Below are 56,523 nucleotides of genomic sequence, written 5' to 3'. Positions count from 1 at the left end.
GCAGGATATGACCGCAACGGGGCCTGACATTATCGTGCGCGCCACGCCGCTGGCGGGTGAAGCGCCGGAAGTGGGCAATGCCAGGGCACTACAGGCCACCCAAGCGGTAAGCGTGGCAGAGCATCTGGCCCGCACGGCACCCGGCGTCACTATCAACGACGTGCAGGGCAATCCGCTGCAGCCCGATGTGAACTATCGCGGCCTCACCGCCTCGCCGCTGCTCGGCACGGCGCAGGGGCTTTCGGTCTATCTCGATGGGGTGCGCGTCAACCAGCCGTTCGGTGACGTGGTCAGCTGGGATCTGATTCCCACCGTGGCGGTGGCCGATATCGACCTGGTATCGGGTGCAGCCCCGCAATTTGGCCGCAATGCCCTGGGCGGCGCGCTGGTCCTGCGCACCAAGAGCGGCAAGAGCGATCCTGGCGTCACGCTGGAGGCCAGCGGCGGTGCATTCGGCCGCGTGACCGGCAGCGCCCAGGCCGGCGGCGTTCTGCCCGGTGGGCTGGACTGGTACGTCGCCGCCGACCATTTCCGCGAGGATGGGTGGCGCGATCTCTCGCGCTCGCGCGCCAGCCGGGCCCTGGCCAAATTGGGGTGGAGCGATGCGGCATCGTCGGTATCGCTGGCGGGCCACTTTGCCGATACCAACCTCAACGGCAATGGCCTTCAGGAAATGCGCCTGCTCGCCGCCGATCGGCGCAGTGTCTATACCGCGCCTGACAATACCCGCAATCGCATGGGCATGGTCGTGCTCAATGGCGAAACCCGCCTGGACAGCGGGCTGCATCTGCGCGGCAACGCTTTCTGGCGCCATCTGCGCACCCAGACGTACAATGGCGACGTCAACGATGATGCCTTGGGCGAAAACCTCTATCAGCCCAATGCTGCCGAACAGGCCGCGCTTACCAGCGCCGGCTATACCGGCTTTCCCGTAGCGGGCGAAACCCAGGCCAATACACCGTTTCCCCAATGGCGCTGCATTGCCAACGTGCTGCTCAACACCGAGCCAAACGAGAAATGCGATGGCCTGATCAACCGTTCGCAAACCCGGCAAAGCGAATGGGGCGCAACGCTGGAGGCATCGGGCCGCTTCATCACCGGGCCGGTTGCCCACGACCTGACACTGGGCGCATCCTATATCGGCAGTACCGCGCATTTCACGCAAAGTAGCCAGTTCGGCTATATCCTGCCCGATCGCACGGTCATGCCGGTAAGCGGGCCGGGCGCCTTTGCCGATGGCACGCAGGATTCCGAAAACGCCTTTGATGCCAGGGTCGATCTGCGCAGCCGCACCACGGCGCTGTCGGCCTATGCGCTTGACCGTGTCGGGCTCGGCCAGCGGCTTACCCTCGACCTGGCCGCGCGCTATGATCGGGTGGCGGTGCGCAACCGCGATGCAATCACGCCGGGCGGCGGCACCGGCTCGCTCGACAGCAGCCCGGTCTATCATCGCCTCAACCCGGCGGTTACGCTCACCGGCAAGGCGGCTGACGGCACGACGCTGGCGCTATCGTGGAGCCAGGCCAGCCGCGCCCCTTCGGCCATCGAACTGGGCTGTTCCGACCCGGCCAGCCCTTGCCGACTGCCCAACGCTCTTGCCGGCGATCCTCCGCTGCGCCAGGTGATTGCCCGCACGATGGAAATCCGCCTCGATCGCGGCAATGGCTGGGGCCACGTTCACGCTGCGCTGTTTCGAACCGACAGCAGCGACGATATCCTGTTCGTGGCCAACGATGCCTCGGGGTATGGCTACTTCCGCAATTTCGGCAAGACGCGGCGGCAGGGCCTGGAACTGTCGGCAGATGCCCGGCTGCGCGGCTTCACCTTTTCGGCAAGCTATACGCTGCTCGACGCCACCTATCGGTCGAGCGAGGTGGTCAACGGTTCGGGCAACAGCAGCAACGATGGTGCCGGGCCGGGCTTTGACGGTACGATCGCGATCCAGCCGGGCAATCGCATTCCCCTGTTGCCACGCCACACGGTGAAAGCGGCGGTGGGATGGGAGGCCACGCCGTGGCTCTCGCTCAATCTCGACATGGTGGCCGTGTCCAGTGCCTTTGCCCGCGGCAATGAAAACAATGCCCACCAGGCGGATGGCACCTATTATCTTGGCCCCGGGGGAACGGCCCCGTATGCGCTGTTCAATCTGGGGGGAGAAGTTCGTCCCCGCGCTGGGCTGACGATCTTTGCCATGGTCCGCAACCTGTTCGACAAGGATTATGCCAGCGCCGCACAACTCGGCGCCACCGCCTTCGATGCGCAGGGCAGGGTGGTGTCACGGCCCTTTGCCGGCCCAGTGATCGATGGCGAACGCCCCTTGCTGCAATCGACGTTCTTCGCGCCCGGCGCGCCCCGCTCTCTCCAGGTGGGTGCCCGCCTGCATTTCTAGGCTTTCCCGGCCCCCCCGGCAACCGGCCACCCCCCAAACCGGGCCGGTTGCCACCCCGCCGGCCCGGCGCGCTCCCCGCGTCGGGCCGGTTTTCAATCCGGTAATCATTTACATAGGTATTTGTGGTAAATGCCGCCGTATGAGTGGTTTGGACGCAGTGATGGATGGGGGGCGGCGCATGCTGGGACGTGCTGTGCGGCTGATCTTGTCTTGCCTGGCTCTGGCGGTGGCACAGCCGGCCCTGGCTGGCGCGCCTGACCAATGGATTACCTTGGAAAATGCCTGCCATGCCACGGGCGCCACGCCGGCACCGGGCCACGATTCCACTCTACCCACGCGCTTTTCCTGCCATGGCGAGCTGCGCGATTACCAACGCGCCAGCCTCTGGCTCAAGGTTAACGCGCAAACTCTGGCGCAGGCGGGGCCAACGCCGGTGCTGATGGTCCATTCCTCGCGGTTCGATGCGCTGCACGTGGGCTTTTTCTATCGCGATGGTACCGCCGATTGGCAGGAGGTGGCGCGCGGTGCCTATGGCGCGAACTGGCGCCTGGGTGGCCAGATCGCGTTCGTTCCGCCGCAGCGCGATGCCGCGCTGGTTGGCGTGGTCTTGCGATTCGACCGGGTGGCATCGGCACCGATGCTGCGCATGCGCCTGATCGATGGCGGCCAGGCGCAGATCCAGGCCACGGCCATGGCCAGCATGATCGGCGCGATGCTGATGCTGCTGGCGTTGGGCGCGGTCTACAATTTCGGGCTCGCCTTCGCGGTGCGACGGCAATTCCCGGCCTGGCAGGGCGCCTGGGCCACCTGCATGGTCGCCTGGGGGGCGATGTGGTCGCAATTTCACCTGTTCTTCTTTCCGGGGCTGGCCGGGGTCGTTTCGGCGCAGATCTGCACGGCGCTGTCGTGCCTGGCTACCCTCTTGGCCACCTACAGCCTGCTTACCGCGATCGATCCTGGGCACGTGCCGCGCTGGCTGGGCCGCACCACCCGTGTGGTCGCGCTCGCCACGGCACTGCTTGGCGTGCCGCTCAGCCTGATGCGCAGCGGGCCGCTGGAGTTCTGGGCCAATGCATTGGGCTTCCTGGTCTTGCTGCTGCTGGTTCTGGCCGGATCGTGCCTGATTACCGCATGGCGGCGGGGCAGCAGCGCCGCGCGTGCGTTTGTCGGCGCATGGGCTGTGCCGATGCTGGCGCTCGGCCTGTCGTCGGTCGTGGATTTCAGCCACGCCGTATGGGGCGGGGGGTCGCAGATGCTGGTCCTGGCCGCATCGGCCTGGCAGACGGTGTGGCTGTCGGTTGCGGCCACCCGGCGCTTCATGGGCATGCGGATCGAGCGTGACCGCGCCCTCGTTGCTGAAGCAGCAGCGCAGGAGCAGGCCCGGCGCGATCCGCTGACCGGCCTGCGCAATCGCCGTGGTTTCACCGACGCGATCACCCCGCTGCTCGACCGCGTAACCCAAGCCCCAGACGCGGTGTTGGACGACAGCCACGGCGTTGCCCTCCTGCTGCTCGATGTCGACCGCTTCAAGGCGATCAACGACGCCCATGGCCACGACGCCGGCGATGTCGTGCTGGTAACGCTGGCGCGGCGGCTCGCGCGTTGGGATGGGGCAATGTGCGTGACAGCGCGCCTGGGCGGTGAGGAGTTTGCCTTGCTCGCCACCGGCATGGGCCGCTTTGCCGCCCTGCAACTGGCCGAAAGCGTGCGCACGGGGCTGAGTGATTGCGACCATTCCCCGTTTTTCGGGCGTGGCCAGGTAACGGTGAGCGTGGGCGTGGCCATGGCGCGGGCCGGAGACGATTTCGCCGCGCTCTATCGCACCGCCGATGCTGCGCTCTATGCGGCCAAGCACCAGGGCCGTAACCGCGTGGTGATCGCGCCCGACGTGATCTATCCCGAAGGCGATGACGCCGCGATGCCGATCCGCATCGGCATCGGCGACTGACGCTGTTTTTGGGTGAGGGCCTTGCCTAGCCGGCTTGGCTCCGCTTAATCCTCGGTTCTTGGCGACGTGAACCGCGCCAGACGTGGACCACGAGGGGATAACGAGTTTGGCCCGATTGAAGCGCAGCGAAAGCCAGGCGCGTACGCGCGAACGGCTGCTGCAGGCGGCAACCGATCTGTTTCGGCGCGATGGCTATGCGATCACCTCGCTCGAACGCATTGCCGATGCGGCCGGCTTCACCAAGGGCGCGGTCTATTCCAATTTCGACAGCAAGGAAGCGATCTATCTCGAAGTGTTGAGCGCCGAAGCGCTTCGCAGCCTTGGCGATTTGCTGGCCGACCTTGACGGCGCCACCGATGCCGCCGGGGTGGTGGACGTGGTGGCCGCCTGGGCGCAGGAGCGTTCGCGCCATGGCGGATGGTCCCTGTCGGTGCTGGAACTGGCCCGCACCTCGCCGCCCGGATCGCCCTGCCTTGAGCGGCTTGAGGAAATCGTGCGACGGGGCTGGCGCGAACTTGGCGGCTATCTGCGGCAACGCTTCCCCGATGGTCCGGCGCAGCCGGAAACCCTCGGCGCGCTCTTGTTCGAGATCGCCTATGCCCCGGCACTCACGTTTCTGGCCAGCCCCGATGCAGCCGACCTGGTGCGCCTGGTCTTGCCCGCACAACTGGCGCCGTCACCGGCCTGATGGCCCGATAATCAGCCCTTTGCGATACTGCATGATAACCGGCACGCTGATCGGCCGGTTGGTGATAGCCACGGCCGTGGCGGCAAACGCGGGCTTCAACTTGAACACCGAGAGATGCGGATTGCGGGTAAAACCTCCACCATCGTTCCAATCGGATTTGCCGTTGGCGTTGGCATCGTGGCGCACCGCCACGGCATAGTCGCCCGGTTGGCTGATCGGAAAGCAAAAGCGGATCGGACCACCACCATGGCGGCGCTGCTCGATCCGCATTGCCCATTGCCCCTTGTCGAGAAAGCGCGCGCCACCCGGCCCGTAAAGCTGGGCGCGCACCGTCCCCTTGTCGTTGATAAAGCCGCTGACCTCCACGGTGAGTGAGGGTTGTCCGGGAAGGCATTCCCGGTCGGGTGTGCGGCTTTGCGCTGCTGGCATGGCCGGTGGCGTGGCGGGTATCTGCGCAAGTGCGCTCAGCGGCAAAAACGCGAGGAACACTGTGGCGCCCGCCCATACCCATGGCGTTGTTGGCACGTTCGCTTCTCCTGTCTGATGGGGGCGGTGGGAATGCTCTTGCCCGGCGGGAAAGAGTTGCAATTCGCCCGGAATTGGGTGACCGCCAGCCCATGGCGGACGACATTCTGTTTCTGTTCAACCACGATGCCCCGCACCAGGTGGCGCATATTGCCGGCATCGCGCGCGCGATGGTGAAGACGGGTGCCGATGGCCGTACCGTCACCTGCGCGGTAGCCACGCCGGCCATCCGCGCGCGCGTGGAAAGCATCCTCGGCCCGGCAGCGGGGCAGGTGGCGTGGTATGACATGGCGTTGCCGGGGTGGCTGGAAGCCGCGCTGGCACTGCCCAACAAGGTGGCGCCGGTACGGCGGCTGATGCGGCTGCGCCATCATGCCGGGCGGATCAACGCGGCGCGTGTGGTGGTCAGTGCAGAACGCACGTGCCTCTCCATCCGCGAAGGGCGGGGCAAGGCGCTGTTTGCCTATGTGCCCCACGGTGCGGGCGATCGCATGGTGTCCTATCATCCGGAAAAGGGCGGGTTCGACCTGATCCTGGTGAGTGGTCACAAGACCGCGCGCGAGATAGTGGCGCGCGGCGTCGCCCCGGCCGAGCGACTGCGTGTGATTGGCTACCCCAAGTTTGACACGATCGATCTTGCCCAGTCCAAGCGCCTGTTCCCCAACGGCAATCCCGTATTGGTCTATAACCCGCACTTCGATCCGCTGCTGTCGAGCTGGTATGATCATGGCCCGGCGCTGCTGGACTGGTTCGCCAGCCCGGCGGGGCAAGCGTACAATCTGATTTTTGCCCCACATATCATGCTGTTTGCCAAGAAACTTCATGTATCGCTGGAATACCGCACCGCGCGCCTGCGCCCGGATATCGCCCCGCATTGGCAGAGCGCAGCCAATATCCTGATCGATACCGGCAGCGCCGCGCTGGTCGACATGACCTATACGCTGGCCGCGCACGCCTACATCGGCGACGTATCGAGCCAGGTTTATGAATTCCTGGTCCGATCCCGGCCGCTGCTGTTCCTCGATGCGTTCTCGCACGATCCACGATCGCGCGAGGGGGCCTATCCGGCCTGGCAGGCTGGCGACGTGGCGCGCGATGCGGCGGGCCTGGCAGCGCTGATCCCTGGCGCATGGCAGCGCCATGATGCCTTTCGCGCCACACAAGAGGCGATCTTTGCCGACACGGTCTCGCATCAGGCAGGCCATCCGGCCGTGCAACGCGCGGCGCAGGCCTTGCGCGACCTGGCCGCCGGGCGCGGCGCGATCGGACCCCAGGCGTGACGGCGCGATCGCGGCTGCGCGCGGTGCTGGCCAATCTGGGCTGGCTCCTGGCCAGCAACGCGCTGATGGCCGTGCTCTCGCTCGTCTATATCGGCATGGCGACGCGCACGCTGGGGCTGGCTGATTTCGGCCGCTTTGCCCTGATCACGGGCACCGCCCAGACGCTGGCCATGCTGGTCAGCTTCGAAACGTGGAAAGTGGTCGTGCAATATGGCCTCGATCACGAGGCGGCCGGCGACAACGCCGCCACCTGGCGCCTGGAACAGGCCGCCGCGCTGATCGAAGTCTGCAGCGCCGGCCTGGGCATCGCCTTGGTGATTGTACTGTTTTCCCTCTGGCCGGCGCCGTTCGGCATGGATGCCGCTGTGGTGCCCTATGCCATCGGTTATGCTGTGGTGCAGCTGATCACCTTGCGCTCCACCCCCACGGGCATTCTGCGCATGCGTGATCGGTTCCGCCTGGCGGCCCTTGCCGATAGCGTGCAACCAATCGGCCGCCTGGTCGGGGCGACGCTGGCACAATGGCTTTGGCCGGAATTGGCCGGCTTCCTGCTGGCCTGGGCCATCGCCGAGCTGTTGACCTTGGCCGCAACCTGGGCCTTGGCGGCGCAAACCGGTGACGTGCGCGGATTGCTGCGGGTGCGCCATGGCTGGCGCCAGGCGCGCGCGGAAAATCCGGGGATCGGTCGCGTGCTGATCAGCACCAACGGACAATCGACCCTGGGCCTTGCCGCCCGGCAGGCGCCGCTGCTGTTGGTCGGCGGCTTTGTCGGAGCCGAGGCGGCAGGGGCCTTTCGCCTTGCGGCGCAACTGGCCAATGCCCTGTCCAAGATTTCCATCCTGCTCACGCGGGCCGCCTTTCCCGAAATCGTCCGGTCGATCCGTACCGCGTCGCGCGCGCACTTTCGCGCCGGGGTGCTGCGCGTCGGCCTGGCTGGCTTGCTGGCGGCCGGCGCCGTGATGGCGCTGGTGGCGCTGGCGGGCCGCAATCTGTTGATGGCCGTGGGCGGGCACGCGTTCGGTGCAGGATATGTCTATCTCTTGTGGCTGGCCGGGGCCGGCGCGATCGAACTGGCCGCCGCCGCGTTCGAGCCGATCCTGCTCTCGGTGCATCGCGCGCTGTCGGCCACTGTGGCGCGGGCTGCGGCGGTGGCGCTGCAACTTGGCTTGATGCTGGTGCTGCTGCCCCAAATCGGAGCCCTGGGCGCCAGCATCAGCGTGTTCGCCGGATCGGTGGCGGCAAGCGTGTTGTTGGGCGCGGTCTTGTGGCATTATGCCATGCATCACGGGTTGGACGAAGCAGCCGCCTAGGTGGGGCCAAGTCGGCCGGCGATCCGCCGCGCCAGCACCAGATCGGCCGGCTTGTCGACATCGACAGCCGCCAGCCCGTGGGGACTGGCGACCGCTTCCACCCTCAGGCCAGCCCGCCCGCCCAAAGTGGCCATCGCCTCGGTGAGCGACAGCCGCCCCAGCGCATAGCGCAGCAAAAGCAGGGGGCCGAGGCGCCAGACGATCCGCCACGGCCGCTTGCGGTCGCGCTCCACCGCCTGCCATAGCGCAAACGCGGCCGCGGCGCGGGGCGTGGCAAAGTGAAACAGATTGCAGCCCGACCATTGTCCGTCGGCAAAGCGAAGCCAGGTACGCTGCGTTTCGGGGACGGCCGCCTCCACCACGTCGCGCCGCGCCAAAAGTACCGAGACATCGGCATCGCGCGATACCGCCGCGCGAAAATCGGCAACCCATGCTGGTTGCAACAGCGCATGATCGGCCGTGGTCAACAGCATCGGCGCACCCAGCAAGGCAAAGCCGCGCGCGGCGCTTTCACTGGGGCCCTGGGCTGCCGGCACCAGTTCGCAGCCCAGTTCCTGCGCCAGGGCCGCGACGGCCGGATCAGACGCAGCGACTGCCACGCGCCCGGCACCTGCGGCGCGGACCGCCGCGATCACGCGCGCGAGCATTGGCACACCGGCCACCGGAACCAGCGCTTTGGCCGGCAGGCCCTCGCTGGCGGCAACGGGGTCGTCCGGCCCGCGCCCGCCCGCCAGGATCAGGACGGAAAATGCTGTCATGCGCGCCGCGCCTGCCATAGCCGCAACAACACGCCCGGTGCGGCCAGAATCGGGTGGCGTTCGCGCCATGGTGTCAGCGCCAGACGCAGGCCGGAATGCCGTTCAATCTTCCACAAGGCATAGCGGGCGGCACCTTCGAACGTGAAGGCAGCCTTGACCAGGCGCAGGGCGTTGAGCGGCTTGCCCAGCGCGCGGCGCAACCGCCAGGCGCGCTGCCAGCGGCGGCGCTGTCCTTGCGGTACTTCCGGTTGCCAGGCCGCGCCGCTGCCAGACAGCAGGATGCCCTGGCTGGCCCAGGCAAGCGGCAGTATCGTGGCAAAGTGGGCTGGATCGGCCGAGAGGATGGCGTCGCTGCGAGATGGCGGTTCCACCCGCAGTTCGGCGCGATAGGTCTGGCGGAACAGCGCCCGCCACCACGCCTGCGCCGGGCCTTGGCCTGGGCCAAGCGCCAGGGCAAAGCGAGCGGCCGTGGCAATAGCATCGGCCACCGCCTGGGTGACCGCAGCAGCCATGGCACGATCGCTGGCCACCAGCAGCCGGGCAGGCTGGCAGAACCGCGCCCATACCGTCGTATCGATGCTTTCGCCGCGCGCCGCCCGGCGAAATTGCGCCAGGGACATGACCGCGACCTTGGCCCGCACGGTGACGGCGCCAAGACCGATTTCATGATAGCCAACGTCGGGCCAGATCAGCGCCGCCAAGCCGCGCGCCGGGCGGCGATGGAGGACATAGAAATCAACCAGCCCCTCCAGATCGTCACGCCGCAGGTTCGATCCATAAAACAGCACGGCATCGCCACCGAGCCGGGCGCAGACCTGCCGGGCCGCCGCCACGATCTCTGGCTTTACCGGTTGCGCGAGGCTGGCCGCCACCGCCTGGTTCAGGCTCATGCCGGAACCACGAACTGGATCGGCCGGCCCCGGCTGATGATCAGATTGCCGCCCGGAAACTGCTCGCCATCAAGGATGAAGCCCCGGTCGAGCGAGAGATAGACCTTGTCCGCATCGCGGCGGATATAGCCATCTGCTTCCAATGCCGGCGATTCCCGTCCCTTGATCACCGCCAGGAAATTGCGGTGCAGGGCACGGGGCGGAGCCTTGACGGTAAGGAACTTGAGCCCGTCGCGGATGCGACCGAACGGGCGCAGGCCCACCGGCATCTGCCGCAAGGTCGAGGCCAGCATGAGATAGACGCGTTCGGCAAAGATCTCCACGCCATCGCGCGACACCCGCGCCATGTCGCCACGGCGCCAGCTGTTGCGCGGCCCGCCGAACAGGCTCTTCAGCAGGGCCATCAGCACGGTCAGTGCCACCGCGATGGCGTTGAACATGCCCTTGCGATGCACGCGCTGCGCCAGCAATGTTGCGCGGCTGAACACGCCCAGGCCAAAGATAAAGCCGAGCTGGTCGGGCAGGGCATTGTTGTTCCAATGAATATGCACCGGCGCGCGGTCGGCGACGCGGTTTTCCATGTGCGCCCGGATCGCGTCGCCCAGGCTCCAGTGCGCGGGCAAGGCCAGATCGAACGCCAGCGCGTTGGTCTTGCCCGAGGGGATCACCGCCACGCGCGGCAATGCCCCGCGATACACCATGTGCGCCACGCTCAAGACATCACGTACGGTGCCGTCGCCGCCATCGATTACAATGAGTTCGACGCCTTCGTTGGCAAACTGGGTGATGATGCTGACCAGTTCGTTGCGCGATGAGGGTTCGCGCTTGAACACGATGGCCTCGGGCAGTTCGGTCGGGCGTGAGCCGCCGTTGTTGCGGTGGCTGCGCGGATTGCTCACCACGCCTACGCGGGGCACCGGGCGGCTGACTTCGGTGGGGGCAAAATCCTTGGCGCGGATGATCGCCACCCCGCCGTGTTGATTGAATTCCTGTCTCATTTCCGCTCGATAAAATGCGCACCGCGCCAGTGGCGCAGCGCTTTGACGTGACGGTCCGTAAAAACTCCAATGGTGTCGCCAACGCGCAAAGCCAAGATCAGTTTCCAAAAAAAACTGTTATTCGGTGCAAAATAGGCGGGGGCGTAAGGCAGGCTTGGGTACGGTTCGTAAAAAGCAGCCGCCGCTCAATCGCCCAGTGGCATGATCCGATCGGGGTGAAGCGCCTGGACCAGCGTGTCCACCTCCTTCCAGCCTTGCGCCAGCCAGCGCGCCTGTTGCGGCGCCGTTAGCAGCAGGGGGACGGAGGCGGGGGGATTGGCTGGGCCCGATAGCGCGTCGACACCAACGGTCAGGATGGCAAAGCTGGGCACTTCGGAATCGCGCCAGATGCCGGCAAAGGCCATGATCGGCGCATCGGGCGATCGCCACCACCGCCGTGCGCCGCCTGCGCGAAAATGCGTGGCCGGCACCAGACAGCGCATCTCGGGATGACGCAAAGTGCCAATCCAGAACGGGCTTTCCACATTGCGCACCGTCGTCACCACATGCTGCCCGCGGGGCGGTGGTGGCACGCCCCATTGGCGCGGCACCAGGCGCCGCCGGCCATCGCGGCCGCGCACCACCACCGGAGCATAGCCTCCCGGGTTCACCGCGCCACCGGTCCAGACATCGCCGTTGGCATCGGCCGCCAGCGCCTGGGCAATGGCATGGGCCGGGGCATCGAGAACATAGGCGAGTGACATGGCTGGCAATCCTTGTGAAACAACATGGCCATGCCGCCAAGCATTTCACGCAGAGAAATGGCTTGCTGGCCCCTCTGGCCTTTTCGGTGCGCGCAGGGCATTGTGACGCTTGCAACTCTATTTCACCCTGCTGCCGGCGGGCAAGGCTTGCTGCTTTTGCCCGCCGGCTTTTTCAGGTCTGCGCTCGTGGGGCGGTGGCTGCTCTTGCTCTGTCGCGCAAAGCGGGCAAGAGGGGAGACCCACCCCTGCTGACCAAGGACCAGGCATGAGCGTTGCGTTCCGCCGCGAAAGTGATGACGAGCATCTCGAACCCAAGTTCGAGCGGCCGATTCCGCCTGGGCCCAATCTGGTAACGGCGCGTGGCCTGGCGCAATTGAGCGCCAGAGTGGCAGAGGTGGAGGCATTGATCGCCACGCTGCAGGACGAAGAGGCGCTCAAGGCCGCGCGCCGCGATCTGCGCTATTGGAGTACGCGCCTGGCCACCGCCCAGGTAATGCCTGCGCCGGCCGGTGACGTGGTGGAGTTCGGCTCCACCGTCACGCTGGTGCATAGCGGCCGAGAGCGGACGATCACGCTCGTCGGCGACGACGAGGCCGACCCAGCGGCAGGCCTGCTGGCGTTTTCCGCGCCGCTGGCGCGCGCGATCATGGGCGCCGAAGCGGGCGAATATGTGGACTTTGGTGGCAAGGCCGAAGCGGTGGAGATCGTCACGATCACGTGAAGCTGATCGGCGTCGCTGGGAAAGCCTGCGCGGCGCGATCGGCGCTCAACCGGGGTCGGTGGGGGCCTGCGCCTGGAGCTGGTCCAGCATATCCATAAAGTTGCGCGCAGCGTCCCGCTCGGCAGGATCGGGAAAGGCCACGTCGAGATCGGGCGCATTGCCCAGGATGTGCATCAACGCCCACATCGCAAAGCGCCGGCCGGGATCACGCTCCAGGCCAAAATCCACGGAAAGGCGTTCCATGCCCGTGGCCAGTGCCGCTGGCGCTACCGATGCAGGATCGGCAGCGCCGAAGTAGCGGCGCATCTGGTCGTCGAAATCCACGAAACGCCTTTCCGAGGGGAAAAAGCCAGCAGCGGCGATTAGCCGTTCAGCTTGTCCTTGAGAGCCTTGGCCGGCGCGAAGCTGAGCTTGCGCGACGCAGCGATCTGGATCGGTTCGCCGGTCGAGGGATTGCGGCCTTCGCGGGCCGGCACGTCCTTGACCTTGAACTTGCCGAACGCGTTCAGCGAGATTTCCTCACCCTTGGCAGCGGCTTCGGCGATGGCGGCGAAAACGGCGTCGACCGTCTTGCGGACCTCGGCCTTGGCAATGCCCTGGCTGGCGGCAACGGCATCGACAAGTTCAGTAGTGTTCATGGTAGCGTTTCTCCAAAATGCTGCGTGGGGCCTAACGCCTGATTTGCGCGCTGTAAATCGGCGGAGAGACGAAGAACCATGGGTTTGCGTCCATTCGCCGGCGCGTTTTCCACCGCTACGGCACGCTGGCGCCGACATTGTCTGGTGCCAGGGCCAGATCATGACGCGTTGCAGCACGCAGGAGGCCGGTTTTCCGGCAGCAATCCCTGCGCTGACATTAACGATCTTTGGGCGCCTGCATGTCCGCGCGCTTGCGTAAGGTTCACAGGCCTGGCGATAGCCAGCGATGTTGCCGAATATCCCGACGTGACAACGGAAATTGCCGCAAACAGGGTTGGCTTGCGCATGTGTAGGTTGCGCTGCAGGTCCCATCGTCAGGCTCCGCTCGATCAGCGGATTGGGGCACGCGATAACAACTGTCACGGTTCTGCGTATCGCCTTCATGATGGCGCGATTGCGCATATGCGGTATGAGGCAAGCGCAGGCTCAGCGACACATCTGGGATTAGCCACGCGAACACATGAATTTTCCATATCGGACCGAAAAATGCGGCCATCACGCTGGTCCGACGACAGAATCGCGCGCCGGTATGCATTCGAACAACGTCCCGATTCTTGCGCAGTGCCTTGATCGGGTGTGAGTTCAATCCATAACCATTGCCATACAGATAAAATCCCTGTTGTTCTCGGTTCTCGGGCAGCGTAGTGCTTGGGCGTAAAGGAGAGCCATGGCCTTCGTTGATCAGATTGGTGCGCTTCGGGAAAACGAAGCCGGCCCACGCTACATGCGGCTGCAAAAGCTTATTCGTCACGCGGTAGACAGCCGTCGCCTTGCCGCCGGCGCCGCTCTGCCCAGCGAGCGCGACCTTTGCGAGGAATACGGGCTGTCGCGCGTCACGATCCGCAAGGCGATCGATGGCCTGGTGGAAGAAGGCTTGCTGGAAAGGCGCCAGGGCGCGGGCACCTTTGTCTCGGAAAACCTTCAGAAAGCCAGCAGCGGCCGCGTGGAAAAGAGCTTTTCGGCGCTGTCATCGTTTTCGGAAGACATGATGGCGCGCGGGCGCAAGCCCGGCAACAAGTGGATCGATCGTTCCGAAGGCCTCGTTACGCCCGAGGAATCGCTATCGCTGGGCCTGTCGCCGGGCTCGAAAGTCTATCGCTTCCAGCGCATCCGTTACGCCGATGGCGTGACCATGGCGCTTGAAGGCGCCACCGTGCCGGGTTGGGGCCTGCCTTCGGTCGCGACGGTCGAGAACTCGCTCTACACGGCCTTGCAACAGGCTGGGCACAGGCCGGTGCGGGCGCTGCAGCGCGTGCGCGCGATCGGCTTTCCGGCGGAGATGGCCGATCTACTGGGCATCGCTGCCGGCGATCCGTGCCTGTTCATCGAACGCCGGGCGTTTCTGCCCGATGGCCGGGTGATCGAAATCACCCACAGCTATTATCGTGGCGATGCCTATGACCTGGTCGCCGAATTGAGCGAGATCTGACGCAGCCTCAGGCGACGCGGCGGCGATTGGCGCCGCGCTCGCGCTTGGCCTGGTACAGGCGCGCGTCCGCCTCCTGCAGCAGCGCATCGAGCTGATCGGCGCGATTGTCGCTCACCACGCTGCCCACGCAGGTGGAGATCAGGATGACATGGTCATCCACCTCGAACGGTTCGGCGATCGTGGTGCGCAGGCGCTGCGCCAGAAGACCGGCCTCTTCGCTGCGTGACAGGCCAAATTGCACGACGGCAAATTCATCGCCGCCCAGGCGCGCAACGATATCGCCATTGCGGATCGCGCCGCGCAGCCGATTGGCCACTTGTTCCAGCAGGCGATCGCCAGTGCCGTGGCCATAGGCATCGTTGACTGGCTTGAAGCCATCGAGATCGAGATAATGTACGGCGACGAGGCCGTGCGGAGACATGACGGCAGCATTGGCCTCGAAATGCTCGCGCAGGGCGAGGCGATTGGGCAGGGCGGTCAGGTTGTCGCGCCGGGCCAGCGAGAGCGAGACCAGCCGATGGCCGATCTCAGCCTTGACCATGTCATGGCGCATGCGCAGCGACTGTCGCCCGCCGATCACGAAAGCCGTGGCGATAAACGCCAGCCCGATCGTCAAAGGGCGGGCCTCGGCCAGCGCGAGCAGCAGGGTTGGTGTCATCGCCAGGGCCATGAACAGCGAGGCAAGACGCGGCCGGGCGCCAACGCCGGTCGCCACGCCTGCACAAAACCCGACAAGCACGCAGATCGTCAGGGCGCGCGCATCGCCACGATCCAGGTGGATCACCCGCGCCCCGATCAGGCCGAGCAACCCTGCAAAGCTGCCATAGGGCACGGCGAACAGCAGTTCCAGCCGGCGCGCGGCGGGCCGGTCGAGCAGGGCGGTCAGGGCGCGGTGACGCAAGCGCACCGCCAGGATGATCCGCGTGGTCCATGCACAGGCCGCCAGGCCACCCAGTACCATGATTACGCGATCACCGGTGTCGTGGATCATCAGGGCGAGATAGGCGGCAAAGATCACCGCCATGTAGATCGCTTGCAATGGCGTGGCATAGAGCCCGCGCACGAGTTCGGCATAGATGCGGTCGGCCAGTGCTGGCCCGCCGGCAGCGGCATCCGCGCCGGCACCGGCCGGAAACGTCGTTCGGGGCACCGGCGCTCTCTCCACATGGCACCGCCTGCGGCGCAGGCGGGCTCAATGATTACGTGCAGATTGCGATTGCGGGGTTAACAAATGTTGATCACGTCGCACGATGCTGGCCGCAGCCGGGGTTTGCGCCGGGCAGGGGCTTGGCAAACGCCTGCAACAGGCTAAGCAGCGCGGGTGCGCCATCGGCCATGGCCGTGCGAACCTGGTCGGCCAGATAGACCGATGCCCCGGCATAGGCGAGTGCCCAGCCATCGAAGCGGCGATGGGGCAGCGTGCCTTCGGCCAGCGTCATGATGTGGGTGTGGCGCACATCATCACAGATCGTGCTTCGCATCTGCGCCAGTGCGGTGGCGGGGCCTTCCAGTGCTTGGATGAAATGCTGCCCGGTAAACAGCAGGGCGCCGCTGAGGCCGCATTCGGCATTGCGCAGCGCCGCGTGGGCAACCAGGGCCTCTACGGTCGGACCGGCCCAGGCGGGCGCAACGGCACAGTTGCTGGCATAGAGCCAATGCTGCACGGTGGCCCCACCCTCAGGCTGCATCAAGCCCTTGATCCAGAACGCCGGTGAACACGGCGAAACGGATCAGGGCAGCCAGATTGTCCATTTGCAGCTTTTGCATGATGTTGCCCCGGTGCATTTCCACTGTGCGTACCCCGATCCGCAGCCGTTCGGCAATTGCGCGGTTGGTCAGCCCGGCAACCACGCCCCGCAGCACTTCCTGCTCGCGCGGGGTCAGTTGCGTGGTCAAGGCCGTAGCCTGGCCCACGCGCTGCTGCTTGGCGACGCGAGCGGGCAGGATCGAAAAGCCGTGTTCGAGGACCGGGCGCAAGGCATCGGCCTGAACCGGCATTTCCAGGAAATCCACGGCGCCGGCGCGCAGGGCCTGGACCACCTGCGGGATCGTAGGGGAAACGGCCATGACGATGACTGCCATCTCTGGCCGTTGCGAAAGGACCGCGCGCACGATCGGGCCTGGGCCTTCCTCTTCGCCAGCGATGGGCGTGGCTTGGGCAGGGGGCTGAGGCGTGCGCCAGGCCAGCAGGACGCAGCCGGCAGGAAGATAGCCCAGCGCGTCTGCCAGATCGGCAGACGCGGCAAAAGGATGACAGTCCAGCCCTTGCTGACGTATCAATTGTGCCAGATCCCGACGATGCAGGGCATCGCTATCCACGATGTGAACGGTGCGTTGCGCCACGTTGATCTCGCCCATCCCGGTTCGGCAGACCGAACCTGTTCAGTTATAACCGAAATCAGCCTTAGATTGCAGGCTCGGCAACCAATACCGTAGCGATACGGGGTACGGTGATCTACGCCGAGTAATTGCAACAAACTGACATGAGTTAGGGGAAAACGACAGCTGCAATCGGTATTGCTGTACAAATTAACTCGCAGGGAACCGGTTTCGTCAACGCGCAATAGCGGGCACGCACGCGCATCGACGAAACCGGGGCCAGGCCCGGCCGGGCTGCTTTACGAAAAAGCCTGTTGCCCGGCCGCCCTTTGCCGACGCGCGGGGGACGCGTCGAATAAAGAAAGCCCGCGAGGGACCATGGGGATGGGGGGATGCCGGCCAATGGGGGGAGAAGCCGGCTGGCCCCGCGACTTTCAATACCAATTGGTATAGAAACCCGCAGATGCCGCGTCAACAAGTTTATATACCGCTCGGTATCGCAAACGCTGGGCGTTGCTCAACGCCCCGGCCAGAGTGCCAAGGCGGTTTCGACGATCGTATGAAGGCGCGCAAAATCAGCACCTGAACCGGCTTGGACGCTCATTCCGCTCAACAGGCACAGGCAATAAGCGCACAGCGCCTGCGCGGTGTATCCGGGAAAATCGCCCTCCGCCTCGGCCCGCTCGAACCGTGCAAGCAGCGCCTGCTCATAGGCGGCGCGGCGGGTAATCACCTCTTGCCGCATCGATTCGTCGTAGGTGGAGGAAGCGACTGCGTGCATCACGCCAAAGCACGCCCGCCCGCCCTCGCTGGTGGTCAACATTGCCAGGGCATCGCGTAGCATGGCCGCCGCCACGCCGCGCGCGGTCGGCGCCAAAAGCGCTTGGGTCATGAACGCCAGCTTGTCCCGCTCGTAAAGGTCCAAGGCCTTGCGAAACAAGGATTCTTTATTACCAAAACAGGCATAGAGGCTGGGCCGGGTGATCCCCATCGCCTCCGTCAGGTCAGACAACGAAGCGCCATCGTAGCCGCGTGTCCAGAACACGTGCAGAGCGGCCAGCAAGGCTGCATCGGGATCGAACTGACGCGGTCTGCCGCGAGAAGGGCCACAGGCTGTGACAGGCGTTGGCGGGATCGCGACTTGGCTCATATGCCGCAGACTATAGGCAGGCAGGCGCGCAGGTCCAGCACGGGTGCTGCCTGCGTCGCATTCGCCGCCGCCGCAGATCAGAACAGCGCGTCGTCGAACAAGGCGTCGTCATCGTCGTCTTGGGCGTCACCGGGGCCAAAGCCGGACGTGGGCTGGCTGTTGGCGAGTGGAGCCATCCCGTGCAGGAGAAAGCGATCGTGCACCACGCGTTCGCTCGCCATGGTATAGATCTGTCCCAGCGCGTTCATTAGCGCGGCGATCGCAGCATGGGCGGCGGGATCATCGCTGTTACCACTGCCGGCAAGGTCGGCGGTGCGCACCGCGATCGCCTCGATCGTCTTGGCCAGGTCCAGGCTCACTTCCAGTTCGTCCCGCGTCTTGCGCAGCATGGTGGCGATGGTGTCGCTCTGCTGGCTGGCCACGGCGATGGCCTGTTCCGTGCGCTGCGCGCCTTGGCGGATCATCGCCAACGAAAGCGCCAGTTCGTCGCCAGTGCCGACCTCGCCGGAACGGTCTGTGCCGCGCATCGCGGCCGAGCATCCGTCGAGATCGCTGGCGGCAGCGTTGATATGCGTGACCGCACCGTCCAGCGTTTCGGCGTGGCTGCGGATTTCGTTGGCGATGACCGTCATCGGCCGTCCGATCGCTTCAACCCGCCGGCAGGACAGGCCGATATTGATCGCCATCAGTTGCACGTCGACGCGCAAGTGACGGATTGCGGCGGCACGGGCTATGAGGTCAGCCACGGTGGCGATGATCAGGCCCAGCGTCTGTTCGGCCTGGGCATCTGCCTCTTGCAGTTGCGCGATCATGGCGGTGGCTTCGGCAATTCCGCTCTCCAGCTCGCGCAGGAACGCTGCTTCGCCGGCATGCTGCTGCGCGGGATCGTGATCGGCCGGCGCGGCGGGGGCCTGCAACGCCAGCAGGCGGTTGGCCTCAGGCTCAAGATCGTGCAGAGATCCAACAAGCACCAGCGTCTCGCGGCGGAAATCGATGGCGGTTTCTTCAAGCTGGGCGTGCAGCAGGGCCAGCACATGGTGGCAGGCCGCCTCTTCGGCGGGGGAGCCGGGCGGGCGCCCGCCCAGGTGCGCGTCGAGCATCTCGCATCCGGCCAGCACATGTTCCAACCGCTGGCGGGCAATATCGCCGATCTGGATGGCGCCCAGCACGGTCGCGACCTTGGCCTGGATCGTCGCGGCGATCTCTCCGGTTGTGCGCGCCATCGCGGCCAGGCCATCCTGGTGACTGGCCAGCGCGCCGGCATCGCGGATCAGGCGGTCTGGCACCTGTGGCACCACGCGCGCGCATTCGTTGACCAGCCGCGAATCCGATCGCAGCATGCTGGCAAGGCCGGCTTCCAGCTCGGCCAGACGCCCGTCGAAGCCGGCGGCGTCGGCTTTGCCCATGTCCAGTTTCTGCGCCATGAGATCGGCGAAATCGACAAAGTCGCGCGCGCCACCCGCAGCAATCTTGACGTTCATGCCATAGATCTTGAGCGCATCGAGCGTGCGTTGCAGATCATGAATCTGCGCGGTGAGGCGGGCCGATACGGCGCGGATGTGGCCCACCTGGTCGGCCCGACGGGCGGCCTGATCGGCCACGCTGTAAAGCCGCTTGGCCGCGCGGGTGAGGTTTCCCACCGCGCCCGAACCATCGCCATCGCCCAGGGCGGCGCTGATCTGGCCGAGGGTGCCAACCACGGCCGAAATAGCCTCTACCGTCCGCTCCAGCGTGGTGCCGATGCGGGTGAAATGATCGTCGAGACCATGCAGGATATCCGCGAGGCGCAGGCGCAATGGCGCGGTGAGCGCGGCATCGGCCGGCGGCGGCGGGGTATCTGCCATGGGCGGCATCAGCGGTTCGGGTTGCATCGCGGCGTTCCTTAGCGGGCCGTAGCCTGCAACAGTTCCTGGGCGATCGCGCCAAGCGGCACGATGCGATCGGCGGCGCCGCGCGCGATCGCTTCCTTGGGCATGCCGAACACGATGGAGGTGGCTTCGTCCTGGGCGATAGTGCGCGCGCCGGCCTCCTTCATTTCTAGCAGCCCCCGCGCGCCATCGTCGCCCATGCCGGTCATGATGATCCCCACTGCATTCGATCCCGCGCAGCGCGCGGCGGAGCGGAACAGCACATCGACCGAGGGACGATGCCGGCTGACCAGTGGCCCGTCGCGCACCGAGACAAGGTAGCGCGCGCCCTGGCGTTCGAGCAGCGTATGCTTGCCGCCCGGCGCGATCAGCACATGGCCGCGCATCACGGTGTCGCCGTCTTCGGCCTCCTTCACCGATACCTCGCACAGGCCATCGAGCCGGCGGGCAAAGGCGCGGGTGAAATGTTCGGGCATGTGCTGGACGATGACGATGCCGGGCGAATTGGCGGGCAGCGCTTCCAGCACTTCGCGCAAGGCTTCGGTGCCGCCGGTGGAAGCGCCGATGCACACCACCATTTCGGTGGTGCGGCTCATCGCCTTGCTGCCCACGGCGCGCACCGGTGGTGGCGGCAACACGGCATCGGCGGTCAGCTTGGGCTGGGGATGGAGCGAGGGCGGCGCGCTGGCTGCGGCAGAGCGGCGGCCGCCACGCACCTTGGCCCGCGCGGCTGCCTTGACCGTGTCGCGGATCATCAGCCGGCTTTCGGAAAGGTGATCGGCCACGCCCACGCGCGGTTTCAGGATCACGTCGACTGCGCCCGCATGCATGGCTTCGAGCAGCGTATCCGAGCCTTCCTCGGTCAGCGACGAGCACATCACCACCGGCACGGGGCATTGCTGCATCAGCTTGCGCAGAAAGGTGATGCCATCCATGCGCGGCATTTCCACGTCGAGCGTGATCACGTCGGGCACCTGTTCGTGGATGTGGCGGGCGGCAGCAAAGGGATCGGCTGCCGTCGCCACCACTTCCAGTTCGGGATCTTCTTCCAGGATGGCTTTCATGGTCTGGCGCACGCTGGCGCTGTCGTCGATGACCAGGACGCGGATCTTGGGGGCCGGCATCGGTCTATCTCCTCTGGAATATGGTATTGCCGACAGAATCGAGCGGCAGATCGAAGCCGGCGATCGATTCCGAATGGCCCACGAACAGGTATCCGCCCGGCGCCAGGCATTCGACCAGGCGCGACACCACCTTTTTCTGGGTCGGCTTGTCGAAATAGATCAGCACGTTGCGGCAAAAGATCAGGTCAACCTGATGGCCGATGGCATAGGCTGGCTCCATCAGGTTGAGCTGGGCAAAGCCGACCTTGGCGCGCAACCCAGGGTGGATGCGTGCCTCGTTCGCTCTGGCCCCCTGGCCCATCCCGACATAGCGTTGGCGCAGCAGGGCCGGCACCGGCTCCATCATCTCGCGCGGATAGATGCCCTTCTGGGCGGTGGCGAGCACGTTGGTATCAAGATCAGTGGCGAGGATCGCGTAATCGGGCCCGCCGTTGGCTTGCGCAAAATCGTCCATGACCATGGCCAGGGTGTAGGGTTCGGCCCCGGTGGAGCAGGCCGCACTCCAGGCGCGCACCAGTTGGCGGCGCTTGGCCGCAAAACCGGGCAGGATGTTCTGCGTCAGGCGTTCGAAATGGCGCGGTTCGCGAAAGAAATCGGTCTTGTTGGTGGTGACGGCATTGATCAGATGCACCACCTCGTCGCTGCCGGCGCCTTCACCCAAGACGAAGCGGCAATATTCTTCCAGCTTTTCGAAGTGGAGCGCACGGGCGCGGCGGCGTAGCCGGCCTTCCACCATGGTCTGCTTGGCGGCCGGCATGCGGATGCCGCACTGATCATAGATGAAGGCGGACAAATGCTTGAACGTGCGCGGCGTGATGCCGTCGCCCACGATCGCGGCGTTTTGCGGGATTTGGGCAGGGGCAGGTGTGGCCACAGGTTCAAACCTCCGCCGGCAGCAGCACGGTGTCTTCGCTGCCAAAGATGCGCGCTACATCCAGGATCACCACGAACCCTTCGGCCTCGCGCACCACGCCATCGACAAATTCACCGCGCCAGGCCGTGCCGATATCAGGCGCAGGCTCGATGCGCGCGCCAGACAGGGTGCTCACCGCCAGGACACGGTCGATCACCACGCCCAGCGGCAGGGTGCGATCTGGCAGCGGCACGTCGAGAATGATGATGCGCGTGGCCAGTGTCGGCTCGACTGCCGGCAGGCCAAGGCGGCGGCGAAAGTCTACCGTGGGCACGCCCTGGCCGCGCACGTCCGTCAGGCCCAGGAAATGCGCCGGCCCGCCGGGCACGTGGCTGGGCACCTGGTAGTCCAGGATTTCGCGCACGAGCACGACCGGCACGGCGAACACTTCCCGCCCCAGGCCGAACGTCACGACCTGAAGATCATCGCGGGTGGGCGCATCGGCCAAGGGGCGGGGGGCGGTCATGCGGCGGCCTGACCGAAATCGGCGTCATCGTCGTCCGCTGCGCCGGCTGACATGTCGATGGCAAAACCCTTGAGGCGAGCCTGCTGATCGCCGATCGAGCCAGGACGTGCGGCCTTGCGGGCGGGCTTGCCCGGCTTTGTCGCCGATTTGGCAGCCTTGGCCGGCTTGGCCGCGACCGGCTTGGGCCGGGCGGCAGGGGCAGTGCCCTGGCCCCCGGCGCGGGCATGGGCATCGACGCGGAAGTACGAGATGCTGGCTTGCAGCTCTTCGGCCTGGGCGGCGAGTTCTTCCGAGGTAGCGGAAATCTCTTCCGAGGCTCCGGCGTTCTGCTGGGTCACCTGGTCAAGCTGCTGGATCGCCTCGTTGATCTGCGCGGCGCCGATATCCTGTTCGCGGCAGGCGGCGCTGATCTCGCTGATCAGCTCGGCGGTGCGGCGGATATCGGGCACCAGGCGCGTGAGCATTTCACCCGCCTCCGTCGCGGCCTTGACCGTGTCGGACGACACCGCGCCGATTTCCGACGCCGCCGTCTGGCTGCGTTCAGCCAGCTTGCGCACTTCGCTGGCCACTACGGCAAAGCCCTTGCCATGCTCGCCGGCCCGCGCCGCTTCGACTGCGGCGTTGAGCGCGAGCAGATCGGTCTGCCGGGCGATTTCCTGGACGATGCCGATCTTTTCCGCGATCGTGCGCATGGCATCGACCGCACGGTTGACGACCACGCCCGATTGTTCGGCGTCCTTGGACGATTGGCGCGCGATCTTCTCGGTCTGGGCAGCGTTGTCGGCGTTCTGCTTGATGTTGGCAGCCATCTCTTCCATCGAGGCAGAGGCCTGCTCGGCGGCGGCGGCCTGTTCGGTCGCCCCTTGCGAGACCTGCTCCGAGCTGGCGGCAAGCTGCTGGCTGCCGGCAGAGACGTTTTCCGACGCGGCGCTGGCATCGGACACCACATCGCGCAGACGGTCGACCATGGCGATCAGTGCCAGGCCCAACTTGTCGCGCTCGGACAGCGCGACATGGTTCACCGTCAGATCGCCATTGGCGATCGTGTCGGCAAGGTCAGCGGTCTTGCGCAGATTGGCGGTCATCTGGTTGACCAGCGCGATCAGGTCGGCAATCTCGTCGTCGCTGTCGGCCGTGATGCTGACGTCAAGATCGCCCACTGCCACGGCATCGACCACGCCGGTGATCTTGGCCAGCCCGCGCGACACCACGCGCCCGATCCAATAGGCGCCCAGCAAGGCGATGATCAATGCTACAGCGCCAGAAACCAGCAGTAGGGAGCGCGCTGTTGCGTAAAGCTCGTTAGTATCGTTATCGGCCTTTTTCATCTGCGTTTGCTGGATTTCCACCAGCTGTTCCAGCGTGCCTTCCATGGTGGTCGCGGCCGAACGGGAATCCGTGATCGAGATCCGGCCAGCCTCTTCGTTGCGGTTTTCCATCGCGGCGGCGCGCATGCGGCGGTTGGCTTCCTTGAGCACTTGCCACTGCTGCGTGAGCTTGGCCCAATAGGGCTTGCCTTCTTCGCTTGCCTGCTGGCTGCCCCTGACCAGGATGTCCTCGATCTTGGTCACGTTGGCATCGGATTCGGTGTTGAACTTGGCGGTCAGATCAAGATCGCTGGTCAGCGCCATGTTCTTTTCACGGCGCAACAGGCGGTTTACCTCGATCACCAGTTCCTGTGCGGTGTTGAGGCGCACGACCGGGCCGGCAATCACATCGGAAATAGCGGAATTGAGGGTGCTGAGGCGGCTGATCGAAAGCCCGATCACGCCGGCCATGACGATGATGAGGACGGCAAACGTGGCCGCCAGCTTCAATTTGATGGTGGGACGCATGGGGATTCCCCTTCGTGCGGTGGGGCAGAATTGATGGGCGAGTGGGGCGGTTCAGGCAGCGGTGGACATGGCCAGCCTCCCGCCTGCAGCGTTTTCGACGGTAGCGGTGCCTGCGGCGTGCACGGGATCGTCGCCAGCAAAGATGCGCGGCAGGTCAAGGATCACGATGAACCCATCCGCCTCGCGCACCACGCCCTGGACGAAGCCCGCGTTCCACGCGGTGCCAATATCGGGCGCCGCTTCGATACGATCGACCGGCACCGTCACCACCGCCAGCACACGATCGATCACCACGCCCAGTGCCAGGGTGCGATCGGGCAGCGGCACATCCAGAATGATGATGCGCGTGGCCAGCGTAGGTTCTACTGATGGCAGCCCCAGGCGGCGGCGAAAGTCTAGTGTGGGCACGCCCTGGCCGCGCACGTCGGTAAGACCCAGGAAATGCACCGGTCCGCCCGGCATATGGCTGGGCACCTGATAATCCAGGATTTCGCGCACCAGCACCACCGGCACGGCGAAGACTTCCCGCCCCAGGCCGAACGTCACGACCTGAAGATCATCGCGGGCGGGCGCTTCGGCCAAGGAACGGGGGGCGGTCATGCGGCGGCCTGGCCGAAATCGGCATCGTCGGCATCGGCCGTTCCAGCCGAGAGATCGATGGCAAAGCCCTTGAGCCGCGCCTGCTGATCGCCGATCGAGCCGGGGCGCGCCGCCTTGCGGGCAGGCTTGGCGGCAGTCTTGCCAGGTTTTGTGGCGATCGCCTTGGCCCGGCCTGCGGGCGCGGCGCTGCGCGATGCGGTGCGTGCATTGGGATCGACGCGGAAGTACGAGATGCTCGCCTGCAGCTCTTCGGCCTGGGCGGCGAGTTCTTCCGACGTGGCCGAAATCTCTTCCGAGGCACCGGCATTCTGCTGGGTCACCTGGTCAAGCTGCTGGATCGCTTCGTTTATCTGGGTGGCGCCGATATCCTGTTCGCGGCAGGCTGCGCTGATCTCGCTGATCAGTTCGGCCGTGCGGCGGATGTCGGGCACCAGCTTGCTCAGCATGTCGCCGGCCTCGGCCGCAGCCTTTACCGTGTCGGACGATACGGCGACGATTTCCGAGGCCGCGCTCTGGCTGCGTTCGGCCAGCTTGCGCACTTCGCTTGCTACCACGGCAAAGCCCTTGCCATGCTCGCCGGCGCGGGCCGCTTCGACGGCGGCATTGAGTGCGAGCAGATCGGTCTGCCGGGCGATTTCCTGAACGATGCCGATCTTTTCGGCGATCGTGCGCATCGCATCGACCGCGCGGTTGACCACCACGCCTGATTGCTCGGCATCCTTGGCCGATTGACGCGCGATCTTTTCGGTCTGGGCCGCGTTGTCGGCGTTCTGCTTGATGTTGGCGGCCATCTGCTCCATCGAAGCCGAAGCCTGTTCCGCCGCCGCAGCCTGTTCGGTCGCGCCCTGCGAGAGCTGTTCCGAACTGGCGGCGAGTTCCTGGCTGCCGGACGAGACGTTTTCCGATGCACCGGTCGCTTCGCTGACCACGTTGCGCAGGCGGTCAATCATTGCCACCAGGGCCAGGCCCAACTGGTCGCGGTCGGATAGGGCAGCGTGGTTTACCGTCAGATCACCATCGGCCAGGCTGTTGGCCACTGTGGCGGCCGCCCGCATGTTGGCAATCATCGCCATCAGTGCCTTGCCCAGCCGATCGCGGTCAGACAGCAGTTCCACGTCGTTGGACAGGTCACCCAGGGCGATATTGTCGGCAAACAGGGCGGTCTTGCGCAGATTGCCGATCATGGTGTTGAGCGAGCGGACGACATCGGCGATCTCGTCATCGCCCTTCATGTCGATCATGTTGTCGAGATCGCCCTCGGCTACGGTGCCCACTGCGGTGTTGATCTGGCGCAGGCCGCGCGCCACCATCCGGCCGATCCACACGGCACCGGCCACCGCCACGATCAGTGCGAGCAGCGTGGTGACGATCAGCGTGCTGCGCACCGAACCGTAGAGATTGGCGGTTTCCGTGCCGGCGGCCTTCATCTCCTTGCCCTGGTCATCGACGATCTGGTTGAGCGTCTTTTCCAGCTCCACTGCCGCACGGCGGCCATCGGTGATCGAGATCTGACCGGCGGCATCGTTCTGGTTGCGCATGGCCAGCGCACGCATGCGGGCATTCGCGTCCTTTAGCGTAGCCCATTGTTCATCGGCGCGGTTCCACATCGGCCGCGTTTGGTCGGTGGCGGTTTGGCGGCCCTGATCGAGCATTTCGCTGACCTTGCGCACCGTGTTGTCCGACTGCGTGTTCCACTCGCGCGTCAGATCCATGTCGCTGGTCAACGCCATGTTCTTTTCGAAACGGACCAGCTGGCTCATCGTCATGGCGGTTTGCTGGGCCAGTGACAGGCGGGCTGCCGGGCCGGAAATGAGGTCGGCGATGCTGGTGTTGAGCGAACCCAGCGCATTGATGGACAGGCCGGCGATGGCCATCATCAGGATGATGAGGGCGACGAAGGTAGCTCCCAGTTTCAACTTGATCGTGGCACGCATGGTGGGAAAATCCTTGTTTCTGGCGCGTCGCTGGCGGCCAGAAAGGGGGGCCGCATCAGGCTTGGTCATCGGGTTGCGATCGTTGGCAAAGACATCGCCAGGGGCCATCAAGCCGCCAGGCTACCCCCGCCGAGCTGGCGTGGTGCCGCTTCGAAAATGGCCGAAAGGGCCGGCAGCACGATCACCCCGTCGGCCTGACGCACGAACTCGCGCACGAATTCGCGGCGCCAGCGCAGGCCAACCTGCGGCGGATCGGAACTGTCGCTGCGCGACAGCATCGCCACCTCATGAACTTTGTCGGTGCGCAGGCCGATATGCGTCATCTCGCCATCGATCTGGGTTTCGATCACCACGATGCGGCTGTCGGGCGTTGGCGGGGTGATCGCCATGCCGAAAGCCACGCGCAGATCGGCAATCGGAATGATCTTGCCACGATAGTTGACGATGCTGGCGACCAGCGGCGCGGCGCCGGGCACGCGCGTTTCGGGCAAAAGGTCAACGATTTCGCGAATGTCGGTCGCCTCGATCGCCAGGCATTCGCTGCCAACGTCGAACGTCAGCACTTCCAGGTTGCCGTGTTCGTCCCAGCGGGTCTTTTGGGTGTCGGTCATGGTGTCAGCCCACGGCGCGCAGCCGTGCCTCCCGTTGCTGGCCGGTGGCCACGAGTTGCATGATGTCGAGAATGAGAGCGACGCTGCCGTCTCCCAGGATCGTGGCGCCCGAAAAGCTGTTGACCGCGCGGTGCACGCCAGACATCGACTTGATCACCGTCTGGTGACTGCCAATGATCTGGTCGACCACCAGGCCCACACGTTCCCCTGCGGCGGAAATGACCACGATCTTCTGGTGCTGATCGGGCTGGGCGCCGGTCTCGAACAGGTCATGCAGGCGCAGGAACGGCACCAGCGCATCACGCAGGCGGATCATGCTGCGGCCGCGCGTGCGCAGGTCTTCCTCGGCAGACAGCTCGATACATTCCTCGACCGCCGCCAATGGAATGACATAGCAGCCACTGGCCACGCGCACGAGCAGCCCCTCGATGATCGCCAGCGTCAGCGGGATGCGCAGGGTAAAGGTGGAGCCCTGGCCTTCCTGGCTGGCGATATCGATTGTGCCGCGCAGCCCTTCGATCGTGCGCTTGACCACGTCCATCCCAACACCGCGCCCAGACAGGTTGGTGACCTGGGCGGCCGTGGAAAAGCCGGGGTGGAAGATCATCTGCAACAATTCGTGATCGGTCACGCTCTGGCCGGGCTGGATCAGGCCGTTCGCCTCCGCCTTGGCGCGCACCCGCTCGCGGTTGATGCCCCGGCCATCGTCGGTGATGGTGATCAGCACCTCACCGCCGGCATGGGCGGCGGTCAGCATGACGCGGCCAGTGGCCGGCTTTCCGGCGGCCAGGCGCTCCTCGGGTGTTTCCAGGCCATGATCGCAGGCATTGCGGATGAGGTGGACGATCGGATCGGCCAATTGCTCGGTCACGGTCTTGTCCACCTCGGTGGATTCGCCGTCGGTCAGCAGTTCGATCGCCTTGCCGGTGTCGCGCGCCAGATCGTGGATCAGGCGGCGGAAGCGGCCGAACAGGTTGGCCACTGGCACCATGCGCAAGACCATCATGGTGTCGCGCATTTCGCTGACCAGGCGCTCGATCTCTTCCGAGATGGAGCGCAGCGCCACTTCGCCCGACGCACCGATCAGCCCGCTGTTCGCCAATTGCGACAGGCGGCTTTGCACGATCACCAGCTCGCCCACGCGGTCCATCAGCACGTCGAGCCGTTCGGCCGGGACGCGCACACTTTCCCCGGCGCGCGGCGCCTGGCGGGCGGCGGCATCGGCCTGGGCCGGCACCTGGACAGCGACGCTCGCTGGCGTTCCCGTGGCAGCGGCAGCAACGGCGCCCGGCGCGGCTGCGGTCGTGGCCCCGTCCGTCTCCGCCGCCGTTGCTGCCAGCGGGGTCAGCTCCATATCCATGTCGTCCATCACGAAGATGAACACGTCCTCGATCGCGTCGCGGCTGATCTCGCCCAGCAGTGTCACGTCCCAGCCGATCAGGCATTCGGTTGGCACCAGATCGGGCAGGGCGGGCAAGGCATCGCACAGCGCCACCACCCGGCATTCGCCCAATGCTCGCAGTTCGTCGAGCAGGCTCAGCGGATTGGTGCCGTTGGCCATGGCCGAGGCGGGCAGGCGAAAACGCAGATGCCATCCACCAGTCGTCGATGTGGCTGCCGCTGGTGTTGGCGGGGCTGTTTCGCCCGCTGCCGTGGTAGGCATTGCGCCGCTTTCCGGCAGGGCGGCATGCAGCCGCGCCAGGATCGCATCGCCTGTCGCCTCGAGCCCCGCACCATCGCCATCGACCAGCGCGCGCATATGATCCATCGCCGACAGGATCACGTGAACGAGTTCGGCCGTGGCGGGAAACAAGCCCTTGCGCACCCGATCGAATGCGGTTTCGCAATGGTGGGTGAACGTGGCCAGCGCATCAAAGCCGAACATCGCGCCCGAGCCTTTGAGCGTGTGCAGCCCGCGGAACACCGCATCGATCAGCCCGCGATCGTCCAACTGGTTCGACAGATCGAGCAGTGCCTGTTCGATCTGGTCGAGGAGGTCACCAGCTTCCACGCGGAACGCGGCAATGGGATCTGTTTCGCTCACCGGCCCAGCACCTTCTTGGTAATGCGCAGCAGCTGATCGGGCTGGAACGGCTTGACCAGCCAGCCCGTGGCGCCAGCGGCGCGGGCTTCCTGCTTGATGGCATCATCTGACTCGGTGGTGAGGAAGATGATCGGGGTGCCCATCTGCACGGGCAGCTTGCGGATCTCGCGGATCATGCTCAGCCCATCCATGTTGGGCATGTTGAGATCGGTGATGATCATGTCGAACTTCTGGCCCTGCGCCTTGCCCAGGCCTTCCAGCCCGTCGCAGGCCTCGGTCACGCTATAGCCTGCGCCAGTCAGCGCGATCCGCGTGGCAAGGCGCAGACTGCTGGAATCGTCTACGGTGAGGATCGAGGCCGTCATTGCGGGAGTTCTCCGTGAAACCAGAAATCGAGGGTTTCGGTGCTGGGATCGGTCAGGAACCCGGCGCGGCGCAGCAGTGCCGTCACGGCCGGATTGGCCGGCGCCGACAGACGCAGCGCGCGGCTGTCACGCAGGGCATGCTGGCGCGCCGCTTCCACCAGCTGCACCAGGGAAAGATCGACATCGACCAGATCCGACAGGTCGAGCACCATCGCGGCATGCGCTTCCAGGGACTCGGTCATGTTCGACCAGGCCGTGGTGATGGTTTGCATGTTGGCCACCGGGCCAAGGCTGAGGGTAAAACTCATGGCACACTCCGCAGAACGCACCATGGATTACGGGGGCGGGGCTGAAATCGGCGTAAGGCGCCCCTGCGGCATTTCCCCTAGAGCGGGCGAAACGCGCAACGTTCCAATGGCTGGGTTCCAATGGCTGGCTCCCGGCACGATTATCGACTAAGGCGCGCGGGAATTTCTCCCGACACCATTTCAGCCCGGACCTTTTGTTTGTGAACGATCGCAAGCCTGTCGATGCCGCTGCCGTTGCCATCATGATCGTGCTCTGCGCGATCTGGGGTTCGCAGCAGGTTGCCATCAAGCTGGTGGCGGGCGCGATGAGCCCGCTGTTGCAGATGGGCCTGCGTTCGGGCCTGGCGGGCCTTGCCACGCTGGCCATTGTGCTGTGGCGTGGGGAAGGGCGGGTGATCAACCGCCAGACCCTGGCACCGGGCCTGGCCATCGGGCTGCTGTTTGGCACCGAATTCCTGCTGGCGGGCGAAGCGCTGCGCTTCACCAGCGCCTCCCACGTCACCATCTATCTCTATACCGCGCCAATTGGCGCTGCCCTGGCGCTGGGTCTGCTGCGCCCTGACGAGCGCCTGCGCGCTGGCCAGTGGGTGGGCATCGCGCTGTCGTTTGCAGGCGTGGTGCTGGCGTTCAGCGGCGGCAAGGAAGGGGCGGGCTATCCCGATGGTCGGCTGGGCGATGCCCTGGCGCTGGGCGGCGCCTGCGGTTGGGCCTGCACCACGCTGGTGCTGCGCAATTCTTCGCTGGCCAATGCACCGGCCTCCGTCACGCTGTTCTATCAGCTGATGGGCGCTTTCGTGCTGTGCACGCTGGCCGCGCCGGTGCTGGGTGAAACGGCCGTGAGCCTGACCGCCCCGCTCCTGGCCAGCATGGCGTTCCAGGTCGTGGTCGTGGCGTTCCTCAGCTATCTCACCTGGTATGCCCTGCTGCGGCGCTACAGCGCGGCGCGGCTGGGGGTGTTGAGTTTCATGACGCCGATGTTTGGTGTGGCCGCCGGCGTGATCGTGCTGGGTGACAAGCTGGACGCCGCGTTCATCGGCGGCGCCTTGATGATCCTGGCGGGCATCATCATCGTCAGCACGGCCGATGCGCTGCCCGCGCGCCTGTTCAAGCGGCGTTTTCGTCCCGCGGTGAACTCGTAAGCTCGCCGATCTTGTCGATCGCCTCGGCCTCCATGGCCTGAAGCTCGGTCATGGTCTTGAGCAAGGCGCTGTGCTGGCTTTCCAGCTTGCGCAACCGGCTGCGGATATGCGCCACCAGATGCTGCAATTGCTCCAGCCGGGTGGGATCGACATCGTAGAGATCGAGGAATTCCTTGATCTCGCGGATGCTGAAACCCAGCCGCTTGCCGCGCAGGATCAACTGCATGCGTGCCACTTCGCGGTGCGAATAGATGCGCGTGTTGCCCACCCGCGCCGGCTCGATCAGGCCCTTGTCCTCGTAAAAGCGCAAGGTGCGGTGCGTCACGCCCAGGCGGCGCGCCACATCCTGGATGCCTTGCAGGCCATCCTCGGGCGCGGCGGGCGTTGGTTCCGCCGTGGGTTCGGGCGGATCGGGCAAAGTATCGATCATGGTGGCCAATTTTCCCCCCAGAATGGCGCTACCTATTGCGCCGCAAAATGTGGATTGCAACTGCCCCCAATCGCGCCTTGCACTTAAACCGCGGGCGTGGCGGCCTCGGCCTTGGCACGCTCTTCGGCGACCAGTTCCTTTTTCGAAAGCTTGCCCACCATGGTCTTGGGCAGGCTTTGGCGAATTTCGACAGCGCGCGGCACCTCGATCTTGTTGAGGTGCTCGGTCAGGAAATCGAGAAGCTCCTGCGGCGAGACGTTCTGGCCGTCGTGCAGCTTGACGAACAGCTTGGCGCTTTGCCCGCGATAGCGATCGGGAATGCCGATCGCGATGGCTTCCTCGATTGCCGGATGGAGATAGGCCGCTTCCTCGATGACGCGCGGATAGACGTTGTATCCGCCGCTCAGGATCACGTCCTTGAGGCGGTCCACCAGGTAGAGATAGCCATCTTCGTCGAGGTGGCCCACGTCGCCCGTGCGCAGCGCGCCATCGACAAAGACCTTGGCGGTGTCGTCGGGGCGCTGCCAATAGCCGGCCATCACCTGCGGCCCGCGCACGCAGACCTCGCCATTGGCGCCCAGCGGCAGGATCGTCTCGGGGTTTTCGGGGTCGCGGATCTCGATCTGGGTGCCCGGGAAGGCCTGGCCGCAGCTGTTGGCGCGGATATCGCCATCAACCGGGTTGCAAGTGACGATGGGCGAGGCTTCGGTCAGGCCATAGCCTTCGCAGATACGCCCGCCAGTGCGCTGTTCGAACGTCTGGCGCACTTCCAGCGGCAGCGGCGCACCGCCGGAAATGCAGGCGCGCAGTGCCGACAGTTTGGGAATCTTGGCATCGTCGAGCGCGTTCATCGCGATGAACAGCGTCGGCACGCCGAAAAACAGCGTGGGCGGCTTGCGCTTGATGGTGGCCAGCATCGCGTCCATTTCGAAGCGCGGCATCAGCACCAGTTCCGACCCCACCAGGATCGAGAAATCGAGCACGGCGGTCAGCGCAAAGACGTGGAAGAACGGCAGCACTGCCAGCGTGCGCTGCGGGGCAGGCAGATCGCCATGGATATGCGCCTGTTGCTGCAGGGCATTGGCCGTGAGATTGCGATGGGTCAGCATCGCGCCCTTGGGCGTGCCGGTGGTGCCGCCGGTATATTGCAGCACGGCCAGGTCATCGGGCACCAGCGCCACGGGTCGGGGCGGATCGCCGCGTGCGATCAGGTCGCAAAAGCGCATGTGCAGCGCATCATGGGCATAGCGGGCATGGTCGCGCCGCTTGAACAGGCGCCAGCCCCATGCCTTTACCCGGGGCAGGATGCCGGCCATCGGGCAGACCAGGATGGTGGCCAACTGACATTCGTCGGCAATGGCGCGTACCTTGCCGTGGATTTCGCGCAGGTCTGGCACGGCAACAACGCGGGCGCCGCTGTCGGTCAACAGATGGCGCATCTCGCTTTGGGTGTAGAGCGGGTTGAGATTGACCACCACCGCGCCGATCTTGAGCGCGGCAAAGTAGAGCACGATGTAATAGGGCGTGTTGGGCAGGCACAGTGCCACCCGATCGCCCTTGCCCAGGCCCAGGTCCTGAAAGCCGCGCGCCGCCCGTTCGACCATCCGCCCCAGCGCCCGATAGGTCCAAGTGCGGCCCATGAAGTCCACCGCCGGGCGGTCGCCATGATCGCGCACGGCGTTGTCCATGAAGTCACCCAGCAGCATGGCCGGCGGTGACCAGTCTGGCGGCAGGCTGTCGGGTGCGCGTGAAGGGGCGATGGGTGTGGCCTCGATCGGGGGGGCAGCGACCATGTCAGGTTCCGGCAAGAGGGAGGGAAATGGCGCCGAGGCCAAGATGGCCCCGGCGCCTTCGGGCGATCAGAAAGCGACCCGTCCGCCCAGCGACAGCACCACGACATGGGCCTTTTGCAGCATGCCGTTGACCAGGATCGGGGTCTGCGCCGGCGTGCCGGCATAGGCGGCGGTCAGGCGGTTGACCGGCGCATCGGCGAGGGTGAGGTAGTTGGCGGCAACGTCGATCTTGAACGCGCGGCTGAACGCATGGGTGGCGCCCAAGGCAAAGTTCCAGCGGTTGCTATCGGGCACGCGGGCATCGCGTTCGTTCGGGCGAACGGGCGAAACGTCACGCTGCACGCCGCCGCGAACGGTCCACTTGGGGCTGAGGTCAGCGTCAAAGCCGACGGCAACCGCCCAGGTGTTGCGATAGTCTTCGGGGATCGCGGTGTTGAGCGGGCTGCCCAGCTGGATCGCGTTGAACTTGGACCAGCCAAAGCGGGTTGCCTGGGCGTTGAGCGTAAAGCCCGGCGTTACCGTCCAGCGGCCACCGAACGTCAGCTGCCAGGGCGTGGTAAAGTCTGCCTCGGTAGAGATGTTGGCGTTGTTCGCCGCCAGCGGGCCGAGCAGGCCGGCAATCGTCACGTCACCCTTGAGCTTGTGCTTGATGGCCGACTTGTAGCTCAGGCCCACGGTCACGGTCTTGCCGCGGAACTGCGTACCGGCCGACCAGCCCACATCCCAGCCCTTGCCGCTAAGCGTCTGGCTGCCATCGGGCAGCACGGCCAGCAGGTTGGGCAGGGCATTGCCCAGCGTGGCATCGGCATGCTCAACGTTCACTGCGCCGCCGATGGAAATCACCGGGGTCAGTTGCACGGCCAGCGAGGGCTGGATGTCGATCGTGCGCAGGCGCGTGGTCAGCGCGGTATAGCGTGCCCAGCTGCTGTTCGAATATTCGGTGGTGAAGTTGTACGGCGCAGTCACCGCCAAGCCCACGGCGACACGGTTGCCCAGCGAATGCGCGATCGCGCCCGAGGGCACGACGCCCTTGTGGATCGGGTTGTGGGCCACGCTGTCGCCGCCCACGGCCGTGGCAGGCTGGCCAGGGCGCTTGATCAGGGTGCCGTTGTTGACCACGTCGCCAGAGGGCAGGATGCCGGTGGCGCTCAGCATGGCTTCGCCGCCGGTCATGCCGCCGATGCTGGCAGGGTTCCACCACAGGCTTTCCGCGCCCGTGTCGGCCACTTCGCCCGAATAGGCGCGGCCGGTGGCCTTGGCGGACTGGTCCTGAAGATAAAAGCCGCCTGCCAGGGCAGGGCTGGCAAGTCCGGCGGTGCCGGCCAGAAGCACGGCGCAGGCCAGCGTGCGGCGGTGGTTCAGGTTCATCTCTCTCTCACTCCCATGCGAATTTTTGTGGTGTCTGTGGTTTCAACGGAGCCGGTGGTGTTTGGTCTGGCCGGCTCCGGCTGCATCAGCGCAGGCGCTTCCACGTCTGGGTCTTGCACAAGGGCCACACGATGCAGCCCTTGAGCTTGAGCGTGTCAGCATCGGCGATCGTGATCGTCGCCTTGTAGGTGCCGCCGTCTTCGGGATTGTAGATCGAGCCACCCTCCCAACCGTCGGTGCTGCGCGTAAAACCTTGCAGAATGGTCAGCCCCTTGAGCGGACGACTGCGCAGGGCCGGATTCTTGTTTTTGCCATCGGCGAAGGCCGGATTGGCGCGGATGCTGTCGGATTCAACCAGACGCCCGCAGATCGACGCGCCGCACGGGGCAATTTCAACGATGCCATGCTTGGTGGGCGTGGCCCAGCGGCCGATGGCCTGTTCGGATGCGGATTGTCCGGCAGCGTAGGAGGCCGGAGCATAGGTGGCCGCCGCTGCCCCCATCAGGGACATTACGGTGATGGCCAATAACGGCTTACCTCTCATCGTTCTTCATCCTCGACCCAAGAACCCAAAGCGCGCTTCGTGCGTTTCGGTATCCGGTTATCACCCGGCGTTTCTTGCCTTTGCCGGTGTGCGACTCACTCTATGCCCCAAATTTTGGTTGACGTATAGGGAAAGTTGAGCACCATTACGGACGAAAGCAGCGCCAAGGGTGATTCCGTGGTATCGGAGGCACAGGCGGCAGCTGCCCCACCTGACGAGGATGCCAGAAATCATGCCGAATGCGGTCATTGCCGGATATGCCCGGTCACCGTTCCACCTTGCCGGCAAGGGCGCGCTTGCCCGTACCCGGCCCGACGATCTTGCCGCGGCCGTGGTCAAGGCGCTGGTCCAGCGCACCGGCATTGACGCCGCCGCGATCGAGGATCTGATCGTCGGCTGCGCTTTTCCCGAAGGCGAACAGGGCTTTAACGTTGCTCGCCTGATCGGCATGATTGCCGGCCTGCCGCGTTCGGTCGGCGGCATGACGGTCAACCGCTTCTGCGGTTCGTCGATGAGCGCGATCCACTATGCCGTGGGCCAGATCGCAGCCGGCGCGGGTGAGCTGTTCATCGCCGCCGGGGTCGAATCGATGAGCCGGGTGCCGATGATGGGCTTCAACCCGCTGCCCAATCCGGCCTTGGCCAAGGCCAGCCAGGCCTATATCGGCATGGGTGACACCGCCGAAAACCTCGCCAGCCAGTATGGCCTGTCGCGCCAGGCACAGGAAGCCTTTGCCGTCGCCAGCCAGGACAAGGCTGCTGCCGCCATCGCCGCTGGTAAGCTCAAGGACGAGATCGTCGGCATCGAAACCAAGGCTGGCCTGGTCGATACCGATGGCTGCCCGCGCCCCGGCACCACCGCCGAAACGCTCGCCGGGCTCAAGCCCGCTTTCAGCGCCACCGGTACGGTCACGGCCGGCACATCCTCGCCGCTGACCGATGGCGCGAGCGCGGTGATCGTGGCGAGCGAAGACTATGCCCGCGCCCATGGCCTGCCCATTCTGGCGCGGATCAAGGCCATGGCCATTTCCGGCTGCGCGCCGGAAATCATGGGCATCGGCCCGGTCGAATCCAGCCGCAAGGCGCTGGAGCGTGCCGGCATTTCCGTGTCCGATCTCGATGTGATCGAGCTGAACGAAGCCTTTGCCAGCCAGGCGCTGGCCTGCATTGCCGATCTTGGCCTCGATCAGGCGAAGATCAACCTGGATGGCGGCGCGATCGCGCTGGGCCACCCGCTGGGCGCCACTGGCGCGCGCATCGTCGGCAAGGCGGCCAGCCTGTTGCAGCGCACGGGCGGCAAGTATGCGCTCGCCACGCAGTGCATCGGCGGCGGCCAGGGCATCGCCACGGTTCTGGAGGCGATCTGATGCCAGAGGCAACCCACAGCGAGTCCATCAGGAAGGTCTGCGTCATCGGCGCGGGCACCATGGGCGCCGGCATCGCCGCCCAGGTGGCCAACGCCGGCGTGCCGGTGCTGCTGCTCGACATCGTGCGCGATCCGGCCGACCGCAATGCGGTGGCCCAGGGCGCGCTCGATCGCCTGGCCAAGGCAGAGCCGGCGGCGTTCATGAGCAAGCGCGCCGCCAAGCTGGTCGAGGTTGGCAATATCGAAGACGATCTGCCCCGCGTTGCCGAGTGCGACTGGGTGATCGAAGCGATTGTCGAACGGCTCGATCTCAAGCACGCGCTCTACGAAAAGCTGGAAGGCGTGCGCCGCCCCGGCACGGCGGTTTCGTCCAACACGTCGACGATCCCGCTCGAACAACTGATCGCCGGGCGCGGCGAAGGCTTTGCCCGTGATTTCCTGATCACGCACTTCTTCAACCCGCCGCGCTACATGCGCCTGCTTGAAGTCGTCGCTGGCCCGGCCAGCGATGCGGCGCTGGTCGCCAAGGTCAGCGATTTTGCCGATCGCGCGCTGGGCAAGACCGTGGTACGCGCCAAGGATACCCCGGGTTTCCTGGCCAACCGCGTCGGCACGTTCTGGATCCAGCAGGCGATCAACGCCGCGATCGATCTGGGGCTGAGCGTGGAAGAAGCCGATGCCGTGGTGGGCAAGCCGATGGGCGTGCCCAAGACCGGCGTGTTCGGCCTGGTTGACCTGGTCGGCATCGATCTGATGCCGCACTTGAAGGCGAGCCTTACCGCCACGCTGCCGGAAGATGATGCCTATCGCGCCATCGCGATCGATCATCCGCTGATCATGAAGATGATCGCCGATGGCTATACCGGGCGCAAGGGCAAGGGCGGTTTCTATCGCCTCAACCGCGAGGCGGGCAAGCGCAAGGAAGCGATCGATCTGGCCACCGGCGAATACCGCGCTGCCGCCAAGCCGCCATCGCTGCCCGGCGCCGTGTTCAAGGATCTCAAGGCGCTGGTTGGCCTGCCCGGCAAGCTGGGTGCCTATGCCTGGGCCGTGCTGGCGCCGACGCTGTCCTATGCCGCGTCGCTCGTGCCTAGCGCGTCTGACGATATCGTTGCCATCGATGTGGCGATGAAGCTGGGCTACAACTGGAAGTCCGGCCCGTTCGAACTGATCGACAAGCTCGGCACGGCCGCCTTTGCCGAACGCCTCAAGGCCGAAGGCAAGCCCGTGCCGGCGATCGTGGAACTGGCCGCCGGTCGGCCGTTCTATCGGGTCGAAGCGGGCAAGCGCCAGGCGCTGGGCCTTGATGGGGAATACCACGATGTGGCGCGTGCCGCGGGTGTGGTGCTGCTCGAAGACATCAAGCTGGCCGCCAAGCCCCTGCTCAAGACCGCCTCTGCCGCGCTCTGGGACGTTGGCGATGGCGTTGCCGCGCTGGAATTCACCGGCAAGATGAACGCGCTCGATGCCGAGGTGATGAAGCTGATCGGCCAGGCCATTCCGTTGGTGGCGGAAAAGTTCAAGGGCCTGGTGATCTACAACGAAGGCAGCCACTTCTCGGCGGGTGCCAACCTGGGTTTGGCGCTGTTCGCCATGAACATCGCCGCCTGGGGCGAGATCGAAAAGCTCGTTGCCGGTGGCCAGCAGGCGATGAAGGCGCTCAAGTATGCGCCGTTCCCGGTGGTCGGCGCGCCATCGGGGATGGCGCTGGGCGGCGGCTGCGAAGTCCTGCTGCATTGCGACGCCATCCAGGCGCACGCCGAAAGCTATATCGGCCTGGTCGAATGCGGTGTCGGCCTCGTGCCGGGCTGGGGCGGCAATGGCGAACTGCTCGATCGCTGGCGGCACAATCCGGCGCTGCCCAAGGGGCCGATGCCGGCCGTGGCCAAGGTGTTCGAAACGGTGTCGACCGCCACGGTGTCCAAGTCGGCCGCCCAGGCGATCGAACTCGGCTTCCTGCGCCCGACCGACCAGGTGACGATGAACCGTGATCGTCTTCTGGCCGATGCCAAGGCCCGCGTTCTGGCCCTGGCTGAAGGCTATCAGCCGCCCGAACCGCCGGTGTTCCGCCTGCCGGGTGCCGGTGGCAAGGCCGCGCTCGACATGGCGGTGCAGGGCTTCCGCGCCCGCGGCATGGCCACCTCGCATGACGAGGTGGTATCGGGTGCCCTTGCGCGCATCTTGACCGGCGGCGATGCTGACCTGATCGATACCGTGACCGAGGATGAACTGCTGGCTGCCGAACGCCGGGAATTCACCAGCCTCGTCCGTAACCCCGCGACACAGGCCCGGATTGAGCATATGCTCAAGACCGGCAAGCCGCTTCGCAACTGATTGAGGAGATTTGCCATGCAGATCTATACCGCTCCCCTGCGCGACATGCGCTTCGTGCTCAACGAATTGCACACCGACGACGGCTTTGGTGACATTCCCGCGCTTGCTGATTTCACGCCTGACCTGACTGAGGCCGTGCTGTCTGAAGCCGCCAAGCTGTGCCAGGACGTGCTGCTGCCTTTGAACCGCAGCGGCGATGAGGAAGGCTGCACCCTGGAAAACGGCGTGGTCCGCACGCCCAAGGGTTTTATCGAGGCCTACAAGGCCTTTACCGAGGGCGGTTGGAACGCTCTTGTCCTGCCGCCGGAATGGGGCGGGCAGGGCGCGCCCGAGGCCGTGGGCAAGCTGGTGGAAGAGATGATCTGCGCCACCAACGTGTCGTTCAGCCTCTATCCCGGCCTCACCAACGGCGCCATCGCCGCGCTCACCGTCTATGCCAACGACACGCTCAAGCAGGAATACCTGCCCAAGATGGTCAGCGGCGAATGGTCGGGCACCATGTGCCTGACCGAGCCGCACTGCGGCACCGACCTGGGCCTGCTGCGCACCCGCGCCGAACCGGGCGAAGATGGCAGCTACAAGCTGTCGGGCGCCAAGATCTTCATCTCGGCCGGCGAGCATGACCTGACGACCAACATCGTCCACCTCGTGCTGGCGCGCCTGCCCGATGCGCCCAAGGGCGTGAAGGGCATCAGCCTGTTCCTGGTGCCCAAGTACCTGCCCGATGCTGACGGAAACCCGTCGGTGCGCAACGGTGCGCGCTGCACCGCGATCGAGCACAAGATGGGTCTCAAGGCTTCGGCCACGTGCCAGATGCTGTTCGAAGATGCCAAGGGCTGGCTGGTGGGCGAACCGCATCGCGGCCTCGAAGCCATGTTCACGATGATGAATGCCGAGCGCGTGGGCGTGGGCATCCAGGGCCTGGGCATTGGCGAGGCTGCCTATCAGTCGGCCGTGTGGTACGCCAAGGATCGCCTCCAGGGCCGCTCGCTGTCGGGCACCAAGCATCCCGACAAGCCGGCCGATCCGATCATCGTGCATCCCGATGTGCGGCGCATGCTGCTGACCATGCGCGCGTGGAACGAAGGCTGCCGTGGCGTTTCCGCGTGGGTCGCCCGCGCGCTCGATGCCGAAAAGCATGGGGCAGAGCCGGAACAGCGCCAGCGCGCGTCGGACTTCGTTGCGCTGATGACCCCGGTGGTCAAGGCGATGTTCACCGACCTGGGCCTCGAAAGCGCGAGCCTTGCCGTGCAGTGTTATGGCGGTCATGGCTTCATTCGCGAAAGCGGGGTGGAGCAGTATATGCGCGATGCGCGCATCGCCATGCTCTATGAAGGCACCAACGGCATCCAGGCGCTTGACCTGGTGGGCCGCAAGCTGCCCGCCGAAATGGGCCGCTATCTGCGCAGCTTCTTCCATCCGGTCAGCGATTTCATCGACGCCAACCTGGAAGATCCGGCGATCGGCAAGATGGTTGCCGGCCTCAAGCGCGCCTTCGAAGCGCTGCAGGGTGCAACCGCAATCATCGCCGAACGTGGCATGAAAGACCCTGAGGAAGGCGGCGCGGCGGCAACCGACTATCTGCGCCTGATGGGCCTGGTCGCCATGGCCTATTGCTTTGCCAAGGCCACCAAGCTTGCCTCGCGCGAGCTGATGTCGGGCACTGGCGAAGCGGCGTTCTACAAGGCCAAGATCGACACCGCGCGCTTCTTCTATGAAAAGCTGCTGCCGCAGTCGGCCTCGCTGTACCTGGCGATCAAGGCCGGCAAGGGCTCGGTCATGGACTTTGCCGAGGAAGCTTTCTGAGGCTTGGGTAAGGCTTCGCACCACCCCCCCGACCCCCTCCTCTGAAGAGGAGGGGGAGGTAAGGCATTGATCTGAAAGCCCCATCCTCTTTAGAAGAGGGGGGTGGGGGTGGTGGAAGCCTTAAGCCAACGTCTCAAGCCAAGGCCCGAAATCGGCCTTGGCGCGGGTGGTGTAGGCTTCCTTGCGCACTTTCTTCTTCACCGATGGATCGACCGGCGGAAACAGCCCGAAGTTCACGTTCATCGGCTGATAGGTGTCGGCTTCGGCATCCCCGGTGATGTGGCCAAGCAGGGCGCCCAGCGCCGTGGTTACCGGCGGCGGCGTCCACGGCCGGCCGGCCAGTTCCGCCGCTGCCATCAGGCCAGCCAGCATCCCCACCGACGCGCTTTCGACATAGCCTTCGCAGCCAGTGATCTGCCCGGCAAAGCGGATGCGCGGCGCAGATTTCAGGCGCAGCTGCCGATCGAGCAGCGTAGGCGAGTGAATAAACGTATTGCGGTGCAAGCCGCCCAGCCGCGCGAATTCGGCGTTTTCCAGGCCCGGAATGGTGCGGAACAGACGTACCTGTTCGGCATGCTTGAGCTTGGTCTGGAAGCCCACCATGTTCCACAGCGTGCCCAGCTTGTTGTCCTGGCGCAGCTGCACCACGGCATAGGGCCAGCGGCCGGTGCGCGGATCGTCCAGGCCAACCGGCTTCATCGGGCCAAAGCGGAGCGTGTCCTCGCCGCGTTCGGCCATCACCTCGATCGGCATGCAGCCGTCGAAATAGGGGGTGTTGGCCTCCCATTCCTTGAACACGGTCTTGTCACCATCGAGCAGGCCCTGGCGAAATGCCTGGTACTGCTCCTTGTTCATCGGGCAGTTGATATAGTCCTTGCCGGTGCTTTCCGGGCCAGATGCCTTGTCCCAGCGGCTCGCCATCCAGCACACGTCCATGTCGATCGAATCGTGATAGACGATGGGGGCAATGGCATCGAAGAACGCCAGGCTTTCCGCGCCCGTGGCGGTGCCGATGCTGCTGGCGAGCGACGCAGCGGTCAGCGGCCCGGTGGCCACGATGGTCATGCCCTCGGCAGGCAGGGCATCGACGCGTTCGCGCACCACTTCCAGGTTGGGCAGTTCGCGCAGCGCCGCTTCGACGGAGGCCGAGAATACGTCGCGGTCCACCGCCAGGGCAGAGCCGGCGGGCACGCGCGCCTTGTCGGCGGCGGCCATGATCAGGCTGTCACAGCGGCGCATCTCGTGATGCAGCAGGCCGACCGCGTTCTTTTCGTCATCGTCCGAGCGGAACGAGTTGGAGCAGACCAATTCGGCCAGGCCATCGCCCTGGTGCGCGGCGGTGGTTTCGCCGCTGCCGCGCATTTCTGAAAGCCGCACGCGAAAGCCACGCCGGGCGAGTTGCCAGGCAGCCTCGCTGCCGGCCATTCCGCCGCCGATGATGTGAATCTGGTGCGTCATCGTTCAGCGCGCCCGGGGCAGCGCCACACTGCCATCGCTTTGCCGCGAAAGCGGCTCCATCGCCACCACCGCGGCCAGCGGCAACGGGGCATAGAGATGGGGAAACAGCGCCCCGCCGCGTGACACTTCCCATTTCAGGGTTTCGCCAAAGCCCGACAGGTCGATGGCGGCCACATGCAGGTCGTCCTGCCCGGCAAAGTGCTTATCCACGGTAACGGTCAGCTGATCGTCTGTGGACATATGGATATAGCCGTCGGCCAGATCGACCGGCGCGCCGCCGAACGAACCCTGTTCCAGTTCGGCGCGCTGCGGCGCGGTCAGCACCTTGTAGGCGATCACGGGATGCCCGCTCATTCGTCCGCACCCCCTTCTGCGCCATCGCTTTCGGCAGCGTCGCCGGCGATTGCTTCGTCGGCGATCGCTTCACCTTCACCGTCATCGGCGTCCTGCTCGGCCAGGCGCACCGCGCCCACCACGTGCTCGTCACCCGAAACGTTGAACAAGCGCACGCCGGCCGATCCGCGCCCGATCACGCGCAGCGAGGAAAGCGGCAGGCGGATCAGCTTGGCCTGGTCGGTCACCAGCATCAGCTGGTCGGCCTGCGAGGCGGGGAAGCTGGCGACGACCGGGCCATTGCGGCCGATGTTGTCGATATTGGTAATGCCCTGGCCACCACGGCCGGTGCGGCGATATTCATAGGCCGAAGACAGCTTGCCATAGCCGTTGGCGCAGACCGTGAGGATGAACTGCTCCTTGGCCACCAGTTCCTGGTAGCGTTCGGCGCTCATCTGCGGCTCGCCTTCCTTCTCGGCCTTCCACGGGGCAAAGCGCAGGTAATCCTCGCGCTCGTCCTGGTCCTTGACCCCGGCGCGATGCAGGATCGACAGCGAGATGACCTCGTCCCCGTCCTTGAGCGCCATGCCGCGCACCCCGGTGGAGGTGCGGCTCTGGAACTCGCGCACGTCGTCGGCCGGGAAGCGGATGGCCTTGCCGGCGCGACTGGCCAGCAGCACGTCGTCCCCTTCGGACAGCAGCGCCACGCCGATCAGGCGATCGTCGGTATCTTCCTCGAACTTCATGGCATACTTGCCGTTCGACGGGATGTTGGCGAACGAATCCATCGCATTGCGGCGCACATTGCCCTTGGCCGTGGCGAACATGACGTTGAGCGCGCCCCATTCGGCCTCGTCTTCGGGCAAGGGCAGCACGGCGGCGATTGTTTCGCCCTGGTCAAGCGCGGGGAGCAGGTTGACCACCGGGCGGCCGCGGGTGGCCGCGCCGCCTTCAGGCAGGCGCCACACCTTGAGGCGATAGACCTTGCCGGCGGTGGAGAAGAACAGCACCGGGGTGTGGGTGCTGGCCACGAACATCGTGGCGACGGCATCCTCTTCCTTGGTCGCCATGCCCGAGCGGCCCTTGCCGCCACGCGCCTGGGCGCGGAACGTGGAAAGGGGCGTGCGCTTGATATAGCCGTCGAGCGTCACGGTCACGACCATGTCTTCGCGCTCGATCAGATCTTCATCGTCGATGCCATCGGCAGCCGGCATGATCTGCGACAGGCGCGGCGTGGCATAGGCCGCGCGCACTTCCACCAGTTCCTGGCGCATCACAGCGTAAAGCTTCTGGCGGTCGGCCAGGATCGCCAGGTATTCGGCGATCGCGGCGGCCAGCTTTTCCAGTTCCTCGCCGATTTCGTCGCGGCCGAGTGCCGTCAGGCGGTGCAGGCGCAGGTCGAGGATCGCGCGGACCTGGATTTCCGAGAGGCGATAGGTGCCTTCGCCGGCAACCGCGTCGTCCTCGATCGCCTCGACCAGGCGGATATAGGGCGCGATTTCGCCCATCGGCCATTCGCGGGCGAGCAGCGCCTCGCGGGCAAGCGCCGGATTGGCCGAGCCGCGGATGATCTTGACCACTTCATCGAGGTTGGTGACCGCCACCACCAGGCCAAGCAACACGTGGGCGCGGTCGCGCGCCTTGTTCAGCTCGAACTTGGTGCGCCGCGTGATCACTTCCTCGCGGAAGCGCACGAAGCTTTCGATGATATCCTTGAGGGTCAGGATTTCCGGACGCCCGCCACGGATGGCGAGCATGTTGGCCGGGAAGTTGGATTGGGCCGGGGTATTGCGCCACAGCTGGTTGAGCACGACCTCGGGCGAGGCATCGCGCTTCAAGTCCACCACGACGCGAACGCCTTCGCGGTTGGATTCGTCGCGGATGTCGGAAATGCCCTCGATCCGCTTGTCCTTGGCGGCCTCGGCAATCTTTTCGACCAGGTTGGACTTGCCGACCTGGTAGGGGATCGAGGTGAGCACGATCGAACGCCGGTTGGCGTCGCGACCGCGGCCTTCCTCCACCTCGTGGCGGCAGCGCATCATGATCGAGCCCCGCCCTTCGGTATAGGCCTTGCGCGCACCGGCGGCGCCCAGGATCAACGGGGCGGTGGGGAAATCGGGGCCGGGAATGATCTGGATCAGCTCGTCGATCGTGATCAACGGGTTGTCCATATAGGCCAGGCAGCCGTCGATCACTTCGCCCAGGTTGTGCGGCGGAATGTTGGTGGCCATGCCCACCGCGATGCCGCCGGCGCCATTGACCAGCAGATTGGGGAAGCGCGCCGGCAGAACCTGCGGCTCGTGCTCCGCCCCGTCATAGTTGGGCTGGAAGTCGACCGTGTCCTTGTCGATATCGGCCAGCAGCGAGTCCGACACCTTGGCCAGACGCGCTTCGGTATAGCGCATCGAGGCTGGCGGATCGGGGTCCATCGAGCCGAAGTTGCCCTGGCCGTCGATCAGCGGCAGGCGCATCGACCAGTCCTGGGTCATGCGCGCCAGCGCGTCGTAGATCGCCGCGTCGCCATGGGGGTGATACTTACCCATGGTATCGCCGACGATACGGGCAGACTTGCGATAGGGCTTGGTCGAGGTGAAGCCGTTCTCGTGGCTGGTCCACAAGATGCGGCGATGCACCGGCTTCAAACCGTCGCGCACATCGGGAAGCGCACGCGCCACGATCACGCTCATCGCGTAATCGAGGTAGCTGGTCTTCATTTCGTCGACGATGTCGATCCGCTGGAATTCATGGTCCGGCGTGCCGGGGGTGGGATCGAGGTTCGGGGTGTCGTCGCTCACGATGGTGGCTTTGTCATTTCGTTGTCTGGAAAGTAACCGCCCTAGGCGCCTTGCGCGCAAAAGGCCAGCAAACCATGCCGTTTCCGACCCAACTAACCATCACTTTTCCACACATGCGACAAGCTGCCTGAACAGCAGGACGAAATGCCATTCAATCCGCGTTCACCCCGTCCCACCTAGCAAGCGCAGAGTTGCCAAGGGAGCCATTCCGCGCCACTAGCGCAGGGCCGACCAGGGTAAACGGCGGGGCCACGTGAATCCGAAACATGCGACACGGGCACCGTCGGGGTCGAACAGGAGATAAGAGATGCGCGGTTCTTTGTGGAATTCGGGTAAGGGCACGGTTGCGCGCACGGCGATGGCCGTTGCGCTGGCATCGGGGCTTGGTCTTGGCGGCATGATCGCTCCTGCGATCGCCAAGGAAGCCAAGAAGGAGCAGCCTGCCGCTGGCGGCAACTCCAAGGAATTTGCGGCAGCGGCCGCGCCGTTCCAGAAGTCTTTCAATGATTGGCAGGCCACCAAGGGCAAGGCCCCCGAGGCTGAATTCAAGGCTGGCGCGCAGAAGCTGGCCGGTGAAATCGGTCCGGTGGAAGCCGGCGCCAAGACCCCCCTCGATCGCCTGATCCTGGGCCAGTGGCAGCAGATCCTGGGCGGTGCCATGGGTGACGGCGCGCTACAGCAGAAGGGCCTGCAGAACATGGCCGACAGCGGCCAGCTCGGCGCCGACAAGGTGCCGATGGTGCAGTACTTCCTGGGCGCCACTGCCTATCAGAACAAGGACTATGCCACCGCCACCAAGGCGCTGCGCGCTGCCGTCGACGCCAACTACAGCGAAGACAACGCCGCCGAACTGCTGGCCGATTCCTATGTCCAGCAGAACCAGCCGACCCAGGCGCTCGACGCGCTCAAGGCTGCCATCGCCGCCCGCAAGGCCGCGAACGGCACTGTGCCGGTGAGCTGGTACAAGCGTGGCCAGGTCATTGCCTACAACGCCAAGCTGGGCCCGCAGGCGATCGAATGGGGCCTGCTGTCGGTTGCGGCTGATCCCACCCCGATCAACTGGCTCGGCGCTGGCCAGCTGACCCGCGAATTCAGCCAGTTCGGCAAGGAAGAGTCGGTCGATCTGGGCCGCCTGTTCGAACGCACGGGCGCGCTGGGCGTGGACAAGCAGTACACTGGCCGCGAATTCGTGGAATACATCCAGGCGGCCGACCCACGCCGCCTGCCCGGTGAAGTGCAGAAGCTGGCCGAACAGGGCATTGCTTCGGGTGCGCTCAAGGCATCCGACCCGTTCGTGTCTGATGCCCTGGCCCAGGCCAAGGCCCGTATCGCCGCTGGCGACAAGGCCTCGCTCCCGGCCATGGAACGCGATGCGGCCAAGACCGCCGATGGCAAGCTCTCGGCGATTACCGCCGACGCCTATCTTTCGTATGGCGATGCGGCCAAGGCCGAAACGCTCTACAAGGCAGCGCTGAGCAAGGGCATCGCAGCCCAAGCCGACAAGGACCGCATCGAAACCCGCCTGGGCATCGCGCTGGCCGATCAGGGCAAGTACGATGAAGCCAAGGCAGCGTTTTCCACGATCACCAGCGGCGTGCGCCTGCCTCTGGCGCAGCTGTGGATCCAGTACGTGGTGACCAAGGGCGCCAAGTAAGCGCCTTTAACGCCACAAAGGATGAAGGGCGGCTCCTTGCGGGGCCGCCCTTTTCCTTTCTGGGATCTTTTTGCTAGCTGAAATCAGGCTGCTGGGGCGAACGTGCCCGTTTCCTCGTCCAGCAGGTGCAGGATGCCATCGGAAATGGCAAAGAATGCGCCGCGCAGGGTAAGGTCGCCGGCGTCTTCCTTTTCCTTCACCCACGGGAAGGTGCGCAGGTTGGCAAGGCTGGCCTTCACGCCGGCCAGTTCCATCGCGCGCTCGGCGGTGCGGCCGCTGGTGCCGTGCTCTTCGACCACCGGCTTGCGCGCCTCGTCGAGCAGCGAAATCCAGTCGGCCACAAAGCCACCGGCGCCGCGTGCGGCCCCGGCCATTTCCTGGGTCAGCGCGGCGCGGCAGCCGCCGCACATGCCGTGGCCCATCACCACGACTTCCTTGACCTTGAGCACCTGCACGGCGAATTCCAGCGCGGCGGAAACACCGTGATGACCGGGCGAGGTTTCGAACGGCGGCACCATGGCTGCCACGTTCCGCACCACGAACATTTCGCCCGGATCGGTGTCGAACACCTGGGCCGGGTCGACGCGGCTGTCGGAACAGGCGATGATCATCACCTTGGGTTCCTGCCCTTCGCGCAAGCGCTCCCAGCGCTCACGATGCGGGGTCCAACCATGGTCACGGAAGCGGCGGTAGCCGGCGAGGAGCTGATCCAGCTCGGGGGATGTCGCGTTTGCCATGAGCAAACGCCATGCCGTGTTCGATTGGCACTTTCAAGTGCCCCAAGTTACGCCTATCTGCGCAGGCATGACCGACACTGCCTCGAACCTTGAGCCCGCCCAGCCTCAGCGCATGCGCAAGCCTGACTGGATTCGTGTAAAGGCGCCCACCAGCAAGGGCTATGGCGAGACGCGCCAATTGATGCGCGACTTGAAGCTGAATACCGTGTGCGAAGAGGCAGCCTGCCCCAACATCGGCGAATGCTGGACCAAGAAGCACGCCACCGTGATGATCCTGGGTGACGTGTGCACCCGCGCCTGCGCGTTCTGCAACGTCAAGACCGGCATGCCGCGCAAGGTCGACATTTCCGAGCCGGGCCACGTGGCCGAAGCGGCGGCCCGCATGGGGCTGGAACACATCGTCATCACCTCGGTCGATCGCGACGATCTACCTGATGGCGGCGCCTCGCAGTTCGTCAAGGTGATCAAGGCGCTGCGCGAACAGACGCCGCAGACCACGATCGAAATCCTCACGCCCGATTTCCGCAACAAGATGGAAGGCGCGGTTGCCGCCATCGTCGAGGCGGGACCGGACGTGTACAACCACAACCTGGAAACCGTGCCCCGGCTCTATCCCACGATCCGGCCCGGCGCGCGCTATTACGCGTCGCTGCGCCTGCTCGAACAGGTCAAGCGGCTCAACCCGATGATCTTCACCAAGTCGGGTATCATGCTGGGCCTGGGTGAAGAGCGCCTGGAAGTGCACCAGGTGATGGATGACATGCGCTCGGCGCAGATCGATTTCCTCACCATGGGCCAGTATCTTCAGCCCACGCCCAAGCACACCAAGGTGATGGAATTCGTCACGCCCAAGGCGTTCGATGCCTATGGCGCGATTGCCCGGGCCAAGGGCTTCCTGCAGGTGGCATCAAGCCCGCTGACCCGTTCGAGCTATCACGCCGGCGAAGACTTTGCCCAGATGCGCGCCACGCGCGAGGCGCAGCTGGCCAAGGCAGCGGCGCGCGCCGGGGCATAAGATGCCGCGCATCGCCGAACAGCGGCGGCTGCAATGGTCGCCGGAACAGATGTTCGACCTCGTCGCCGACGTGCGCCGCTATCCGGAGTTTCTGCCCTGGGTCGTGGCCACGCGGATAAAGGCGGACAGTGAAACCGAGATGGTCGCCGACATGCTCGTCGGCTTCAATGCGCTGCGCGAAAAGTTCACCTCGCGCGTGCGCAAGGCCAAGCCTGACCGGATCGAGGTGGAATATCTCGACGGGCCGATGAAAAGCCTGTCCAACACCTGGGCATTCCGCCCGGGTGACGACGGCACGGGCTGCGTGATCGACTTCTGCGTCGATTTCAGCTTTCGCAACGCCTTGTTCGAAAAGCTGGCGGGCCAGTACCTCGATCGCGCGTTCCGCAAGATGGTCGCCGCCTTCGAAACCCGCGCGGCCAAGCTCTATGGCCCGGTCGAGGCCTGATCACGGCTGAGCTTCGGCCCCGCTATCGTACGGGGCCGCGTGGCCTCAGTCCGCTTCGGGCGGCATCAGCAGTTCTAGGGCGCAAAGCGTGGCCTGGTGGCGCACGGCGCTGCGGGTCTGGCAGTCATCGAACAGCCGGGTTTCGGCCATGATGTCTTCCGGGTTCTGGCCGCGGTGCGCACGGGCAAACACCACGGTGCCGACGGGCTTCTGTTCCGAACCACCATCGGGGCCGGCAATGCCGGTGATCGCCACCGCAACATCGGCCTGCGAATGGGCGAGGGCACCCTGCGCCATCGACCACGCGGTGGCCACCGATACCGCGCCAACCGCATCGATCACATCGAGCGATACACCCAGCAACTCGTGCTTGGCCTCGTTCGAATAGGTCACGAAGCCGCGATCGAGCACGCTCGAGCTACCGGCGATTTCGGTCAGCGCCGCTGCCACCAGACCGCCGGTGCAGCTTTCGGCCAAAGCGACCGTGCGGCCGATGCTGCGATTGGCCTCGATCACGCGCTGGGCCAGCGCGACGATGTCGTGCGGAAGAAGGGAGTCGGTTTCGGGGGGCATGATTGGGGGGTGTTCCGTTGTCATGGGGTTTCCGGGCACAGGGGCAGCCCGGGTTTGCGGGGCACGATGCCCGGCTTGCGCGATGGCGAATCGACCATGCGGATGATGAAGGTGAATAGGCTGGCGGTGTTTTCCGGCGGCAATGGCGCCAGAAGGCGCGTCATCTGTTCCAGAGGCGCGCAGCTTTGCGGCTTGATCGATTCGGTGACCATCTGCCCCACCATGCCATCGGCAAACGGCTGCAAGGCCTTGTCGGGCAACCGGGCCATCTGCGCGATGGTTTGGTCACCGCCCTTGGCGTCGGCCTGGCCCAGCTTGAGCAGCGCTGCCTTGGCGCGCGGCCAGGCAGCCGGCTTGGCCTGGGCATAGCGCTGCACCAGCGATTGGCCCTCGCGGGCGAAATAGCCCTGCGGCGCCAGGTGCGGCGCGCAGAACGTGATCGCGCTGTCCATCGCCGATGGCAGGGCATAGGCCACCATGGCGTCGACATCGGCCGGCTCCAGGCAGGCGCGAGCGTCTGCCGCAAAGGCCTGCTGCCCCGCGAGCAATCCGGCAAGGGCGAGCGTGGCGGCGCTGCGGCGCGCAAGGGTCAGGCTGATCATTGCGGCACCACGGTGGCAACGGCCTGCGCGGCAATGCCTTCGCCGCGGCCGGTCGTTCCCAGGCGCTCGGTGGTCGTCGCCTTCACGCTGACGCGGTCGATCGGCAGGCCCAGGATTGCGGCGAGGCGGGCGCGCATGGCCGCCTTGTGTGGGCCGATCTTGGGCGCTTCGCAGATGATCGTCACGTCGACATTGGCAATCGCATGGCCGCTTTGCGCCACCAGCGCGGCGGCATGCGCCAGGAAACGATCGGACGAGGCGCCTTTCCACTGCGCATCGGACGGCGGGAAGTGATCGCCGATGTCACCGGCTGCAATAGCGCCGAGCAGCGCATCGACCAGGGCATGGATCGCCACGTCGGCATCGCTGTGGCCCGAAAGGCCCTTGGCATGATCGATCTTGACGCCGCACAGCCACAGGTCTTGCCCCGTGACCAGGCGGTGAACGTCAAAACCCATGCCCGTGCGGGGAAGGGGGGCTGGCATCGGGGCAGTCTCCAGATCGCTGGCAAAGGTGACCTTGCGCAAGGCCTCGTCTCCGGCAACGAGCGCCACGGCCAGGCCCGCGGCATCGGCCACCTGTGCATCATCGCCCGCTTCGGCGCCGCCGTTCCAGCCACGATGGGCGGCAAGGATGGCATGATAATGAAACGCTTGCGGTGTCTGCACGCGATAGAGGCCGTCGCGCGGAACGGCTGTCTGGCGCTGGCCATCGGCGCCGCGCACCACGCTATCAACCACGGGCAGGGCCGGGATGGCGCCCGGCGCCGATGCCAGCGCCGCCGAGAGGCGATCGATCACTGCGCGCGGCAGGACCGGACGGGCAGCGTCGTGAATAAGCACGTGGTCGGGGGAATCGTCAGCCAGTGCTTCCAGCGCGCACGCTACCGATTCCCGCCGCGTCTCTCCGCCATGGACGAATACGACATCGGGCAATCCCTGCAGGGCCGCGGCCGCCACCTCTTCCCAACCGCGCGGGATCGCCACCATCACCGGCGCGATACCGGCAGAAATCAGCGATTCCACGCTGTGGCGCACCAGTGGCTTGCCCTGCCACAGGGCAAACTGCTTGGGCAGGCTGCCGCCGGCGCGCAGGCCCTTGCCGGCGGCGACCACGATGGCGGCCGTCCTGCTCAAGGATTGATGGTCTGAAGGGGGAGGGACAGGGTTCATTCCGGCTGCGCCTCTACCAGCAGGGCGCAGGGAAGCCAAGCGGCGGCTTGGCCCTCCCGGACGGGCGCTTGCCCACTCGCGCGTATTCGACTAAGGGCTGCCTGTTTTTTAGGCAGTATCGTTCGGTCATGACCCAGGTTCCCACTCCCCCCGTTCTCGCCCCGCTCGACGTTGGCCCCGTGCGCATTGGCTGCCCGGTGGTGCTGGCGCCGATGACGGGCGTGTCCGATCTGCCGTTCCGCCTGATGGTGCGGCGCTTCGGTTCGGGCCTCAACGTGACGGAAATGATCGCCAGCCCCGCCGCGATCCGCGAAACCCGCCAGTCGATCCAGAAATGGGCGTGGCACCCCACCGAGGAACCGGTCTCGATGCAGCTGGTCGGCTGCGATCCCGAGCAGATGGGGGAAGCGGCCAAGCTGTCGGAAGATCGCGGCGCGGCCATCATCGACATCAACATGGGCTGCCCGGTGCGCAAGGTGGTCAACGGCTATGCCGGGTCTGCGCTGATGCGCGAAGTGCCGCTGGCAGCGCGCCTGATCGAGGCGACGGTCAAGGCGGTGAAGGTTCCGGTCACGGTCAAGATGCGCATGGGCTGGTGCCATGACAGCCTCAATGCCCCGGAACTGGCACGGATCGCTCAGGATCTTGGCGCGCAGATGATCACCGTGCACGGCCGCACCCGCAACCAGATGTACAAGGGCAGCGCCGACTGGGCGTTTGTCCGCAAGGTCAAGGAAGCGGTGACCATTCCGGTGATCGTCAACGGCGATATCTGCGGGATCGAGGATGTGGCCCAGGCCGTGGCGCAAAGCGGTGCCGATGGCGTGATGATCGGGCGCGGTGCCTATGGCCGCCCGTGGCTGCTCGGGCAGGTGATGCACTGGCTGCAGACCGGCGAGGTACGCCCCGATCCCACGATCGAGGAGCAATACCGCCTGATCGTGGAACATTACCAGTCGATGCTCGACCACTATGGCGCCGTCACCGGCGTGAACATGGCGCGCAAGCACCTGGGCTGGTACACCAAGGGCCTGCCGGGGTCGGCCGAGTTCCGCAACCGCGTCAACTTCATCGATGATGCGCAGGACGTGCTCGCCAATCTCGAAGCGTTCTACGCCCCGCTGCACCACCGCGAAGCGGCATGACGCAAGGGCTGGACCGCGCCCGCGCCGAGCATCTGGTGCGGCCCGATCCCAAGCGCATGATTGCCAGCTTTCCGCTGGCCGTATTGCTGCTGGCGCCCGACATGACGATTTCGGCGGTCAATCCGGCGGCCGAACAATTGCTGAGCCAGGGGGCGCGGCGCCTGGTCGGCAAGGCCCTGATCGACGTTCTGGCCTTTGAAGAACCGCTGATTCTGCATCGCCTTGCCGATGCCGAGACGCACCTGGTGGCGCGGCGCGTGCGCGTTGGCCTACCCGGCCGCAGCACCCGCGCGCTCGACGTGATGACCGCGCCGGTCCAGCATCATCCGGGCTGGCAAATGCTGGTCCTGCACGAAATGAGCGGGGTGGAAGGCTTAAGCGACGACGTGCCCGGTGCCGGTGCGGGCGAGACCGGCGCCCTGCGCGCGCCCGAGGTGCTGGCCCATGAAATCAAGAATCCGCTCGCCGGCATTCGCGGCGCGGCGCAATTGCTCGACCGCAAGCTGGGCGAGGCGGACCGCGCGCTGACCGGGCTGATCACCGCCGAGGTCGATCGCATCGCCAAGCTGATCGATCACATGCAGTCGCTTTCCCGCCGCATCCGCGAGCCTGCCGTGCCCTGCAACCTGCACGAAGCGGTGCGCCGCGCCCAGGCGGTGATCGCCGCCAGCGACCCGGGTGGCGTGGTGGTGCGGGAGGAATTCGATCCCTCGCTGCCCCCGGTCACGGCCAATCCCGATGCCCTGGTGCAGATCCTGCTCAATCTCATGACCAATGCGCGCGAGGCATGCGAGGGGCAGGACAACCGCCGCATCGTGGTGCGCACGCGCTTTGCCAGCGGCATCCAGGTGCATTCGCGCGCGGGTAAGCCGCTGCGCCTGCCGATCGAGGTGCGCGTCAGCGACAATGGCCCGGGCATCGATCCTGCGCTGCGCGACCATATCTTCGAGCCCTTCGTCACCGCCAAGAAAAACGGCCAGGGCCTGGGCCTCGCCCTGGTACAGAAGCTGGTGCGGGAAATGAACGGGCGCATTACCCATGATCGCGACGAGGTGGGGGGGTGGACGCATTTCCGCCTGCATCTGCCCGTTGCCGGCACTGTGCAGAATGATTGAGCGCATGAAAGAGTCGATTCTGCTGGTCGAGGATGATTCCTCCATCGCCATCGTCATCACCGCGGCGCTCGAGGCCGAGGGCCTGCACGTTGACCGCTGCGACAGCATTGCCGGGCGCGATTGCCTGTTGGCGAGCAAGCCCTATGGCCTGATGTTGACCGACGTGATGCTGACGGATGGTGACGGCATCGAAACGCTTCCCCCCGTGCGTGCGGCGTTTCCGCGCATGCAGGTGATCATCCTGTCGGCGCAGAACACGCTCGATACAGCGGTGCGGGCGAGCGACACCGGCGCGTTTGAATATTTTCCCAAGCCGTTCGACCTGGAAGAACTGGTGCGCACGGTGCGCCAGGCGCTGGGCGCATCGGACGGCAGCGATCTGCCCGATGCTGCCGAAGACCTGGGGCAGGGCCTGCCGCTGGTCGGGCGTAGCGCGGCGATGCAGGCGGTCTATCGCATGATCACGCGCGTGTTGCGCAATGATCTGACCGTGCTGATCCTGGGCGAATCCGGCACCGGCAAGGAACTCGTGGCCGAAGCGATCCACCAGTTGGGCAACCGGCGGGACGGGCCGTTCGTGGCGGTCAACACCGCTGCCATCCCGCACGAGTTGATCGAAAGCGAGCTGTTCGGCCACGAAAAGGGCGCGTTCACCGGGGCGGTAGCCCGGCAGATCGGCAAGTTCGAACAGGCCGCGCGCGGCACGCTGTTTCTCGACGAAATCGGCGACATGCCGCTGGAGGCGCAGACCCGCTTGCTGCGCGCCTTGCAATCCGGGCGCATCCGCCGCGTGGGCGGCACGGAGGAAATCGCGCTCAACTGTCGGATCATTGCGGCAACCAATCGCGATCTGGTGCCGATGATCGCCGCCGGCACATTTCGCGAAGACCTTTACTACCGCCTCGCCGTCGTGCCGATCGAACTGCCGCCACTGCGCGAGCGGGCTGACGACGTGGAGGCGCTGTCCCGCCATTTCCTGGCGCGGGCCGCAGCCGAGGGATTGCCCCGGCGGCAGCTGTCGGCCGCGGGTGCGGCACTGCTCGCGCGCCAGCCCTGGCGCGGCAACGTGCGCGAATTGCGCAATTTCATCTTCCGCCTGGCCCTGCTGGCGCGCGACGATGTGGTCGATGACGCCACGATCGAACCACTGCTGGCCAGCGATAACGCGGCCCAGCGCGCTGGCGAGCCCGAAGCGGGCATCGGCAACGCTGCCCCGGCCGATTTCGCTACGGCGCTCGACGCATTCCTGATCGAGGCGCGGCCCGACCCGGGCATGCTCTATGACACCGCGCTGGCCGCGTTCGAGCGGCCGCTGTTCCTTCATGCCTTGGCGCAGACCGGCGGCAACCAGTTGCGAGCCGCGCAACTGCTGGGGATCAACCGCAACACGCTGCGCAAGCGCCTGGTCGATCTGGGCATTGCGCCGGAAGATGCCTTGGGTGGTCGCTGACGCGCCTCGTCCAGACGCGGTGTGTCATAAAAGCACTTGCATTTTTGCAACAGCAGCGTTGTAAAGGCGCCACGATGGTCGCAAATGCAACACGTTCGGGCAAACGACTGCCGCGCTGGTGGCGACGGCTGCTGGTGTCGCTGCGCCGCGCCAACGTGTTCCTCCTGCTGGAAATGACTGCCGGAACCGCGCTGATCACGATGCTGATGGTCTCATGGCAGACGGTCAGCGCCAACAGCGCCGCCAATCAACTGTTGCCGGCACGGCTCACCTCGGTCCTGCTCATCGGCTCGCTGGTGCCGGCCATGGCGCTTATCGTGCTGGCGGGCCGCCGCTTGGCCCTGGCGCGGGCCGCGCGCAGCGGCCTTGGCACCAGCGGGCGGCTGCACGTGCGCCTGGTCTGGCTGTTTTCGCTGATCGCGGCGATCCCCACGCTGCTGGTCGTGATCTTTGCCTCGCTGCTTTTCCAATCTGGCGTGGAATTCTGGTTTTCCAGCGATTCCCGCGGCATGCTGGAAAATGCCAACAGCCTGGCCCGCGGCTATTACGCCGACAAGCTGCGCGATGTCGGCCGCGAAAGCGTGGCCATGGCCGGCGACGTGCGCGGTTATTTCGACCAGGCCCCGATCACCAGCCAAGACTTTCTCGCCGGCTATTCCTGGCAGGTCTACAGCCGCAAGATGGACGAGAGCGCGATCATCGAGCGCGGCCGCGATGGCACCCTGCGCACCGCTGCAATCGTTGATCCCAATGCGAAGGACAACCGCGAGCGCGTTACGCCCGATGAACTGCGCAAGCTCGATGCCGGGGAGCAGGTCGTCGTCAACGCCTCAGCCGAGCGGATCGAGGCGGTCACCCCAATCGATCACCAGCGCGGCATCTATCTGTATGTGGCACGCAACTCCGACAAGCTGGCGCTGAGCCAGTTCGAGCGCGCCAACAGCGTGCTGTCCGCCTATGACATGCTCAGCCGCAGTGCGCGCGCGATCCAACTGCGTTTCAATGTCGCGCTGTTCGTGATCAGCCTGGCGCTGGTAATGCTGGCGGTGTGGGTGGCGTTGCGCTTTGCCGATCGCCAGGTTGCCCCGCTGGCCGAACTGGTCAAGGCCGCGCGCAGCGTGGGCAGCGGCAATTTTGCCATGCGCGTGGCACCGGTCAAGAACATCGACGAGGTCGGCATGCTGACCCGCGCTTTCAACCGCATGACGGCGCAACTGGAAGGGCAGACCCAGGCGCTGGTCAATGCCAACGCCCAGCTCGACGTGCGGCGCGTGTTCATCGAAACCGTGCTGGAATCGATCACGGCCGGGATCGTTTCGGTTGGGCCGGATGG

General features: G+C 65.6%; 51 protein-coding genes (2 of these 51 running past the window's edge). 18 read left to right on the top strand and 33 right to left on the bottom strand.

Features of this window, described 5'->3' with window-relative positions; all coding sequences use genetic code 11:
- The 3 genes from C8K14_RS07540 to C8K14_RS07530 all read left to right on the top strand — a co-directional run.
- A protein-coding gene (locus C8K14_RS07540) for a TonB-dependent receptor (protein WP_199223698.1) crosses the window boundary here: on the top strand, positions 1-2,389 show its 3' portion. The gene continues 68 nt to the left of window position 1, outside the view; 2,389 of the gene's 2,457 nt are visible here — the last part of the coding sequence; its start codon lies beyond the left edge, outside the window; its stop codon occupies positions 2,387-2,389.
- A gap of 178 nt (positions 2,390-2,567) precedes the next feature.
- On the top strand, positions 2,568-4,337 hold the full coding sequence (locus C8K14_RS07535; protein ID WP_233250955.1) for a diguanylate cyclase: 1,770 nt from the start codon (positions 2,568-2,570) through the stop codon (positions 4,335-4,337).
- Positions 4,338-4,452: 115 nt separating this feature from the next.
- A complete protein-coding gene (locus C8K14_RS07530) occupies positions 4,453-5,025 on the top strand; it encodes a TetR/AcrR family transcriptional regulator (protein WP_022675436.1) in 573 nt (190 codons plus the stop codon).
- On the opposite strand, the gene C8K14_RS07525 is transcribed toward C8K14_RS07530, so the two are convergent.
- Positions 5,014-5,454 (bottom strand): DUF2141 domain-containing protein, encoded by a 441-nt coding sequence (locus tag C8K14_RS07525; protein ID WP_022675437.1) that lies wholly within the window; start codon positions 5,452-5,454, stop codon positions 5,014-5,016. The two genes, C8K14_RS07530 and C8K14_RS07525, sit on opposite strands and share 12 nt — an antisense overlap.
- Before the next feature lie 188 nt (positions 5,455-5,642).
- On the opposite strand from C8K14_RS07525, the gene C8K14_RS07520 reads away from it, so the two are divergent.
- Together C8K14_RS07520 and C8K14_RS07515 are read left to right on the top strand one after the other, a co-directional pair.
- Positions 5,643-6,830 carry a hypothetical protein gene (locus C8K14_RS07520; protein WP_107716206.1) on the top strand — a complete coding sequence of 396 codons (1,188 nt, stop codon included), beginning with the start codon at positions 5,643-5,645 and terminating at the stop codon, positions 6,828-6,830.
- On the top strand, positions 6,827-8,140 hold the full coding sequence (locus C8K14_RS07515) for a lipopolysaccharide biosynthesis protein (RefSeq protein WP_054131148.1): 1,314 nt from the start codon (positions 6,827-6,829) through the stop codon (positions 8,138-8,140). The genes C8K14_RS07520 and C8K14_RS07515 overlap by 4 nt, the downstream gene beginning before the upstream one ends.
- Here the strand turns inward: C8K14_RS07515 and C8K14_RS07510 are convergent.
- The 4 genes from C8K14_RS07510 to C8K14_RS07495 all read right to left on the bottom strand — a co-directional run bounded on the left by C8K14_RS07510 (position 8,137) and on the right by C8K14_RS07495 (position 11,529).
- On the bottom strand, positions 8,137-8,898 hold the full coding sequence (locus C8K14_RS07510) for an NTP transferase domain-containing protein (RefSeq protein ID WP_107716295.1): 762 nt from the start codon (positions 8,896-8,898) through the stop codon (positions 8,137-8,139). The two genes, C8K14_RS07515 and C8K14_RS07510, sit on opposite strands and share 4 nt — an antisense overlap.
- Complete coding sequence (locus C8K14_RS07505) at positions 8,895-9,788, bottom strand: hypothetical protein (RefSeq protein ID WP_107716205.1); 894 nt, start codon at positions 9,786-9,788, stop codon at positions 8,895-8,897. Before C8K14_RS07505 ends, C8K14_RS07510 begins: the two co-directional genes overlap by 4 nt.
- Positions 9,785-10,786, bottom strand: coding sequence for a diacylglycerol kinase family protein (locus C8K14_RS07500; RefSeq protein WP_107716204.1), 1,002 nt, complete (start codon positions 10,784-10,786; stop codon positions 9,785-9,787). The genes C8K14_RS07505 and C8K14_RS07500 overlap by 4 nt, the downstream gene beginning before the upstream one ends.
- 185 nt (positions 10,787-10,971) lie before the next feature.
- A complete protein-coding gene (locus tag C8K14_RS07495) occupies positions 10,972-11,529 on the bottom strand; it encodes an SOS response-associated peptidase family protein (protein ID WP_022678514.1) in 558 nt (185 codons plus the stop codon).
- Positions 11,530-11,794: 265 nt separating this feature from the next.
- Here C8K14_RS07495 and C8K14_RS07490 point away from each other — a divergent pair, with 265 nt between their 5' ends.
- Positions 11,795-12,250, top strand: coding sequence for a GreA/GreB family elongation factor (locus C8K14_RS07490; RefSeq protein ID WP_107716203.1), 456 nt, complete (start codon positions 11,795-11,797; stop codon positions 12,248-12,250).
- 45 nt (positions 12,251-12,295) lie between these two features.
- Here the strand turns inward: C8K14_RS07490 and C8K14_RS07485 are convergent, their stop codons facing one another.
- Together C8K14_RS07485 and C8K14_RS07480 are read right to left on the bottom strand one after the other, a co-directional pair.
- Positions 12,296-12,574: a hypothetical protein gene (locus tag C8K14_RS07485; protein ID WP_107716202.1), complete on the bottom strand. Its 279-nt coding sequence runs from the start codon at positions 12,572-12,574 to the stop codon at positions 12,296-12,298.
- 38 nt (positions 12,575-12,612) lie between these two features.
- Positions 12,613-13,026 (bottom strand): HU family DNA-binding protein, encoded by a 414-nt coding sequence (locus tag C8K14_RS07480; RefSeq protein WP_158271882.1) that lies wholly within the window; start codon positions 13,024-13,026, stop codon positions 12,613-12,615.
- Positions 13,027-13,615: 589 nt separating this feature from the next.
- On the opposite strand from C8K14_RS07480, the gene C8K14_RS07475 reads away from it, so the two are divergent.
- Entirely contained in the window at positions 13,616-14,377 is a 762-nt protein-coding gene (locus tag C8K14_RS07475) for a GntR family transcriptional regulator (protein ID WP_022678509.1), read from the top strand.
- A 7-nt stretch (positions 14,378-14,384) separates the two neighbouring features.
- On the opposite strand, the gene C8K14_RS07470 is transcribed toward C8K14_RS07475, so the two are convergent.
- From C8K14_RS07470 to C8K14_RS07400, 15 genes are all read right to left on the bottom strand, one after another.
- On the bottom strand, positions 14,385-15,527 hold the full coding sequence (locus tag C8K14_RS07470) for a GGDEF domain-containing protein (protein WP_233250954.1): 1,143 nt from the start codon (positions 15,525-15,527) through the stop codon (positions 14,385-14,387).
- Between the two features lie 88 nt (positions 15,528-15,615).
- Entirely contained in the window at positions 15,616-16,065 is a 450-nt protein-coding gene (locus C8K14_RS07465; protein ID WP_107716201.1) for a BLUF domain-containing protein, read from the bottom strand.
- On the bottom strand, positions 16,055-16,735 hold the full coding sequence (locus tag C8K14_RS07460) for a response regulator transcription factor (RefSeq protein WP_107716200.1): 681 nt from the start codon (positions 16,733-16,735) through the stop codon (positions 16,055-16,057). The genes C8K14_RS07465 and C8K14_RS07460 overlap by 11 nt, the downstream gene beginning before the upstream one ends.
- A gap of 478 nt (positions 16,736-17,213) precedes the next feature.
- Positions 17,214-17,846, bottom strand: a complete 633-nt coding sequence (locus tag C8K14_RS07455; RefSeq protein WP_107716199.1) for a TetR/AcrR family transcriptional regulator — start codon at positions 17,844-17,846, stop codon at positions 17,214-17,216.
- Between the two features lie 77 nt (positions 17,847-17,923).
- Complete coding sequence (locus C8K14_RS07450) at positions 17,924-19,717, bottom strand: hypothetical protein (RefSeq protein WP_107716198.1); 1,794 nt, start codon at positions 19,715-19,717, stop codon at positions 17,924-17,926.
- A gap of 11 nt (positions 19,718-19,728) precedes the next feature.
- Positions 19,729-20,838, bottom strand: a complete 1,110-nt coding sequence (locus C8K14_RS07445; protein WP_107716197.1) for a chemotaxis response regulator protein-glutamate methylesterase — start codon at positions 20,836-20,838, stop codon at positions 19,729-19,731.
- Positions 20,839-20,842: 4 nt separating this feature from the next.
- On the bottom strand, positions 20,843-21,712 hold the full coding sequence (locus C8K14_RS07440; RefSeq protein WP_233250953.1) for a protein-glutamate O-methyltransferase CheR: 870 nt from the start codon (positions 21,710-21,712) through the stop codon (positions 20,843-20,845).
- A 4-nt stretch (positions 21,713-21,716) separates the two neighbouring features.
- On the bottom strand, positions 21,717-22,217 hold the full coding sequence (locus C8K14_RS07435) for a chemotaxis protein CheW (RefSeq protein WP_107716196.1): 501 nt from the start codon (positions 22,215-22,217) through the stop codon (positions 21,717-21,719).
- Positions 22,214-24,052 carry a methyl-accepting chemotaxis protein gene (locus C8K14_RS07430; protein ID WP_107716195.1) on the bottom strand — a complete coding sequence of 613 codons (1,839 nt, stop codon included), beginning with the start codon at positions 24,050-24,052 and terminating at the stop codon, positions 22,214-22,216. The genes C8K14_RS07435 and C8K14_RS07430 overlap by 4 nt, the downstream gene beginning before the upstream one ends.
- A 51-nt stretch (positions 24,053-24,103) precedes the next feature.
- Positions 24,104-24,652 (bottom strand): chemotaxis protein CheW, encoded by a 549-nt coding sequence (locus C8K14_RS07425; protein WP_107716194.1) that lies wholly within the window; start codon positions 24,650-24,652, stop codon positions 24,104-24,106.
- The gene (locus tag C8K14_RS07420; protein ID WP_107716293.1) at positions 24,649-26,586 is read right to left on the bottom strand and encodes a methyl-accepting chemotaxis protein; all 1,938 of its coding nucleotides are present in this window, start codon (positions 26,584-26,586) and stop codon (positions 24,649-24,651) included. The genes C8K14_RS07425 and C8K14_RS07420 overlap by 4 nt, the downstream gene beginning before the upstream one ends.
- Before the next feature lie 107 nt (positions 26,587-26,693).
- The gene (locus tag C8K14_RS07415) at positions 26,694-27,197 is read right to left on the bottom strand and encodes a chemotaxis protein CheW (RefSeq protein ID WP_022678498.1); all 504 of its coding nucleotides are present in this window, start codon (positions 27,195-27,197) and stop codon (positions 26,694-26,696) included.
- Between the two features lie 4 nt (positions 27,198-27,201).
- Positions 27,202-29,241, bottom strand: coding sequence for a chemotaxis protein CheA (locus C8K14_RS07410; protein WP_107716193.1), 2,040 nt, complete (start codon positions 29,239-29,241; stop codon positions 27,202-27,204).
- A complete protein-coding gene (locus tag C8K14_RS07405; RefSeq protein ID WP_022678497.1) occupies positions 29,238-29,606 on the bottom strand; it encodes a response regulator in 369 nt (122 codons plus the stop codon). Before C8K14_RS07405 ends, C8K14_RS07410 begins: the two co-directional genes overlap by 4 nt.
- On the bottom strand, positions 29,603-29,914 hold the full coding sequence (locus C8K14_RS07400) for an STAS domain-containing protein (protein WP_221291506.1): 312 nt from the start codon (positions 29,912-29,914) through the stop codon (positions 29,603-29,605). The genes C8K14_RS07405 and C8K14_RS07400 overlap by 4 nt, the downstream gene beginning before the upstream one ends.
- Positions 29,915-30,114: 200 nt before the next feature.
- On the opposite strand from C8K14_RS07400, the gene C8K14_RS07395 reads away from it, so the two are divergent.
- Positions 30,115-31,053, top strand: coding sequence for a DMT family transporter (locus C8K14_RS07395; RefSeq protein ID WP_028658446.1), 939 nt, complete (start codon positions 30,115-30,117; stop codon positions 31,051-31,053).
- Here the strand turns inward: C8K14_RS07395 and C8K14_RS07390 are convergent.
- The 4 genes from C8K14_RS07390 to C8K14_RS07375 form a co-directional block, all read right to left on the bottom strand.
- Positions 31,019-31,483 (bottom strand): MerR family DNA-binding transcriptional regulator, encoded by a 465-nt coding sequence (locus C8K14_RS07390; RefSeq protein WP_054131267.1) that lies wholly within the window; start codon positions 31,481-31,483, stop codon positions 31,019-31,021. The two genes, C8K14_RS07395 and C8K14_RS07390, sit on opposite strands and share 35 nt — an antisense overlap.
- Positions 31,484-31,566: 83 nt before the next feature.
- Complete coding sequence (locus C8K14_RS07385; protein ID WP_107716291.1) at positions 31,567-33,189, bottom strand: long-chain fatty acid--CoA ligase; 1,623 nt, start codon at positions 33,187-33,189, stop codon at positions 31,567-31,569.
- A 153-nt stretch (positions 33,190-33,342) separates the two neighbouring features.
- Positions 33,343-34,644, bottom strand: coding sequence for an OmpP1/FadL family transporter (locus C8K14_RS07380; RefSeq protein WP_054131142.1), 1,302 nt, complete (start codon positions 34,642-34,644; stop codon positions 33,343-33,345).
- Positions 34,645-34,729: 85 nt separating this feature from the next.
- Entirely contained in the window at positions 34,730-35,155 is a 426-nt protein-coding gene (locus C8K14_RS07375) for a DUF2147 domain-containing protein (RefSeq protein WP_054131141.1), read from the bottom strand.
- 265 nt (positions 35,156-35,420) lie between these two features.
- On the opposite strand from C8K14_RS07375, the gene C8K14_RS07370 reads away from it, so the two are divergent.
- From C8K14_RS07370 to C8K14_RS07360, 3 genes are read left to right on the top strand one after another with little or no spacing between them, the layout of a single operon-like run.
- On the top strand, positions 35,421-36,554 hold the full coding sequence (locus C8K14_RS07370) for a thiolase family protein (RefSeq protein ID WP_062784758.1): 1,134 nt from the start codon (positions 35,421-35,423) through the stop codon (positions 36,552-36,554).
- Positions 36,554-38,887 carry a 3-hydroxyacyl-CoA dehydrogenase/enoyl-CoA hydratase family protein gene (locus C8K14_RS07365; protein ID WP_054131140.1) on the top strand — a complete coding sequence of 778 codons (2,334 nt, stop codon included), beginning with the start codon at positions 36,554-36,556 and terminating at the stop codon, positions 38,885-38,887. Before C8K14_RS07370 ends, C8K14_RS07365 begins: the two co-directional genes overlap by 1 nt.
- Positions 38,888-38,902: 15 nt before the next feature.
- Positions 38,903-40,693 carry an acyl-CoA dehydrogenase C-terminal domain-containing protein gene (locus tag C8K14_RS07360; RefSeq protein ID WP_022678488.1) on the top strand — a complete coding sequence of 597 codons (1,791 nt, stop codon included), beginning with the start codon at positions 38,903-38,905 and terminating at the stop codon, positions 40,691-40,693.
- A 120-nt stretch (positions 40,694-40,813) separates the two neighbouring features.
- Here the strand turns inward: C8K14_RS07360 and trmFO are convergent, their stop codons facing one another.
- From trmFO to gyrA, 3 genes are read right to left on the bottom strand one after another with little or no spacing between them, the layout of a single operon-like run.
- Positions 40,814-42,151 (bottom strand): methylenetetrahydrofolate--tRNA-(uracil(54)-C(5))-methyltransferase (FADH(2)-oxidizing) TrmFO, encoded by a 1,338-nt coding sequence (gene trmFO, locus C8K14_RS07355; RefSeq protein WP_107716192.1) that lies wholly within the window; start codon positions 42,149-42,151, stop codon positions 40,814-40,816.
- Between the two features lie 3 nt (positions 42,152-42,154).
- A complete protein-coding gene (locus C8K14_RS07350) occupies positions 42,155-42,505 on the bottom strand; it encodes a DUF952 domain-containing protein (RefSeq protein ID WP_022678486.1) in 351 nt (116 codons plus the stop codon).
- Entirely contained in the window at positions 42,502-45,279 is a 2,778-nt protein-coding gene (gene gyrA / locus C8K14_RS07345) for a DNA gyrase subunit A (RefSeq protein WP_107716191.1), read from the bottom strand. Before gyrA ends, C8K14_RS07350 begins: the two co-directional genes overlap by 4 nt.
- Positions 45,280-45,586: 307 nt before the next feature.
- Between gyrA and C8K14_RS07340 the strand changes: the two genes are divergently transcribed.
- Positions 45,587-46,933 (top strand): tetratricopeptide repeat protein, encoded by a 1,347-nt coding sequence (locus C8K14_RS07340; protein ID WP_107716190.1) that lies wholly within the window; start codon positions 45,587-45,589, stop codon positions 46,931-46,933.
- A gap of 83 nt (positions 46,934-47,016) precedes the next feature.
- Here C8K14_RS07340 and C8K14_RS07335 read toward each other — a convergent pair whose 3' ends face one another.
- On the bottom strand, positions 47,017-47,670 hold the full coding sequence (locus tag C8K14_RS07335) for a carbonic anhydrase (RefSeq protein ID WP_022678483.1): 654 nt from the start codon (positions 47,668-47,670) through the stop codon (positions 47,017-47,019).
- A gap of 67 nt (positions 47,671-47,737) precedes the next feature.
- On the opposite strand from C8K14_RS07335, the gene lipA reads away from it, so the two are divergent.
- Both lipA and C8K14_RS07325 read left to right on the top strand, forming a co-directional pair.
- Complete coding sequence (gene lipA / locus C8K14_RS07330) at positions 47,738-48,685, top strand: lipoyl synthase (protein ID WP_022678482.1); 948 nt, start codon at positions 47,738-47,740, stop codon at positions 48,683-48,685.
- 1 nt (position 48,686) lies between these two features.
- Positions 48,687-49,133, top strand: a complete 447-nt coding sequence (locus C8K14_RS07325) for a type II toxin-antitoxin system RatA family toxin (protein ID WP_062784405.1) — start codon at positions 48,687-48,689, stop codon at positions 49,131-49,133.
- Positions 49,134-49,178: 45 nt separating this feature from the next.
- Here C8K14_RS07325 and C8K14_RS07320 read toward each other — a convergent pair whose 3' ends face one another.
- The 3 genes from C8K14_RS07320 to C8K14_RS07310 are packed head-to-tail and all read right to left on the bottom strand — an operon-like array spanning position 49,179 to position 51,480.
- A complete protein-coding gene (locus tag C8K14_RS07320; RefSeq protein ID WP_022678480.1) occupies positions 49,179-49,706 on the bottom strand; it encodes a CinA family protein in 528 nt (175 codons plus the stop codon).
- Positions 49,707-49,726: 20 nt separating this feature from the next.
- Positions 49,727-50,308 carry a hypothetical protein gene (locus C8K14_RS07315; protein WP_062784403.1) on the bottom strand — a complete coding sequence of 194 codons (582 nt, stop codon included), beginning with the start codon at positions 50,306-50,308 and terminating at the stop codon, positions 49,727-49,729.
- Entirely contained in the window at positions 50,305-51,480 is a 1,176-nt protein-coding gene (locus tag C8K14_RS07310) for a bifunctional 2-C-methyl-D-erythritol 4-phosphate cytidylyltransferase/2-C-methyl-D-erythritol 2,4-cyclodiphosphate synthase (RefSeq protein WP_107716189.1), read from the bottom strand. Before C8K14_RS07310 ends, C8K14_RS07315 begins: the two co-directional genes overlap by 4 nt.
- 128 nt (positions 51,481-51,608) lie before the next feature.
- On the opposite strand from C8K14_RS07310, the gene dusB reads away from it, so the two are divergent.
- The 4 genes from dusB to C8K14_RS07290 form a co-directional block, all read left to right on the top strand.
- Entirely contained in the window at positions 51,609-52,625 is a 1,017-nt protein-coding gene (gene dusB / locus C8K14_RS07305) for a tRNA dihydrouridine synthase DusB (RefSeq protein ID WP_062784399.1), read from the top strand.
- Positions 52,622-53,740: a nitrogen regulation protein NR(II) gene (locus tag C8K14_RS07300; protein ID WP_022678476.1), complete on the top strand. Its 1,119-nt coding sequence runs from the start codon at positions 52,622-52,624 to the stop codon at positions 53,738-53,740. Before dusB ends, C8K14_RS07300 begins: the two co-directional genes overlap by 4 nt.
- 4 nt (positions 53,741-53,744) lie before the next feature.
- Positions 53,745-55,190, top strand: coding sequence for a sigma-54 dependent transcriptional regulator (locus C8K14_RS07295; RefSeq protein ID WP_107716289.1), 1,446 nt, complete (start codon positions 53,745-53,747; stop codon positions 55,188-55,190).
- Between the two features lie 74 nt (positions 55,191-55,264).
- Positions 55,265-56,523: the 5' portion of an ATP-binding protein gene (locus C8K14_RS07290; protein WP_022678474.1), read on the top strand. It continues 1,009 nt past the right edge of the window; the window shows 1,259 of its 2,268 coding nt (coding positions 1-1,259); the start codon lies at positions 55,265-55,267; its stop codon lies off the right edge, out of view.

It is taken from the genome of Novosphingobium sp. GV079 (assembly GCF_003058045.1).
GTDB classification, from domain to species: Bacteria; Pseudomonadota; Alphaproteobacteria; order Sphingomonadales; family Sphingomonadaceae; genus Novosphingobium; species Novosphingobium capsulatum.
Note: the sequence above shows the minus strand (reverse complement) of the source record. Positions and strands in the feature narration are given on the sequence as shown.

What these genes read in the sequence shown, in the direction of transcription:
- C8K14_RS07415 (WP_022678498.1), bottom strand. Translation starts at nt 27,197, where the DNA reads ATGACCGACACCCAAAAGACCCGCTGGGACGAACACGGCAACCTGGAA.
- C8K14_RS07475 (WP_022678509.1), top strand. Translation starts at nt 13,616, where the DNA reads ATGGCCTTCGTTGATCAGATTGGTGCGCTTCGGGAAAACGAAGCCGGC.
- C8K14_RS07435 (WP_107716196.1), bottom strand. Translation starts at nt 22,217, where the DNA reads ATGACCGCCCCCCGCCCCTTGGCCGATGCGCCCACCCGCGATGATCTT.
- C8K14_RS07320 (WP_022678480.1), bottom strand. Translation starts at nt 49,706, where the DNA reads ATGCCCCCCGAAACCGACTCCCTTCTTCCGCACGACATCGTCGCGCTG.
- C8K14_RS07465 (WP_107716201.1), bottom strand. Translation starts at nt 16,065, where the DNA reads ATGCAGCCTGAGGGTGGGGCCACCGTGCAGCATTGGCTCTATGCCAGC.
- C8K14_RS07370 (WP_062784758.1), top strand. Translation starts at nt 35,421, where the DNA reads ATGCCGAATGCGGTCATTGCCGGATATGCCCGGTCACCGTTCCACCTT.
- C8K14_RS07495 (WP_022678514.1), bottom strand. Translation starts at nt 11,529, where the DNA reads ATGTCACTCGCCTATGTTCTCGATGCCCCGGCCCATGCCATTGCCCAG.
- C8K14_RS07500 (WP_107716204.1), bottom strand. Translation starts at nt 10,786, where the DNA reads ATGAGACAGGAATTCAATCAACACGGCGGGGTGGCGATCATCCGCGCC.
- C8K14_RS07405 (WP_022678497.1), bottom strand. Translation starts at nt 29,606, where the DNA reads ATGACGGCCTCGATCCTCACCGTAGACGATTCCAGCAGTCTGCGCCTT.
- C8K14_RS07360 (WP_022678488.1), top strand. Translation starts at nt 38,903, where the DNA reads ATGCAGATCTATACCGCTCCCCTGCGCGACATGCGCTTCGTGCTCAAC.
- C8K14_RS07505 (WP_107716205.1), bottom strand. Translation starts at nt 9,788, where the DNA reads ATGAGCCTGAACCAGGCGGTGGCGGCCAGCCTCGCGCAACCGGTAAAG.
- C8K14_RS07390 (WP_054131267.1), bottom strand. Translation starts at nt 31,483, where the DNA reads ATGATCGATACTTTGCCCGATCCGCCCGAACCCACGGCGGAACCAACG.
- C8K14_RS07295 (WP_107716289.1), top strand. Translation starts at nt 53,745, where the DNA reads ATGAAAGAGTCGATTCTGCTGGTCGAGGATGATTCCTCCATCGCCATC.
- C8K14_RS07430 (WP_107716195.1), bottom strand. Translation starts at nt 24,052, where the DNA reads ATGCGTCCCACCATCAAATTGAAGCTGGCGGCCACGTTTGCCGTCCTC.
- C8K14_RS07310 (WP_107716189.1), bottom strand. Translation starts at nt 51,480, where the DNA reads ATGAACCCTGTCCCTCCCCCTTCAGACCATCAATCCTTGAGCAGGACG.
- lipA (WP_022678482.1), top strand. Translation starts at nt 47,738, where the DNA reads ATGACCGACACTGCCTCGAACCTTGAGCCCGCCCAGCCTCAGCGCATG.
- C8K14_RS07535 (WP_233250955.1), top strand. Translation starts at nt 2,568, where the DNA reads ATGCTGGGACGTGCTGTGCGGCTGATCTTGTCTTGCCTGGCTCTGGCG.
- C8K14_RS07455 (WP_107716199.1), bottom strand. Translation starts at nt 17,846, where the DNA reads ATGAGCCAAGTCGCGATCCCGCCAACGCCTGTCACAGCCTGTGGCCCT.
- C8K14_RS07420 (WP_107716293.1), bottom strand. Translation starts at nt 26,586, where the DNA reads ATGCGTGCCACGATCAAGTTGAAACTGGGAGCTACCTTCGTCGCCCTC.
- C8K14_RS07365 (WP_054131140.1), top strand. Translation starts at nt 36,554, where the DNA reads ATGCCAGAGGCAACCCACAGCGAGTCCATCAGGAAGGTCTGCGTCATC.
- C8K14_RS07340 (WP_107716190.1), top strand. Translation starts at nt 45,587, where the DNA reads ATGCGCGGTTCTTTGTGGAATTCGGGTAAGGGCACGGTTGCGCGCACG.
- C8K14_RS07510 (WP_107716295.1), bottom strand. Translation starts at nt 8,898, where the DNA reads ATGACAGCATTTTCCGTCCTGATCCTGGCGGGCGGGCGCGGGCCGGAC.
- C8K14_RS07335 (WP_022678483.1), bottom strand. Translation starts at nt 47,670, where the DNA reads ATGGCAAACGCGACATCCCCCGAGCTGGATCAGCTCCTCGCCGGCTAC.
- C8K14_RS07400 (WP_221291506.1), bottom strand. Translation starts at nt 29,914, where the DNA reads ATGAGTTTTACCCTCAGCCTTGGCCCGGTGGCCAACATGCAAACCATC.
- C8K14_RS07300 (WP_022678476.1), top strand. Translation starts at nt 52,622, where the DNA reads ATGACGCAAGGGCTGGACCGCGCCCGCGCCGAGCATCTGGTGCGGCCC.
- C8K14_RS07445 (WP_107716197.1), bottom strand. Translation starts at nt 20,838, where the DNA reads ATGCCGGCCCCCAAGATCCGCGTCCTGGTCATCGACGACAGCGCCAGC.
- C8K14_RS07385 (WP_107716291.1), bottom strand. Translation starts at nt 33,189, where the DNA reads ATGCTGCTGGGTGACTTCATGGACAACGCCGTGCGCGATCATGGCGAC.
- C8K14_RS07520 (WP_107716206.1), top strand. Translation starts at nt 5,643, where the DNA reads ATGGCGGACGACATTCTGTTTCTGTTCAACCACGATGCCCCGCACCAG.
- C8K14_RS07325 (WP_062784405.1), top strand. Translation starts at nt 48,687, where the DNA reads ATGCCGCGCATCGCCGAACAGCGGCGGCTGCAATGGTCGCCGGAACAG.
- C8K14_RS07480 (WP_158271882.1), bottom strand. Translation starts at nt 13,026, where the DNA reads ATGTCGGCGCCAGCGTGCCGTAGCGGTGGAAAACGCGCCGGCGAATGG.
- C8K14_RS07450 (WP_107716198.1), bottom strand. Translation starts at nt 19,717, where the DNA reads ATGCAACCCGAACCGCTGATGCCGCCCATGGCAGATACCCCGCCGCCG.
- C8K14_RS07460 (WP_107716200.1), bottom strand. Translation starts at nt 16,735, where the DNA reads ATGGGCGAGATCAACGTGGCGCAACGCACCGTTCACATCGTGGATAGC.
- trmFO (WP_107716192.1), bottom strand. Translation starts at nt 42,151, where the DNA reads ATGACGCACCAGATTCACATCATCGGCGGCGGAATGGCCGGCAGCGAG.
- C8K14_RS07525 (WP_022675437.1), bottom strand. Translation starts at nt 5,454, where the DNA reads ATGCCAGCAGCGCAAAGCCGCACACCCGACCGGGAATGCCTTCCCGGA.
- dusB (WP_062784399.1), top strand. Translation starts at nt 51,609, where the DNA reads ATGACCCAGGTTCCCACTCCCCCCGTTCTCGCCCCGCTCGACGTTGGC.
- C8K14_RS07490 (WP_107716203.1), top strand. Translation starts at nt 11,795, where the DNA reads ATGAGCGTTGCGTTCCGCCGCGAAAGTGATGACGAGCATCTCGAACCC.
- C8K14_RS07425 (WP_107716194.1), bottom strand. Translation starts at nt 24,652, where the DNA reads ATGACCGCCCCCCGTTCCTTGGCCGAAGCGCCCGCCCGCGATGATCTT.
- C8K14_RS07380 (WP_054131142.1), bottom strand. Translation starts at nt 34,644, where the DNA reads ATGAACCTGAACCACCGCCGCACGCTGGCCTGCGCCGTGCTTCTGGCC.
- C8K14_RS07375 (WP_054131141.1), bottom strand. Translation starts at nt 35,155, where the DNA reads ATGTCCCTGATGGGGGCAGCGGCGGCCACCTATGCTCCGGCCTCCTAC.
- C8K14_RS07315 (WP_062784403.1), bottom strand. Translation starts at nt 50,308, where the DNA reads ATGATCAGCCTGACCCTTGCGCGCCGCAGCGCCGCCACGCTCGCCCTT.
- C8K14_RS07350 (WP_022678486.1), bottom strand. Translation starts at nt 42,505, where the DNA reads ATGAGCGGGCATCCCGTGATCGCCTACAAGGTGCTGACCGCGCCGCAG.